At 42.4% G+C, this 54,013-nt stretch carries 55 protein-coding genes; 34 read left to right on the top strand and 21 right to left on the bottom strand.

Features of this window, described 5'->3' with window-relative positions:
- The first annotated feature begins 139 nt into the window (after positions 1-139).
- The 7 genes from V7Q33_RS14445 (at position 140) to V7Q33_RS14415 (ending at position 4,567) form a co-directional block, all read left to right on the top strand.
- A complete protein-coding gene (locus V7Q33_RS14445) occupies positions 140-1,171 on the top strand; it encodes an MBL fold metallo-hydrolase (protein ID WP_333820282.1) in 1,032 nt (343 codons plus the stop codon).
- A 173-nt stretch (positions 1,172-1,344) separates the two neighbouring features.
- Positions 1,345-1,842, top strand: coding sequence for a hypothetical protein (locus V7Q33_RS14440; protein ID WP_333820281.1), 498 nt, complete (start codon positions 1,345-1,347; stop codon positions 1,840-1,842).
- A 113-nt stretch (positions 1,843-1,955) separates the two neighbouring features.
- Positions 1,956-2,369, top strand: a complete 414-nt coding sequence (locus V7Q33_RS14435) for a YybH family protein (protein WP_333820280.1) — start codon at positions 1,956-1,958, stop codon at positions 2,367-2,369.
- 96 nt (positions 2,370-2,465) lie between these two features.
- Complete coding sequence (locus V7Q33_RS14430) at positions 2,466-2,645, top strand: hypothetical protein (protein ID WP_331975521.1); 180 nt, start codon at positions 2,466-2,468, stop codon at positions 2,643-2,645.
- A complete protein-coding gene (locus V7Q33_RS14425) occupies positions 2,633-2,920 on the top strand; it encodes a type II toxin-antitoxin system RelE/ParE family toxin (protein ID WP_333820279.1) in 288 nt (95 codons plus the stop codon). The genes V7Q33_RS14430 and V7Q33_RS14425 overlap by 13 nt, the downstream gene beginning before the upstream one ends.
- 96 nt (positions 2,921-3,016) lie before the next feature.
- Positions 3,017-3,568 (top strand): dihydrofolate reductase family protein, encoded by a 552-nt coding sequence (locus V7Q33_RS14420; RefSeq protein WP_333820278.1) that lies wholly within the window; start codon positions 3,017-3,019, stop codon positions 3,566-3,568.
- 96 nt (positions 3,569-3,664) lie between these two features.
- Positions 3,665-4,567, top strand: a complete 903-nt coding sequence (locus tag V7Q33_RS14415) for an alpha/beta fold hydrolase (RefSeq protein WP_333820277.1) — start codon at positions 3,665-3,667, stop codon at positions 4,565-4,567.
- Positions 4,568-4,767: 200 nt separating this feature from the next.
- On the opposite strand, the gene V7Q33_RS14410 is transcribed toward V7Q33_RS14415, so the two are convergent.
- Positions 4,768-5,496: an ankyrin repeat domain-containing protein gene (locus tag V7Q33_RS14410; RefSeq protein ID WP_333820275.1), complete on the bottom strand. Its 729-nt coding sequence runs from the start codon at positions 5,494-5,496 to the stop codon at positions 4,768-4,770.
- 155 nt (positions 5,497-5,651) lie between these two features.
- Positions 5,652-6,008 carry a DoxX family protein gene (locus tag V7Q33_RS14405; protein WP_333820274.1) on the bottom strand — a complete coding sequence of 119 codons (357 nt, stop codon included), beginning with the start codon at positions 6,006-6,008 and terminating at the stop codon, positions 5,652-5,654.
- 174 nt (positions 6,009-6,182) lie between these two features.
- Between V7Q33_RS14405 and V7Q33_RS14400 the strand changes: the two genes are divergently transcribed.
- From V7Q33_RS14400 to V7Q33_RS14335, 14 genes are all read left to right on the top strand, one after another.
- Positions 6,183-6,521: a winged helix-turn-helix transcriptional regulator gene (locus V7Q33_RS14400; protein ID WP_333820273.1), complete on the top strand. Its 339-nt coding sequence runs from the start codon at positions 6,183-6,185 to the stop codon at positions 6,519-6,521.
- A gap of 60 nt (positions 6,522-6,581) precedes the next feature.
- Positions 6,582-7,049, top strand: a complete 468-nt coding sequence (locus V7Q33_RS14395) for a hypothetical protein (RefSeq protein WP_333820272.1) — start codon at positions 6,582-6,584, stop codon at positions 7,047-7,049.
- A gap of 76 nt (positions 7,050-7,125) precedes the next feature.
- Positions 7,126-8,067 carry a hypothetical protein gene (locus tag V7Q33_RS14390; RefSeq protein WP_333820271.1) on the top strand — a complete coding sequence of 314 codons (942 nt, stop codon included), beginning with the start codon at positions 7,126-7,128 and terminating at the stop codon, positions 8,065-8,067.
- Positions 8,068-8,103: 36 nt separating this feature from the next.
- Entirely contained in the window at positions 8,104-8,490 is a 387-nt protein-coding gene (locus V7Q33_RS14385; RefSeq protein ID WP_333820270.1) for a DUF7793 family protein, read from the top strand.
- Between the two features lie 79 nt (positions 8,491-8,569).
- Positions 8,570-8,800 carry a hypothetical protein gene (locus V7Q33_RS14380; RefSeq protein WP_333820269.1) on the top strand — a complete coding sequence of 77 codons (231 nt, stop codon included), beginning with the start codon at positions 8,570-8,572 and terminating at the stop codon, positions 8,798-8,800.
- Positions 8,800-9,081, top strand: coding sequence for a type II toxin-antitoxin system RelE/ParE family toxin (locus V7Q33_RS14375; RefSeq protein ID WP_333820268.1), 282 nt, complete (start codon positions 8,800-8,802; stop codon positions 9,079-9,081). The genes V7Q33_RS14380 and V7Q33_RS14375 overlap by 1 nt, the downstream gene beginning before the upstream one ends.
- 109 nt (positions 9,082-9,190) lie before the next feature.
- The gene (locus V7Q33_RS14370) at positions 9,191-9,670 is read left to right on the top strand and encodes a group II truncated hemoglobin (protein WP_331975543.1); all 480 of its coding nucleotides are present in this window, start codon (positions 9,191-9,193) and stop codon (positions 9,668-9,670) included.
- Positions 9,671-9,730: 60 nt separating this feature from the next.
- Positions 9,731-10,828 carry a DUF695 domain-containing protein gene (locus tag V7Q33_RS14365; RefSeq protein ID WP_331975545.1) on the top strand — a complete coding sequence of 366 codons (1,098 nt, stop codon included), beginning with the start codon at positions 9,731-9,733 and terminating at the stop codon, positions 10,826-10,828.
- 400 nt (positions 10,829-11,228) lie between these two features.
- Positions 11,229-11,954, top strand: a complete 726-nt coding sequence (locus tag V7Q33_RS14360) for a hypothetical protein (RefSeq protein ID WP_331975547.1) — start codon at positions 11,229-11,231, stop codon at positions 11,952-11,954.
- Positions 11,955-11,986: 32 nt separating this feature from the next.
- On the top strand, positions 11,987-14,710 hold the full coding sequence (locus V7Q33_RS14355; RefSeq protein ID WP_333820267.1) for a TonB-dependent receptor: 2,724 nt from the start codon (positions 11,987-11,989) through the stop codon (positions 14,708-14,710).
- A 6-nt stretch (positions 14,711-14,716) separates the two neighbouring features.
- Entirely contained in the window at positions 14,717-15,862 is a 1,146-nt protein-coding gene (locus tag V7Q33_RS14350) for a DUF4249 domain-containing protein (RefSeq protein WP_333820266.1), read from the top strand.
- Positions 15,859-18,279 (top strand): hypothetical protein, encoded by a 2,421-nt coding sequence (locus V7Q33_RS14345; RefSeq protein WP_333820265.1) that lies wholly within the window; start codon positions 15,859-15,861, stop codon positions 18,277-18,279. Before V7Q33_RS14350 ends, V7Q33_RS14345 begins: the two co-directional genes overlap by 4 nt.
- Positions 18,280-18,383: 104 nt before the next feature.
- Positions 18,384-19,541 (top strand): MFS transporter, encoded by a 1,158-nt coding sequence (locus V7Q33_RS14340; protein WP_333820264.1) that lies wholly within the window; start codon positions 18,384-18,386, stop codon positions 19,539-19,541.
- A gap of 9 nt (positions 19,542-19,550) precedes the next feature.
- Positions 19,551-19,835: a GNAT family N-acetyltransferase gene (locus tag V7Q33_RS14335; protein ID WP_331975557.1), complete on the top strand. Its 285-nt coding sequence runs from the start codon at positions 19,551-19,553 to the stop codon at positions 19,833-19,835.
- A gap of 261 nt (positions 19,836-20,096) precedes the next feature.
- On the opposite strand, the gene V7Q33_RS14330 is transcribed toward V7Q33_RS14335, so the two are convergent.
- From V7Q33_RS14330 to V7Q33_RS14295, 8 genes are all read right to left on the bottom strand, one after another.
- The gene (locus V7Q33_RS14330) at positions 20,097-20,873 is read right to left on the bottom strand and encodes a hypothetical protein (protein WP_331975559.1); all 777 of its coding nucleotides are present in this window, start codon (positions 20,871-20,873) and stop codon (positions 20,097-20,099) included.
- 150 nt (positions 20,874-21,023) lie between these two features.
- Entirely contained in the window at positions 21,024-22,280 is a 1,257-nt protein-coding gene (locus tag V7Q33_RS14325) for an OmpA family protein (protein ID WP_331975561.1), read from the bottom strand.
- An 81-nt stretch (positions 22,281-22,361) separates the two neighbouring features.
- The gene (locus V7Q33_RS14320) at positions 22,362-23,339 is read right to left on the bottom strand and encodes a glycosyltransferase (RefSeq protein ID WP_333820263.1); all 978 of its coding nucleotides are present in this window, start codon (positions 23,337-23,339) and stop codon (positions 22,362-22,364) included.
- Between the two features lie 29 nt (positions 23,340-23,368).
- Positions 23,369-24,364: a glycosyltransferase family 2 protein gene (locus V7Q33_RS14315; protein ID WP_331975565.1), complete on the bottom strand. Its 996-nt coding sequence runs from the start codon at positions 24,362-24,364 to the stop codon at positions 23,369-23,371.
- Positions 24,365-24,366: 2 nt separating this feature from the next.
- Entirely contained in the window at positions 24,367-24,894 is a 528-nt protein-coding gene (locus tag V7Q33_RS14310) for a DUF4199 domain-containing protein (RefSeq protein ID WP_331975567.1), read from the bottom strand.
- A gap of 7 nt (positions 24,895-24,901) precedes the next feature.
- Complete coding sequence (locus V7Q33_RS14305) at positions 24,902-25,429, bottom strand: DUF4199 domain-containing protein (protein WP_331975569.1); 528 nt, start codon at positions 25,427-25,429, stop codon at positions 24,902-24,904.
- A gap of 28 nt (positions 25,430-25,457) precedes the next feature.
- Entirely contained in the window at positions 25,458-26,717 is a 1,260-nt protein-coding gene (locus V7Q33_RS14300) for a dihydroorotase (protein WP_333820262.1), read from the bottom strand.
- A gap of 70 nt (positions 26,718-26,787) precedes the next feature.
- Complete coding sequence (locus V7Q33_RS14295; protein WP_333820261.1) at positions 26,788-28,788, bottom strand: BatA domain-containing protein; 2,001 nt, start codon at positions 28,786-28,788, stop codon at positions 26,788-26,790.
- 187 nt (positions 28,789-28,975) lie between these two features.
- Here V7Q33_RS14295 and V7Q33_RS14290 point away from each other — a divergent pair, with 187 nt between their 5' ends.
- From V7Q33_RS14290 to V7Q33_RS14280, 3 genes are read left to right on the top strand one after another with little or no spacing between them, the layout of a single operon-like run.
- On the top strand, positions 28,976-29,518 hold the full coding sequence (locus V7Q33_RS14290; RefSeq protein ID WP_333820260.1) for an RNA polymerase sigma factor: 543 nt from the start codon (positions 28,976-28,978) through the stop codon (positions 29,516-29,518).
- Positions 29,508-30,149 carry a hypothetical protein gene (locus tag V7Q33_RS14285; RefSeq protein ID WP_333820259.1) on the top strand — a complete coding sequence of 214 codons (642 nt, stop codon included), beginning with the start codon at positions 29,508-29,510 and terminating at the stop codon, positions 30,147-30,149. Before V7Q33_RS14290 ends, V7Q33_RS14285 begins: the two co-directional genes overlap by 11 nt.
- Before the next feature lie 8 nt (positions 30,150-30,157).
- Positions 30,158-31,222: a hypothetical protein gene (locus V7Q33_RS14280; RefSeq protein ID WP_333820258.1), complete on the top strand. Its 1,065-nt coding sequence runs from the start codon at positions 30,158-30,160 to the stop codon at positions 31,220-31,222.
- A gap of 119 nt (positions 31,223-31,341) precedes the next feature.
- On the opposite strand, the gene V7Q33_RS14275 is transcribed toward V7Q33_RS14280, so the two are convergent.
- Positions 31,342-31,677: a single-stranded DNA-binding protein gene (locus V7Q33_RS14275; protein ID WP_331975584.1), complete on the bottom strand. Its 336-nt coding sequence runs from the start codon at positions 31,675-31,677 to the stop codon at positions 31,342-31,344.
- Between the two features lie 156 nt (positions 31,678-31,833).
- Here V7Q33_RS14275 and V7Q33_RS14270 point away from each other — a divergent pair, with 156 nt between their 5' ends.
- The 3 genes from V7Q33_RS14270 to V7Q33_RS14260 all read left to right on the top strand — a co-directional run bounded on the left by V7Q33_RS14270 (position 31,834) and on the right by V7Q33_RS14260 (position 34,868).
- Positions 31,834-32,199 carry a hypothetical protein gene (locus tag V7Q33_RS14270; RefSeq protein ID WP_333820257.1) on the top strand — a complete coding sequence of 122 codons (366 nt, stop codon included), beginning with the start codon at positions 31,834-31,836 and terminating at the stop codon, positions 32,197-32,199.
- Positions 32,200-32,946: 747 nt separating this feature from the next.
- The gene (locus V7Q33_RS14265) at positions 32,947-33,519 is read left to right on the top strand and encodes an NUMOD4 domain-containing protein (protein WP_331975590.1); all 573 of its coding nucleotides are present in this window, start codon (positions 32,947-32,949) and stop codon (positions 33,517-33,519) included.
- A gap of 83 nt (positions 33,520-33,602) precedes the next feature.
- Complete coding sequence (locus V7Q33_RS14260) at positions 33,603-34,868, top strand: serine hydrolase domain-containing protein (RefSeq protein WP_331975592.1); 1,266 nt, start codon at positions 33,603-33,605, stop codon at positions 34,866-34,868.
- A gap of 87 nt (positions 34,869-34,955) precedes the next feature.
- Here the strand turns inward: V7Q33_RS14260 and trxA are convergent, their stop codons facing one another.
- Positions 34,956-35,663 carry a thioredoxin gene (gene trxA, locus V7Q33_RS14255; RefSeq protein ID WP_333820256.1) on the bottom strand — a complete coding sequence of 236 codons (708 nt, stop codon included), beginning with the start codon at positions 35,661-35,663 and terminating at the stop codon, positions 34,956-34,958.
- Positions 35,664-36,065: 402 nt separating this feature from the next.
- Here trxA and V7Q33_RS14250 point away from each other — a divergent pair, with 402 nt between their 5' ends.
- Positions 36,066-37,472 (top strand): MBOAT family O-acyltransferase, encoded by a 1,407-nt coding sequence (locus V7Q33_RS14250; RefSeq protein WP_333820255.1) that lies wholly within the window; start codon positions 36,066-36,068, stop codon positions 37,470-37,472.
- A 2-nt stretch (positions 37,473-37,474) separates the two neighbouring features.
- Entirely contained in the window at positions 37,475-38,362 is an 888-nt protein-coding gene (locus tag V7Q33_RS14245) for a hypothetical protein (protein ID WP_333820254.1), read from the top strand.
- Between the two features lie 7 nt (positions 38,363-38,369).
- Here the strand turns inward: V7Q33_RS14245 and V7Q33_RS14240 are convergent, their stop codons facing one another.
- Complete coding sequence (locus tag V7Q33_RS14240) at positions 38,370-39,980, bottom strand: mucoidy inhibitor MuiA family protein (RefSeq protein ID WP_333820253.1); 1,611 nt, start codon at positions 39,978-39,980, stop codon at positions 38,370-38,372.
- Positions 39,981-40,075: 95 nt separating this feature from the next.
- Here V7Q33_RS14240 and V7Q33_RS14235 point away from each other — a divergent pair, with 95 nt between their 5' ends.
- The 4 genes from V7Q33_RS14235 (at position 40,076) to V7Q33_RS14220 (ending at position 45,698) form a co-directional block, all read left to right on the top strand.
- Complete coding sequence (locus V7Q33_RS14235) at positions 40,076-40,945, top strand: hypothetical protein (RefSeq protein ID WP_333820252.1); 870 nt, start codon at positions 40,076-40,078, stop codon at positions 40,943-40,945.
- Positions 40,946-41,046: 101 nt separating this feature from the next.
- On the top strand, positions 41,047-41,727 hold the full coding sequence (locus tag V7Q33_RS14230; RefSeq protein WP_333820251.1) for a DUF1361 domain-containing protein: 681 nt from the start codon (positions 41,047-41,049) through the stop codon (positions 41,725-41,727).
- A gap of 415 nt (positions 41,728-42,142) precedes the next feature.
- The gene (locus V7Q33_RS14225) at positions 42,143-43,510 is read left to right on the top strand and encodes a jacalin-like lectin (protein WP_333820250.1); all 1,368 of its coding nucleotides are present in this window, start codon (positions 42,143-42,145) and stop codon (positions 43,508-43,510) included.
- Between the two features lie 418 nt (positions 43,511-43,928).
- Positions 43,929-45,698: a GAF domain-containing protein gene (locus tag V7Q33_RS14220; protein ID WP_333820249.1), complete on the top strand. Its 1,770-nt coding sequence runs from the start codon at positions 43,929-43,931 to the stop codon at positions 45,696-45,698.
- A 116-nt stretch (positions 45,699-45,814) separates the two neighbouring features.
- On the opposite strand, the gene V7Q33_RS14215 is transcribed toward V7Q33_RS14220, so the two are convergent.
- The 4 genes from V7Q33_RS14215 to V7Q33_RS14200 all read right to left on the bottom strand — a co-directional run bounded on the left by V7Q33_RS14215 (position 45,815) and on the right by V7Q33_RS14200 (position 50,594).
- A complete protein-coding gene (locus V7Q33_RS14215; protein ID WP_333820248.1) occupies positions 45,815-47,938 on the bottom strand; it encodes a peptidase domain-containing ABC transporter in 2,124 nt (707 codons plus the stop codon).
- Entirely contained in the window at positions 47,913-48,422 is a 510-nt protein-coding gene (locus tag V7Q33_RS14210) for a TlpA family protein disulfide reductase (RefSeq protein WP_333820247.1), read from the bottom strand. Before V7Q33_RS14210 ends, V7Q33_RS14215 begins: the two co-directional genes overlap by 26 nt.
- A 623-nt stretch (positions 48,423-49,045) precedes the next feature.
- Positions 49,046-50,368 carry a carboxypeptidase-like regulatory domain-containing protein gene (locus tag V7Q33_RS14205; RefSeq protein ID WP_331975614.1) on the bottom strand — a complete coding sequence of 441 codons (1,323 nt, stop codon included), beginning with the start codon at positions 50,366-50,368 and terminating at the stop codon, positions 49,046-49,048.
- 58 nt (positions 50,369-50,426) lie between these two features.
- Positions 50,427-50,594 (bottom strand): hypothetical protein, encoded by a 168-nt coding sequence (locus tag V7Q33_RS14200; RefSeq protein WP_333820246.1) that lies wholly within the window; start codon positions 50,592-50,594, stop codon positions 50,427-50,429.
- Between the two features lie 370 nt (positions 50,595-50,964).
- On the opposite strand from V7Q33_RS14200, the gene V7Q33_RS14195 reads away from it, so the two are divergent.
- Positions 50,965-51,177 carry a hypothetical protein gene (locus V7Q33_RS14195; RefSeq protein WP_331975616.1) on the top strand — a complete coding sequence of 71 codons (213 nt, stop codon included), beginning with the start codon at positions 50,965-50,967 and terminating at the stop codon, positions 51,175-51,177.
- Between the two features lie 126 nt (positions 51,178-51,303).
- On the opposite strand, the gene V7Q33_RS14190 is transcribed toward V7Q33_RS14195, so the two are convergent.
- From V7Q33_RS14190 to V7Q33_RS14175, 4 genes are all read right to left on the bottom strand, one after another.
- Positions 51,304-51,918 carry a hypothetical protein gene (locus V7Q33_RS14190; RefSeq protein ID WP_331975618.1) on the bottom strand — a complete coding sequence of 205 codons (615 nt, stop codon included), beginning with the start codon at positions 51,916-51,918 and terminating at the stop codon, positions 51,304-51,306.
- Positions 51,919-52,068: 150 nt separating this feature from the next.
- A complete protein-coding gene (locus V7Q33_RS14185; RefSeq protein WP_331975620.1) occupies positions 52,069-52,743 on the bottom strand; it encodes a hypothetical protein in 675 nt (224 codons plus the stop codon).
- A gap of 194 nt (positions 52,744-52,937) precedes the next feature.
- Positions 52,938-53,264: a hypothetical protein gene (locus tag V7Q33_RS14180; protein WP_331975622.1), complete on the bottom strand. Its 327-nt coding sequence runs from the start codon at positions 53,262-53,264 to the stop codon at positions 52,938-52,940.
- Positions 53,257-53,610, bottom strand: a complete 354-nt coding sequence (locus V7Q33_RS14175; RefSeq protein WP_331975624.1) for a DUF6864 domain-containing function — start codon at positions 53,608-53,610, stop codon at positions 53,257-53,259. Before V7Q33_RS14175 ends, V7Q33_RS14180 begins: the two co-directional genes overlap by 8 nt.
- Between the last annotated feature and the right edge of the window lie 403 nt (positions 53,611-54,013).

Here is a 54,013-nt window from a genome sequence, read left to right as displayed (position 1 = left end):
CGAAGTAAAAGAAAACAAACGCCTCAGCGAAGAAAACAAAAAACTATATGAAGCTCTGCTCAAAGAGAAAGATGAGAAGATTGCGTTGTTGAAGAAGATGTTGGATAAATAAATCAGCAGCTACCTTAAATGGCCTTACATGATACAATTAAAAGCACTACTTGTAGGATCAGGGGACAGTTACTTAATAGAAAAAAATAGTCAACGCTATCTAATAGACGCAGGAGGCAGCCAAGAGATTATTAAATCTCTGGTCAAGGGACATATAGACTTGGCCATATGTACTCACAATGATTCAGACCATAGCAACGGTTTTATTGGACTTCTCAAAAGCCCTACGCATGACATCAAGGAAATCTGGCTTCCTGGAGTTTGGGCAAGCGTCATTAAATTTATTAAAGAAGGGTCTTATTTTACGGCGAAGCCCAGAGAGATATCAATTGAAGAAATCACCAAGGAAGCTGAGATCCTGCAATTGTTAGAGGATGATGATGAGGATATTGACAACTTTACAGATGAACTGGTTGAATTAGAAAGTATTTCAAGCGCTAAACATCTTCCCTATAGATTAGATTTATACCATCCAACATATGAACCAGTATTTAGGGTCATCAAATATAACATTGATCGAATTCTGGAAATTTGCAGACTTGCTTATGAGAGAGGAACTGTAATTAGATGGTTTTTCCCCAGTTTGAATGAAGGTTCGATTCGAAGGAATTTTAAGCCAATAAATTCCAATTATGGTCTTAAAATGAAAAAGGTAAAAGGGAATGACCTGTTATCCTTTTACAAACTTGCCTACCTAACAAGTCAAAATAAACATTCTTTGATATTTGAATACCTCAATAATAGCAAACCAATTGCATTATTTACTGCCGATGCAACGATCGACAATCAAAGACTTTATAAAGATCAAATAATAGTAACTGCGGCGCACCATGGAGCTGAATCTAACAAAATTATATATAAAAATATTCAAGGCAATTTAATTTGGGTAAGAAGCGATAGGCCTTCAAGTAAAAGGCCATGTCAGAGCTTCTTAGATCTTAGTGATAAATATTGCCTAAGATGTACAAAGCAAAAAACAGGGAAGAAAGAGGAAGAAATTGTCTTTGAATTTAAAAACCAAAATTGGACAAAAATTTCTGGATTGAAATGCGATTGTTGAGCTGAAATTAATACTCCATTAAGTCTAAACGGGGGCACCGTTCGCTTTATATCACGGACCTCTAGGACTCTGATGCTTAGAAGCAAAAATTGTTCAAGTAAAAGTTACATTCTTCTCCAACCAAAAACTATGTGCCACAATGTTAGGTGGCAACCACCGTGGACAGATTAACAATGAAAGAAATAAGTATCGTCATTGAAAATTTCGAAAAAAATGAAGACGTTACAGGCTTTGACTTGCTTTGTGTCGAGAAGGTTGAACACATAGACAAGGTTACAAGTTGTTCACTGGCAACAATTATATTAGACAATGGAAAAATAGTTTTAAGAATTAAATTCGAATGGAAGGAAGATAGTGGAATTGAGGAATCAGATTTTCTTTATATCCCGGAAACTGCCACTCTTTTCTTCAGATCTAAAAATCAATGGGGAACAATTGACATTAAAAACAAAACATTAAAGCGACATGAAAGCTCTATATGGGAGCCATTGATTCGTAATAAGGGTGAATACATATTAATTGAGGACGATTTAAAGGCGGAATCAACTAAACTTAATGGGGACAAAATTGATTCTGTTCCTATCGACCCACCGACAACATCAAAAGAATTTGAAGGCTGGATTGAATACAATAGTCCGATTTTTGGCAGGCAAATCTTAAAAACAAAATAGTGGCAGGACGAGGCCATTAACACCCGTCAGAGTCACCGGCCTCCGGGACTCTGATGCTTAGTAGCAAAATCGCTATCTTAAAGTATATATAGTCTATAAAAAGGTATTAATAAATGAAAAGCCCCCAAGACTTCTTTACAATTTATAAGCAATCGGCATGGGATAAAGACACCGAAAGTATGATTGCATTGTATCATACCGATGTTGTGATTTTTGATATGTGGACGCAAGGATATCAAACAGGCCTGGCAGAATGGTCTACTGTTATAAAGGATTGGTTAGGTTCTTTAGGAGACGAAAAGGTTAATGTGATATTTGATATGATTGAAATTCACGAAGGTAACGATGTTGGATTCGGGAGCGCGTTGATTACCTATCAGGCCATTTCAATCAACAATGTCATTGTAAGAAGTATGAGAAACAGAATTACGCTCGGGTTTATCAAACAGGAGAATGAATGGAAAGTAGTTCATCAACATACATCCTCTCCTATCAATGCTGACCTTCAGGCTATTTTAGATTTTTAAATAATGAAAGCACTTGGCTTCTGCAATCCTCTTCAACAAGACCTGCATTTCAATAAATTGAGATAAAACCTTAAATTGTAATTCAAATTGACGAAGATGAAAAAAGCGATTGTAATGGACTCAATTTCAAAGCTGCCTGATGAGTTTTCGATAGATGAAATAATTGAAAGACTGATAATAATTGAGAAGATTGAGAAGGGCCGGCAACAAATAAAGGATGGCAAAGTTAACACAGAAGAGCAGGCAAAAGCGAAACTCGGTAAATGGCTAAGCTGATCTGGACAGACCAGGCTATAGACGACCTCGGCTCCATTGGTGATTATATAGCTGAGAGTTCCGAGAAATATGCAAAGCTCACCGTTAAAAAGCTTTACGAAAGAGCAGACATCTTAAAAACATTCCCATTGTCAGGTAGAACTGTACCTGAAAAGAGCGATGAGAATATCCGGGAATTAATTGAAGGCAATTACAGAATCATCTACGAAATCGCTCCCAATAATATAATTTATATTCTAGCGGTTTATCATAGCGCAAGAGATCTACAATTTTAAATAGTGCCAAGTATATTAAACTCTTTGTTTCCGCAGAGTTTTTTGCCTCAAGGCCCTATATTTAGCATAAGAACCGGCCATTAATTAATCAATGCCATGCGAAAACTAATTGCTGCGATCAATATGACACTCGATGGGTTTTGCGACCACACGGCTATGATTGCCGATGACGAACTGCATGAACATTACAATGACCTGTTACGCAACGCAGGCGCGCTTGTATATGGCCGGATAACCTACCAGCTTATGGAGAGCTATTGGCCAACGGTAGTAAAAAATCCTACCGGCAACAAACCCACAGACGACTTTGCCGTGCTGATCGATAACATTCCCAAAGTTGTTTTCTCGCACACACTAAAAAATGTCGGTTGGAGAAATGTAACGCTGGCAAAGCGAAGCGTTGAAGAAGAAATTTTAGCACTCAAGCATCAACCCGGTAAAGACATTTGCGTTGGCAGCCCGAGTTTAATTATAGCCGCAATGAAACTCAATCTGATTGATGAATACCAACTCTGTGTTCACCCGGTTATAGCCGGAAGCGGTTTGCCTTTATTCAAAAGCATAAACGATCGCGTTATTCTTAAACTCCTGAAAACAAAAACTTTTAGCTCGGGCACGGTAGCGCTTTACTATGAGCCAATAAAGTAACGGTATTTATTCCGATCGAAGTCGCAGGCCTTCAGGGGCCGATGTTCAGTAGGGAAAATTTCATACATTAGTATAAGCCTATCCCCATTTAGCTATATGAAAAATTTACTTCGGCAGATCGCTGTAGCAACGTTCCTCATCTTAGCAGCATTGCCTTCACATTCTCAGGAAAAGTTAGTAAAAGTAAATGGCCACAACTTCAACACATACCAAAAGGGATTTGAGAAGAGGAAGAAAAATACCCCGGCAATTATTTTTGAAAATGGTATGGGAGTCGGGCTTGGTAACTGGGATCTGGTTATTGATCAGATAGCGAAGTTTGCCCCCGTTTTTGCTTACGACAGAGCAGGTGTAGAAAAATCTGACAAAGTATATCAAATGCCCACGCCAAAAGTAGTGGCTGATAACCTGAAGTCAATACTCACCACATTAAACATTGCTCCGCCCTATATTTTAGTAGGGCATTCCATGGGAGGTGTATATATAAGAGGCTACGCGGGGTTTTATCCGAACGATATCGCTGCTCTTGTTTTTATAGACCCGGCAGACTTCACCGAAACGAAACAACAATGGAATTCCATCTTCAGGGCTATAGGAGTACCCGAACAAAAAATTGATGAGATGTTATACGACCGCCTCTATACAAAAAGCAAAGTTGATTCTTTAAACTTTGGCCCCTGGAGTGAAGGTGAAGTTCTTGGCGATCTGAGGCGAACTGATTTTGCGGCGATCAATGATTTGCCAATGCCTGGTGTTCCTATCTACTTCCTGGTGGGAGGAAGGTTTGAAGTTCCACCCGACAGAAGAAGCAAAGACTTCGATCACGAACGTTTCTTTATAGTAAAATCAAACCAAAATATGGAACATTGGCGAAAGGTGATAGACGCTTCCGGTAAAGGCGGTGCTCTTATCTACCTTCCTAAAAGCGGGCATTATATACAACGAGATGAGCCAAAGGCAGTAATCAACGCACTAAAATTTATTATAGAGAACATATAGCCTACCAAAGAAGTGACTTGCTATTAGTCAAAATGAATGATATTATAAAATTTTCACGGCATCCAGATAGGTCTCTGGAATGAAAACCAGAAAAGAAAATTACCCTTACTTAACTGGAACTTCAGGCGATAGTTACCTCAGTCTTTACAGTGTCGGCAACTCAACTTCGCATGCTTCACACAACTACAGGTTAAGTCATTCTATTCCGGCAGATACTCACCGAGCAGATTCCAGTCCATAGCATTTCCCCAGCCGTGGCCGTGGTCGCTTACATTTTTTATTTTATGTCCCTCGCCTATCGTATAGTCGCCATACGCCAGCAATGCTAAAATTCGTCCGGGACGTAAATGCTCACTTGCCCAGCTAAGCGGAGAATTACCATAGGCATCTTTTGCTGTTTTGTCAGCTCCATTTTGAAGTAAAAATTCAATGGTTCGTTCGTCTGCGTAGGCTGCGGCTCTGTGCAGTGGTGTTTCGCCTTTTGTTTTTACATCACGCATAAAGGCACCTGTTTCAATACCAGAAATAGTTTTGGCGTTTACATCTGCTCCCTTTTCAACCAGCAATTTCACTACATAGAAATAGTATGGTCTGCCGGCCTTCGCCAAAGCATTATGCAGAGGTGTTTCGTTCGTGCCATATACTTTGGTGTTTACATCGGCTCCATTCTTTATTAAAAAATCACAGACTTTCCAATGACCAAAAAAAGCAGCGTTACCGAGTTCGGCGTTTACATCTATACTGCTCAAATCGCCACCGTTTTTCATTACAGCTTTCAGCCCAGTAGTGTCGTTATAGTATACCAGCCATTGCAAAGGTTTAATATCACCATCGTGGAGATATTTAGTCCATCCGGGCTTCTCCATTAACTCAACAATAAAATCGGTCCGGCCCTTGCTTATAAATGTCAGAATCTTTTCTGCTTCCATAAATTCATTTGATTTTGTATTACCGATGCCTAAGTTACCGCTACCTACTTATCGCTTGATTTTATGTCAAGTTACTACATTGTTTAACCAAAGTGCAAGGCCTGGCCATCAGCCGTACAGAGACTAAGTTTGTCTTTTAACATACTATTGAATATTTATTTTACCGCTATTGCGGCCTTCGTAAACCGTCCCCACGCTATGAACGCGGCTATAGCGCCAAACACTATATTAAAACCTATCGCTTCTGCTTCACCCCTGGCTATGTGAAAAATGCTGGCACATACCATCAGCACAATCAAGGCTATGGCAGCTATGGGGGTGAGTTTTGGCATTCTGCGGAGTAAAGCCGGCAGTATTAACCCTGCAGCTCCCAGCAGGTCTACTATACCCGTAAATTTTGCAAATGCTATCGGCACCTGCCCTACCCACGGCCACATAGCAGCCGCTTCTGCAGGTTTAAATAATTTCATAAAGGCTGCCCAAACAAGTATTACCGCTAACAGAATTTGCATAACCCAAAGGGTAATGTGGAGTACTTTCGAGGATTTCTGTTGATTCATCATCTTACTATATTTTTTCTTCGTTGATCACACAAACCTATCTATATTTACTTTCCATTTGATAGTACTTTCCTCCGGGATAGTGCTATACAAAAGGATAGTAACGGCAAATCAAACACTCAAGACATGTTAACCAAAGGCGGATGCCCCACAAACATGCTTTCCATTCGCGATGCCCTGGAAGCATTGGAAGGGAAATGGAAGCTGCTTATCTTGTTCTCGCTATCGTCAGGTCCGAAGCGTTTCCGGCAGATAGCGAAAGAGGTGAATGGCATCAGCGATAAAATTCTATCGAAAGAATTAAAGAATTTGGAAGCCAATAAACTGATAAGAAGAGATGTTTACGATATGTTTCCTCCGGCAGTAGAATACTCCATTACACCGCATGGCCTGTCGCTCGAAAAAGTAATGGACGAACTGCATTTCTGGGGGCTGTCGCATCGTAAAAAAATTATGGGGAAGTGAGAAGCTATATCTATACTTCAGCTATTGTACACCAAGCAATAAAACCCTAACAATATCTTTATGAAACCATTTATCTTAACCTCCCTCAGTGCTATCATGTTAATAGCCACTGCTTGTGACGATTCGTCTGCTGATCTCGACAAGCAAGTATCCATTTCCTTTAACAGCGCAAACTGGACAACCACCAGCACCACGTGGGAAATGACTCCGGCCTCAACACACCTCATCAAATTCAACAAAGATTATTATGCAGACCTCAGCTCCATTGTATTTGTAGCCACACTTGCCGTCCAAGACGGAGATGAAAACAACACATGCTCCGTAAAGCTCTATAATGTAACCGATGGTACCGACATTACTACTACCGACCTGACCTCTACCAGCAGAACGCTGGAATGGAAAGAAAGCGAAAACATCATCGACAAGCTGCCGAGTAAAGAAATTGAAATAGCCATTATGTTAAAAAGCAGCGATGGCAGTGGATGGGTTCAGGTAAGTACGCCATCGCTTATGCTTTATAGGAAGTAGTAAACAAAATATTTCCAGTTCAAGGTCATAAAATCTAATTTAACTTTTTAACCCTGTATATACTTTTCAAAAACCAATGACAATCAACAAGCTCTTTCTTTCCATACTATTTCTTGTAGTTACACACCTCACACTCGCCCAAAACAGCAGCACTTGTAACTGCAGCACACACGTATCTTTTAAAGATAAAACCGATTATGAAACACTACTCCCAGCAGTAGCCGTTAAAAAGAAAAATGCTTCGGAAGTTATTATCTATACCCGCACCGATGGAGAATCGGGTAATACTCATAAAGAGCTAAAACTAAAATTCAATCAACGCGGACTGGTTGTAGCCAAAACGGAATATAATGAGAGCGGCCAACCGCACGCACAATATGATTTTGAACGGAATGGGCCCGGAAAAATAGTGAAGCAGAGATTTAACTATCTCGACAGCACAACCGCACTTACCGTAGCAGAATTTACAGATTACTATTACGACCTGAAAGCCCGGCTCATCAAGATAAAGAAGCGCAATGAAAAAGGAATGGTAATGCCCGACATTATGGCTGATTTCACTAAATACGAATACGACAATACCAATCGCATTACAAAAGAAGTTGTGCAGTACTACGGCAACAGTGGCCGCGATACATCATCGCACATTACTACTTATAGCTATAACGATAGTAAGCTTACGGGCCAATCGCAGGTTTTTGAACATAATAAAGTATCACGTATCATAAAATCACAATACGATAAACATTGGAAGCCGCTGAGAGAAACCACGTATAGCAGCGATGGTAAAACTGCCATACGCTATGCGATTTTTGAATATGATTCGCAAGGCCGGTTGAATCGCCTGGAAGTAAAAGGTGATGGCATAACAACTGAGTGCCTTAATAACGGTGCCTTTATTGAAATCTATACTTACACCGCCGAAGGGCTCATCTCCAGTATTGTTCGTCAATATGAGGAAAAAAAATGCGAGGAGGTGTTTGAGTACAATCCCGCGTTACAAACGCGGCTTCCATAGGACTTTAACAGGCGGCTCTTATTCAAATAAATCTGCATGACCACTCCAACTGACCGCCAAATCTTTGAAGGCGAAATTGCCACCTACTGGTTTGATGAAGGTATACTTGTTTCACTATCCAAGAGTCCAAAACGCACCATTGAAAATATTTCCGGAAATGTTGCGCTGGTAAAAAAGATAACCGGTAATAAACCGGTGCCGCTTCTAATCTATCTCTCCAACTCGCCCGTGCCCGATAAACAAACGCGAAAATTTGCAACTGAGCAACTCCCGACTATCTATTCAGCGATGGCCATGGTATCGAAGCCTGGACTCTCTAAATTTATTATGAACATATTGTTTGCGCTCAAGCCACCACCAATTCCCATGAAGAGTTTTACGGATGATGTAGCGGCAAAAGAGTGGCTGAGGCAATATATCTGAGAAACGTCTGAACCTCGTTTACCTATCTCTAGCTTCAAATTTGTTAAAATTCACTAAATTTGATTTCACGCAAATGAGTATGGGAACGATAGAACTAAAGTCAGACCTTCATAAAATTCTGGACAAAATTGACAACGAACAATTGCTTCGAGCCATCTATGATTTTCTGAAGCAAAGAGAAGATGCCAAAGAAGGGCAAATCTGGAGCACTTTAACAGAAGAACAAAAAAAGGAAGTCTATCTATCCTACGAAGAGTCTAATGATGACGATAATCTTATTGATTGGGACGAAGTTAAAGGAAGGCTTTAATGGAGCTATTTTTAACGCGTAGGGCGGAAAAGAACTATGCCTCAATCAAAAACTATATAAAAGATGAATGGGGTGAAAAAACAGCAAGCGAATTTATACTTAAGACGGAGGAATTCTTTGAGCTTCTTAGAAAGTATCCAGCTATAGGGCAAATAGAAAAGAATGATATAAGAGGATTTCAACTTTCTTCTCAAACAAGAGTATTATATCGTACCAAAGAAGATAAAATTATTGTCCTTGCGTTTTTTGATGTGAGGCAAAATCCCAATAAGAAATTTTAATAAGCCTTCTTGTCTTTCTCCATTTATTCAGAGAAGGATGTGTTAACAATAGAATCATTTCCGGTTAAAGACTTATCGCTATATTAACACTTCCATTAACGAGCCCCTCATGAATAAAACTCCAACCCTATACGCCTGGGCAGGCAACATGCAAACTTTCGAAACGTTGTTCAGAACGTTTTACGAAAAAGTTTTGAAAGACGATCTTCTCGGGCCTGTGTTCAAAGATATGTCGCCAGCGCATGCGCAGCATGTGGCACACTTCGTAGCAGAAGTTTTTGGCGGTGAAAAATTATACTCTACGCAGGATGGCGGCAGCCATGCCCACATGATTGGTAAACACATTGGCAAAATGCTTACCGAAGAGAAACGGCAGCGCTGGATACAGCTATTATTAAAAACTGCTGACGAAGTTGGCCTCAAGAGCGATCCTGAATTTCGCTCTGCGCTTGTGGGTTATTTGGAATGGGGATCGCGCATAGCAGTTATCAATTCGCAGTTAACCGAAAACCCGATGGAGAGCAACCAGCCGATGCCAACCTGGGGCTGGGGAGAAACCGGTGGGCCCTATATTCCGGAAAACAGTTAGGTGATAATATAATCGAGCGAACTATAAAACCGTTTTACATCAATATATACTATTCACACCATGAACCTTCTTAAAAAACTTTTCAAAAAAGAAGACGAACCTATAAGAACATATGCCGACTTCTGGAACTGGTTTCAGAAAAATGAAAGGGCTCTATTCAAAGCAATAAAAACGAAGGACAATATTGAAAAAGATTTCTTCGATAAGCTTTCTCCCAGGCTTAATGAATTACGGGAAGGGCTACACTTTGTTACCGGCATGCAGGATGACAATACCGCCAGCCTCGTTTTAACTGCCGATGGTGTTATTAAAAATATAGCGTTTATAGAAGAGCTGGTAAGTGCTGCTCCTCAAATAAAAGGATGGGAGTTTATAGCCCACAAGCCTGCGCAGGATATGGCGAATGCAAACATCACCATGGCGGGACATGAATTTCACACCGGCAATCTTTATTTCTTCTCCAACGATCACAAACACCTTCCGGATGAGATCGATATTACCGTTGTGCACAATGATCTTACTGAAGAGAACAAAGACTCTATAACAAACGGCACCTATATATTTCTTGATCACTGCCTGGGCGAGTTAAACTTTGCTACAATTATTGACAACGTTACGGTTATTGGCAAAGATGAAGCTCCGAAAGAACTTATTCCGATTGAAAAACTAAAGAGCTATCTCACCTGGCGCGAAAAAGAGTTTGTTGAAAAGTACGACCACACACTATACAATTCTGAAGATGATACTTTTTCGGGCCTCGAAGCAACTACAAAAAACGGTAAGCCGCTGGTGGCTGTTATCAACACTACTTTACTGGAATGGGATGGCAAAGCATCTCATCCCTGGATCGTGGTGGTAGAGATAAAGTTTGAAGGAACAGGAGATAGCGGAATGCCCGACAACGATACGTATGTTTTATTAGATAAGATTGAAGAAGAAATTTTAAAAGAGCTGCCCGAAGCAGAAGGACATTTGAACATAGGCCGCGAAACTGCCGAGAACATTCGCGAAATATACTTTGCCTGCAAAGATTTCCGAAAGCCATCTCTTGTGCTGCCTGAACTGTTGCAACAATATGCCGATAAGCTTGAATTGAACTTCGCCATCTATAAAGACAAATACTGGCAGTCTTTTAATCGCTTTATGAATGTTGAATAGATAGTATGGAAAGATAAGGCCGACCTATTTACCAGCGCTTCTTTTCGCTGACAGTGGCCACCGCTCATTCAGAAAAGCAGATAAAATCCCCTAGCATCACCGTTGTGAAGCGACTGATAACAATTTTTTTTCCTGTGGAATCATTTCCTCTAAAGGACACATGAAAGCCTTCAATTGGTTGTATCGACACGGAAAAAATTTACTGTATAGACTTTCTGATACCTAAAATTAGACGGTAGCTACCTATCATTGGACATACTGTTTAAAATCATCGACATATCCGCGTATTCAATAGCCCCAGTCATAGAACAACTGACGTATCACTTCTCCATTTTTTATTTCAATGGTTAGCTGAATCCAAATGGAATGCTATATTTTGTAGTACAAACCAAACCCCTAAATGAAACCAACAGTTCTACGACTCGCGTGGGCCTTATCTTTTCTTGCTTCCTGGGCTGTAGCCCAGCCTTATAAAAATGATACGGCCTTTGTCGCTACAGCATCTGCCAATGCAGTAAAACATTACCACGAAACCATTAAAGGGCAGTCCCAACTCTATAACGGGAGTGACTATGCGGAATATCAAACCCTGCGGGAGGAACATCCCTATTTTGGTTCTAACGACTGGGTGTTCGGCTCAGTACACTACGATGGCTATCTGTATGAAGATGTACCGCTGCTATACGATTTGATGACCGATGAGATTCTCACGGAATCATTCTCCCGCAGCAGCACCATGCGGCTGATCAAAAGCCGGGTAAAATATTTCACCATCTCGGATAAAAAGTTTGTTAACCTTTCCGACAGTTCTCTGCACAAAGGCTTTTATGAATTGCTCTACAACGGGAAGACAAAAGTCTATGCCCGCCATTTCAAGCTGCTGCAGGAAACCATTTCACAGCAAGAAATCACGCACGACTTCGAGGAGAAAATCCGGTATTATATCTACAAAGACGGAAAGTATTTTCCGGTGCGCAGTAAAGGTTCGATACAAGATGTTTTCAGAGATCAGAAACACGAGCTTAATCAGCTGATGAGCAAGAACAAGATACGATTCCGCAAGAATCGCGAACAGTATATCATACGCATGGCAGAATTTTACGACCGCATCCAACCCCAACCATGATTAAAAGTTTACGCCTACCATTATTCATCATAATGCTGCTGCTATCCGGCCATACATTTGGCCAGCGGGCATCCACACGCTTAACTGCTACCTTCGATCACGCCACCTTCGAGCAAGTAGCCGCAGCCATTGAAGAACAGACTATATATCGCATCTCGTTCAACCCGGTTTGGACAGACAGTGTATTTGTAACGATGAGTGCATCGAACGAAGAAGTACTCGCGGTGCTTGACAAGATCTTTGCCAACACCGATCTGCACTACAATCTATACCAGCAGAATATATACATCACAAAAGAGCGGCAGATCATGACCGATCTTCCCGTTGGTTACTTTGGCCCTGAAAACAAAACAACAAAACCTGCTGCAACTTTCGATTATACGGATTTTGAGCAGCGCGAAAAGAAAATAAAACTGGCCGAAGAAAAACTATATATCATCGGTACCAAAACCGATAATCTGCAAGGTAAAGCCACGGTAGCCGGTACGGTGCGCGATTCAAAATCAGGTGAACCGGTTATTGGTGCTTCTGTATTTGTAGAGAACCCGATGATTGGAGCCTCTACCGATCAGTTTGGCCATTACTCACTTACACTGCCAAAAGGCCAGCACATTCTGAAGTTAAAAAGTATAGGCATGAAGAATACGCACAGGCAAGTGATGCTCTATAACAACGGAAGACTCGACATTGAAATTGAAGAAGATGTAACACCGCTAAAAGAAGTAGTAGTGGAATCTGATCGCGATGCACGCGTAACAGGTATGCAGATGGGCATGGAGAAGCTAGACATCAAAACGATGAAGCAGATGCCGCTGGCACTTGGCGAAACCGACATAATGAAAGTTGTGCTTACCTTACCGGGTGTGCAAACCGTTGGTGAAGGTACTACAGGTCTGAATGTGCGCGGTGGTGCTACCAATCAAAACCTGATTTTATATAACGATGCTACGGTATATAATCCTTCGCACTTGTTTGGCTTCTTCTCCACGTTTAATCCCGATGTACTGAAGAATGTGGAATTGTATAAGAGCGGCATTAACGCTGAATATGGTGGCCGGTTATCGTCTGTGCTGGATGTACATACACGTGAAGGCAACCTCAAGAAGATTTCCGGTTCAGGAGGCATCAGCCCGATCACCGGCAGATTTACCCTGGAAGGACCGATTATCAAAGACAGAACTTCTTTTCTGATAGGAGCGCGCTCAACTTACTCTGACTGGATACTCAATCGTGTAAAAACCAAAGAACTGAAAAACAGCAGTGCTTCCTTTTACGATCTTAATGCCAACATCACGCATAAAATAAATGACGACAACAGCCTTTATCTATCAGGCTATATGAGTAAAGATCATTTCAAGCTCAACTCCGACACCGCCTATCGGTATAGCGACCGAAATGCTTCACTCAAATGGAAACATGTATTCAACACCAAACTATATGGCGTATTGACGGGCACTTACAGTAAATATGAATACACGGTTAACAGTGCGTCTAACCCGGTAAATGCTTTTCAGATGAGCTTCGCTATACGGCAGCTCGCAGCAAAAGCAGATTTTAATTATTTCCCCAATGCCAAACATACCCTTACGGCTGGTGCCAGCATGATACATTACGGCTTGTCGCCCGGAAATTATCAACCTTACGGAACAGAGTCGCTGGTAGTTCCAAATACATTACAAAAAGAACAAGGAAGAGAAAGCGCCATTTATATAGGCGAGAATTTCGAGGTAACACCAACACTATCGGTATATGCCGGTTTGCGTTACTCGTATTATCAAAGCCTGGGGCCGCGCGATGTATACCAATACGCCTCCGGTGTTCCCCGCAAGGAATCCACTATACAAGATACCGTGCACTATAACTCCGGTCCTATCGCTACCTATCACGGTGCTGAGCCACGGTTCTCGGTTCGCTACATCGTAGCAGAAAACAGTTCGGTAAAGTTCAGCTATAACCGCATGCGTCAATATATACAGATGCTATCGAACACCACCGTTATTGCACCAACCGATACCTGGAAGCTGAGCGATTCTTATATACCCCCACAAATTGGTGACCAATGGTCACTGGGATTTTACAAGAATCTGCGCGGCAACATGATTGAAACATCCGTAGAAGCCTACTACAAAAAAATGCATCATGCCATCGACTATAAAGATGGCGCCTCACTGCTGATGAATCACCACATTGAGACAGACGTATTGAGTGCACAAGGAAAAGCGTATGGCCTTGAATTTATGGTAAAGAAAGCTACCGGTAAACTAAACGGATGGGTTAGCTATACGTATTCACGTACATTACTCAAAACAGCAGGACCAACATCTACAGAAACTATCAACCGCGGGGTATACTATCCAAGCAGTTACGACAAGCCACATGCGGTAAATTTCATTGGTAACTATAAATTCAGCCGCAGGTTTAACTTCTCGCTAAATGTAGTGTATAGTACCGGCCGGCCGATTACCTTGCCTATTGCAAAATATGACCTGGGAGGCACCATGCGCATCTACTATTCCGATCGCAACGCCTATCGCATACCCGACTACTTCCGCACCGATATTTCGATCAATGTGGAAGGCAATCATAAAGTGAGAAAGCTGGCGCACAGCTCATGGACGTTTGCTGTGTATAACCTGACGGGAAGGCAGAATGCTTACTCAGTATACTTCGTATCAGAAGGCGGCAAGATCAATGGCTACAAGATGTCGGTATTTGCCAGGCCGATACCTACCATCACTTATAACTTTAAATTTTAGAGAGTCATGCCTATTTACAGATATATATTTCCTTTGATTATATGCATTGGTTTGCTTGCGGCAGCGTGCGTAGAACCATACGCTCCACCGGCTACCGAATCAACCAAAAGCTACCTGGTAGTAGATGGCTATGTGAACAGCAGCGATGGAAGCGCTACCGTAAAACTTACGAGGTCGGTTTCGCTGGCCACTACCACTGCGCCTCCTGCTGAACTCAACGCCATCGTGACCATTGAAGATGATCAGGGCAAATCAACAGCATTGACAGGCGACACGAAAGGAAATTACACAGGCACCGGCATTATTATCGGGAGCAATCGCCTTTACCGGGTGCGAATTGTAACCTCCGACAAGCAGGAATATCTTTCTGACTTCGTCACGTTAAAAGACTCGCCACCCATCGATGACCTCGCCTGGGTTCCCCTTAACGATGGTGTTGATGTTGTGGTCAGTACTCACGATGACACCGACAACTCGCGTTACTACCAATGGAGTTTTGACGAGACATGGGAATATACGGCAGTATATCTGTCGGGGTTCATTTTTGAAAATGATACGCTGCTACCGCGCCCATTCGATCAGTATATATACCGGTGCTGGCGCACCACGTCATCGCAGAACATTATCATAGCCTCTACCGATCAACTTCAAAAAGATGTTGTCGACAAAAAAACACTTACGCATATCCCGGCAGGCTCACAAAAGCTTTTCATCAAATACAGTATGCTGGCACATCAGCGTGTACTTACCCGCGATGCGTATGATTATTGGGAGCAGCTAGAAAAAACAACAGAAAGCCTGGGCGGTCTCTTCGATCCGCAGCCGGGCAAAGTATCCGGCAACATTCACAACACTTCCAATCCTGATGAACCGGTGCTCGGATATTTTTCCGGAGGCTCGGTTACTTCTAAACGTATCTTCATCAAGTTAGGCGATTTGCCCAACGAGTTGAGGCGCTATCAGGGCCAGGAAGGTTGTATGATAGACACCGTGCTTTTAGAAGACGTTAAAAATTTTATTCCTATATATAGCGAAGCATTGGGCACTGCTACAAATGGGCCGATTACTATCGGCTATATATTTACTTCCAAAACCTGTGCGGATTGTCGCACGCAAGGAGGCGTTACCACCAAACCTGATTTCTGGCAATGAAAAATAGATACATGCTACCGGCTAAATATTGTATATATAGTTTACTGTGGATGGCCTGCTTTATGGCCACCATGGCTCAGGCACAACGACAGCCTGTATTGGATAGTGTTGCCCGAAAATTTGATCGGTTCCGCACACAGGCTTTCCAGGAGAAAGTATATCTGCACAGCGATCGTTCCGGCTATCTTACGGGTGAAACCATGTGGTTCAAACTATATCTTACCGATGCCAGCTTTCACAAGCCATCGTCTATGAGTGATGTTGTCTATGTAGAGATTCTGGACAAGGCCCGGCAACCAGTATTGCAAACAAAAGTGGGTATGGCAGATGGCAAAGGAAATGGTACACTCTTTTTACCGGCAACGCTGCCATCCGGTAACTATATACTTCGCGCCTATACTAACTGGATGAAGAATTTCAATGCTGATTTTTACTTTCATAAAAGCATTTCCATTATCAATCCGTTCAAAGCACCAGATCCACAAGTTAAACCAGCAACACCTCCACCGGATGCACAGTTCTTTCCCGAAGGTGGCAACCTCGTGGCTGGTGTTACCAGTAAAGTAGGCTTCCGCGTAATTAGTGCTGAAGGGAAAGGTATCGCTTTTACAGGTGCTGTCATTAACCAACACAACGATACGCTGGCACGTTTCAAGCCGCTGAAGTTTGGTATCGGGCATTTTCATTTCACCCCGCAAAGCCAACAAACGTATCGTGCGGTAATTCGAGACCCGGCAGGGAAAATTACTATTGCTACCTTCCCGGCTGTAGCAGAGAACGGCTATACTATGCACGTTGCTGATTCGCTGGAGAACTTGCTGCGCGTGCAGGTAAATGCACACATAGCAGGAAGTGAATTGCCGCAGGTGTATATTTTTGTTCATGCGCGACAGATCATGGCTGTTGCATCGGCTGCCCAAATACAGAGTGGAAAGGCTGTCTTCCCTATTAACAAAAACGATCTGCCGGAAGGCATTAATCACATTACTGTTTTTGATGCCAATATGCGTGCAGTAGCCGAGCGACTCTATTTTAAAAAGCCGGTGCATACATTAAATATTGATGTGCATACAGATCAGTCGCAGTACACGAATCGCAGGCGCGTGAAACTTGACATTCAAACACTCGCAGCAGCATCGGGTAAATCTTCCGATGTATCGGTGTCGGTATACAGGCTCGATTCTCTTTCGGAAAATACAACGACTGGTATAGGTGATTTTCTCTGGTTAACATCGGATCTGAAAGGCACAGTTGAATCTCCGGAGTATTATAACACAAACGATATACATGTAACGGAGGCTATCGACAACCTGATGCTAACACATGGCTGGAGAAGATTCAGCTGGGAGAAAGTGCTCACGGATCAAACACCCGTTATTGAGTTTCTACCGGAATATCGTGGGCACATGGTGAAAGGTATAGTACGAGGTCCTGATGGTAAACCTGCCAATTGGGTAATGACTTACCTGGCATCGCCGGGAAAAATTACCCGTTTATACGGTTCCTTTAGTAACCCCAAGGGTGAGGTGTTTTATGAGATGCAGAAATTTACCGGTACTGCCAGTGTTATACTGCAAACCAATCATACCACTGGCGACAGCATTTATCGTGTGGAGATCGTAAATCCTTTTTCGACAACTGCTGCTTCTCTTCCTATACCTTCGTTTCAGCTTTCTGCTTCGCATAGTCAGGAGCTGCTGGATCGGAGTGTAGCGATGCAGGTGCAGGATATATACTATCGCGATCAACTCGAAAAGATAAGCCGGCCGGAAACCGACAGCGCTGCTTTCTACGGGCCTCCGGATGAAAAATATTTACTCGATGCATTTACCCGCTTTCCGGTAATGGAAGAAGTAATGCGTGAATACGTGCCTGGTGTAATGGTGCGGAAGCGCAAGGATGGATTTCACTTCCTGGTGATTGACATGGTACACCGCGGTATATTTGACGAAACACCACTCATCATGCTCGATGGCGTACCAATTTTTGACGAAGACGAGATCATGGCATTCAGTCCGCTGAAAGTCAGAAAGCTGGAAGTGGTCAAGAAACGTTACTACCTCGGCTCGTTGAGCTTCCCGGGCATTGTGAGCTATACAACATACCATGGCGACCTGGGGGGATTTCCACTCAACCCGAAAAGTGTGCGCATGAATTATGATGGGCTGCAGACACAACGGGAGTTCTACACGCCACGCTATGAAACACAGCAGCAACGCCAAAGCCGCATGCCCGATCAGCGAACGCTGCTTTACTGGAATCCATCGGTAACTACCGGAACAGATGGCAAACAGCAACTGGAATTTTATACTTCCGATCAATCCGGCAATTTTCAGATTGTAGTAGAAGGCTTGACGAACGATGGCATAGCCGGCAGTGGCCGCCAAACGTTCTCGGTGTTGCAGCACAACAATTAATGCCGTTCTAAAAAACATACCACACAAGCCCTCACAAAAATGAGGGCTTTGTTTTTTTGTTTACTCACAGTTTACCATGATCTTCGCGAAGACCCCGGACGATCTTGAAGGCGACTATTTCACCAACCTTGTTTCGCAATCGCGTAGCGGTAAAGATATCGTTCTTTATCAATGGCTTCGTGTTGGCCAACTGGTTATCGCGGTTGCCACGCATACAGGAATTATATCATGCAGATAATGGAACCATCAGCATAGTGCTGCTGGCAATGTCGGTGGGTGCTGTGAGCGCGATGCCATTTTCGGGATGGGTTATCATCAAGAATGGAAGCCGTAAGATTACGCTGCTCTCGTTGCTGATGTATTGTATCATAGTGCCGCTCCTTCCCTATATGCCGAATGTGCCTGCGCTTATGGCGCTATACCTGGTGATGGGAATATTTACCGGCATGCTGGACGTTGCCATGAATGCACAGGCAGTGATGGTGGAGAAGCAGTACAAGCGGCCTATCATGACTTCTTTCCATGCACTTTTCAGTATTGGTATGGCGCTGGGTGCCTGGTGCGGCGCATTGTTTACCGACCTGCACGCAGCGTTGATTGAGCATTTTGGCATTGTCGTTTTTGCCTCGCTCATGGCAGCAGCCTGGGCCAGCCGTAACCTCATTTATGATAAGCCTGATCCATCGCTTAAACACGATGGGCCGTTGTTTCGATTGCCGAACAAGGCATTGCTGAGCATTGGTATCATTACATTCTGCTGTATGCTGGGAGAAGGTGCTATGTCTGAATGGAGTGTGAACTTCATGGAAAATATAGCACGATCCGAAAAAGCGGTGGCTCCTATAGCACTGTCTGCATTCGCTACCGCGATGACTGTTGGAAGAATATTGGGCGATAAACTTCGTTTTATTTTTGGCGATCAGAAAATGATTATGGCCGGTGGCCTTATTGCCACGATCGGCCTGTCGATAGCTGTAACAATAGCTACTCCGTGGACGGGCATAGCCGGATTCTTCCTCGTAGGGCTAGGGCTTTCTACCATTGTGCCAATTGCCTATAGTATATCTGGCCATACCAAAGATCTTCCGCCTGGCGTAGGACTGGCGATGGTTACAACCATAGGATATAGCGGTTTTCTGATAGGCCCTCCGGTAATCGGTTTCATTGCCGACTGGCAAACACTTCGCATAGCGCTGACCTTCGTTATATTCCTCTTTGCTGCCATGACGGTGCTGGCCTTTCGGTATAAACAAAATTCATAATATATACTTATGCAAATTCAACACGAAGCATCCGGACATAAAGGAGCTTTCTATATCGAAGAAAATGGAGAGCGCCTCGCAGAGATGATCTATACCCAAGCAGGAGACTCACGCATCATCATCAATCACACCGAAGTATCGGAAGCACTACGCGGCAAAAATGCAGGCAAGCAACTGGTAGCCGCTTCGGTAGAATATGCACGCCAGCACAAGCTAAAGATCCTTCCACTATGTCCGTTTGCCAAAAGTGTGTTTGATAAAGTGAAGGAGTATGAGGATGTGTTGGATAAATAGTTGTGAGCTTTGAGCTGGGAGCTTTGAGAAGAAAGGCGGCTGGCTACTGGAGGGAATTCGGTAGTATGAAGGTTTATATTTTTTCTGTGTTATGTTCATCGGAATAAAAAATCCAGTTACACGAAGGAACACAAAGAAGGCGCAAAGTTTCACAAAGAGAAATGCAAAGCGGTAAATCTCTTTCGGACTTTCCGTCTTCCGGACGCTTTTATTTTTTCACGATTAACATGTAACGATTAACGGATAACCAACAACGGCTCTCTATTCCATGTGCATTGTAAGCTCTTTCTCATCGATGTGAATATCATCTTCTCCTATTTCATCGAAAGGATGTTCGAGGTGATCCTGGATGTTATCGAGGCTTACCAGGATAAAACTATATAATACCGGCATTACATATTCCAGGTCTGCCGAGAAATCATTGAACGTGCTGGCAAAATATGGGCCGTATATAATCGGAAATATATAGATGAACACTTTGCTATAGGCGCGCAACGTTACGGGTGTACGATAGGCATAAATAATCCGCAGGTTATCATACGCTATAATCATCTTGCTCAGGTACTGATTGATGCGCGATATCTCTCCGCTTTGTACACCATAATTTCGCAGTTCGATGATCATGGCAGACAGCTGTGAAAAGTATTGAAATATCTTTTTCTCATTGCCGGCAATCGCACGTGCCTGCTTCGTGGTAAACATGGTTCTCATCAATATCACCATTGTTTCCACTACCACCTTTACACGCTGCGGCAAATCGTGTTGTTTATCTACCGGCCAATCGCGCATGGCATAATATATAGCCAATGCGTGCCCTTTAAAATCAGAGAATCGCTGCAGGGCTGTCTCGCGCCTGTTGTAGGCCGAGCCAATGGAAAACACAACCGGAAAAACGATAGCAACGCCTACAAGCATATCCGGAAACTTGGCGGTAAGCCCGGCATGGTAACATCCATACGTGGAGATCACGGACAGCGTAGTAACAATGATGGTTTTATAATTAATGATCAGAAAGAAGCTTCGTAATACTTTCTTCATGCGAACAGGGAATGGGTTATAACATGAGCATCCGGTATGGAGCACATGAACACAAAATTAATATACCGGATTAATATATCCCCCAATATGTCTATAAATGCTAAAAGCCCTTTGCAGGGCTTTAGCGGGGCTCCAATCGAATCTAAACGATTATTCTTCCAGCATCTCTACCTCCACGCGCACGTTCTTCTGCGCATTCGGGCCACGTTTGTCATATATAGGGCGCTTGCCTCCCCAGGCCTTCAATTCAATGCGGCTGGGCGCTATACCTTTTGAGGTGAGATATTCTTTGATCACTTCAGCACGGTTGTACGAAAGATCTTTGGCAGAACCAAGTCCTTGCTTCGAGCCGTCAAGCGAGAAGAAGTTTTTGTCTGGGCCCATCGTAATAACCTTGCCATGATAGTTGCCATTGGTGTGCCCGTGCAGGCGTATCCTGTACTTCGGATTCTCCTCCATCAACTGCAACAGACCGCTAAGCTCCACGGCTGACTCAGGCCGCATGATGGCTGCATCGTTGTAGAAATATACATTGTATAGTGTAACAATATCACCCTTATGATAACGCACCAGGTCGAAGTTCACAACGATGGTTGTTCCCATCAGGTCAATATAGGGTTTCACTGTATCGGCCAGCGGCAGCGGATAGTTTATCTCCTGCTGTACTTTTCTATAGCCGAATGCTTCGCAGATCAGCGTAAGCTGCCCGGACTTACTTTTTGGATCGGGTAATATCAGGTATTCGTTCCCTTTCACGCGTGTGATGACGCGCGAACGTTCTGTATCAATCACCTGTACTTCGCCTTCTACAATACGGTTATTACGGGCATTATAAAGACTCAGGAATACTTCCGTATTTCCAAGTGTCATTGGGTCGTGCTGAACGATGGGAGGATTTTCGGTCACTTCTATACTGTCAGCGGGTTGTGCTGTACTCGTATCGGTATTGGTTGCTGTCGTTGCTGTGGTATTGTTTGTCGTTGCAGCAGCAGTTGTGCCGGAGGTTGTCTGCGTGGAGTTTGCCGTATGGGTTGTTGTGGTTTTCGTTTCAACAGTGGTCTTCGCTGCAGTTGTTGCACCTATATCTCCCGGCACTACACGTACCCAGGCATCTTTAAATTCACTTTGTTTGCGTGATGCAGACATGCTTTTCAATGCTTCGCGCAGCGTAGTAAAATATTGCAGGTATACAAAATATAGATTCTTGCCAGTGTTGTAACCATAGTCGGCAGAGATGCCTTTCAGTTTCAGATTATTTACATAGTTCTGCGCTACTGCTTCGCGTGATGGCGCATAAGCTCCTACTACCACATAATAGCCTGGCGCTAACTCTTTAGATTGGCAAAATGATGAGAAACCAAGAACGGAGAAAATAAGGGTGAGTGAGACGCCGGTAAAATTCTTCATGTAGGGATGAATAGGTTTTGCAGACAATATTATCTAAAAATTCCCAATTTTCCGCTGATCGCAACATTCGTAACCACTTATTCAGGTTTTATTTTTTGAGGTCGATTTTACACGCTCGGCAAAGAAGCCAACACCATACCCCCACAGTTGTAAAACAGCGGCTGGCACTGATAATATGCCTACCGCAAGATTCTTATTTTGAATAACGCTATGCAAAAAAATAGCTGCCAAATACACTATCCAACCACCCCATGCTACCGCAGCTAACGAGATGTTTATGAAAGGGAGTATAAACAATAAACATGTACCGGCAACAAACACTGTAGGAAACCAGTGTGTGAGCTTGATCTCTTCCGGATATACTTTACCTACCAGTGCTCTGCCTCTTCCGAAATTATATACCTGTTTATAGAACTGACTGAAGTTGGTTCTGCGCTTGTGATAAACAAATGCATCCTGGATGAGGCCCACGTTAAAGCCGGCTTTCTTCATACGAATGCTAAACTCTATATCTTCGGCAAAGCGATCGAAGCGAAAGCCTTGTGTTGCTTCGTATACTTTGCGCGAAATGCCCATGTTAAAGCTTCGCGGCTGAAACCAGCCCACATGTTTTTTACCTCCGCGTATACCACCTGTGGTGAGCACGGAAGCCATAGTATATCCCATAGCACGCTGCACCAGTGTGAAGTTCTGATGCGCACGGTCCGGGCCACCCCAAGCATCCCACTGCTGCTCCGTCAACGCCCGGGTTACAGCTTCAAAGTATGCTGGCGGAATAATACAATCGGAATCAAATACCACCAGGTATTTTCCGGAAGCATGTGCATAACCAAAATTGCGGGTAGGGCCGGGGCCCGTGTTGGGCTTGTAAAAATATTGAATGGAAAGATTGGGCCGATACCGGTCTACAATTTCATCACAGCGAATGGAGGAGCCATCTTCCACAATAATCACCTCAAAATCGCGCTGGGTTTGATGTGTGAGACTCTCCAGCAGTTCATCTACTTCCTGTGGACGATTGTATACGGGTATAATAACGGAGTATGTAGGCTGATGCATCAATCAACAAATCTGCTTCACAAATACCATCAGCTGCCGGATACTTTTTCTTTCATATCCAGCCCTACCTTTTCAATTACCAGGTAATCGCGCTTGGAAAGAGATTGCATGGAAATCATCTCTGCCATGAAACCAGTAACAAAAAGCTGCACACCAATAACGATGGCTACCAGCGCAAGAAAGAACAAAGGCTGATCGGTTATATCACGTTTGATGGGAATACGCGAGAAATATAGCGCATCCATTTTATCCCAGATCACCTTTACGGTAAACACAAAGCCTACAAGAAACGATATAGTTCCGAGAGATCCGAAGAAGTGCATCGGCTTTTGGCGGAAGCGACTTACGAAGGTGATGGAGAGCAGATCGAGAAAACCGTTGATGAATCGCTCCAGGCCAAACTTGGTAGTACCGAATTTACGCTCGCGGTGTTCTACTACTTTCTCGGTTATTTTCGTGAAGCCCGCCCACTTGGCGATTACTGGTATATAGCGATGCATTTCTCCATATACGGTTATATTTTTTATTACCGTATCCTGGTACGCCTTCAAACCACAGTTGAAATCATGCAGCTTGATGCCCGAGAGCTTGCGGGTAACGTAGTTGAAAAATTTGGAAGGAACAGTTTTCGAGATCGGGTCGTGACGCTTTTTCTTCCAGCCCGATACCAGATGATAACCATCCTGTGTTATCATGCGATAGAGCTCGGGTATTTCATCAGGACTATCCTGCAAATCGGCATCCATGGTGATCACCACCTTGCCGGTAGCGGCACGGAAGCCGGTTTGCAACGCAGCCGACTTACCAAAATTACGGTTGAAGCGAATGCCTTTAATGCGCTCGTCTGCTTCATTGATTTTGGTCACCTGCTGCCACGTGTTGTCGGAGCTGCCATCATCAATAATAATTACTTCATACGAAAAGCCGTGTGCTTGCATCACACGGCTTATCCACTGGCATAGCTCGGGGATTGACTCCTCTTCGTCTTTTGCCGGAATGATTACGGAAATCTCCGGATGTATCATGCTTAAAATGTCGGTTCTGGATTTTTCTTTTGCGTAAAGATAGAAACTATTAAAGCAATAATCAGTGCGCCTATTATTCCGAAAATAAGTCCCATAATAAACATGGCTTCGGGAGACATGAACATCGAAGCAAATTTCATCGCCTGTTCAATCTGCTCCTCAGACATATTTTTAGCTTCCATATCTGAAATCGCCTTTTCCTTAATGGCATCTGCAAATCCGGAGTCAATAAACTTCATATATATATAACTGAAAACGCTGGATATGGCAGACGATATGATACCAAACCACACGCCTATACCAATGCCCTGTCCGTAAGCCATATAACCATTGCCATTGTCCTTGTAATACTTATGCGCCAGGAAAATAAGAACACCTGTAATGAGATAGCCGATCCACTTCCAGTACCATGCCGTTACGTCTCCGGTTACGTTCATGATAATAAAAAACGCGATTGATACGACACCGCCGATCAATCCATAGCGAATTCCGGCCTGGCGAACTGTAGGGAGGTTTGTTGTTTCTTCCATAGAGGTTTTAATTTTTAGGTTGTTTTCTGGTAATTACTGATAGAATTATACTAACAAAAAATCCAATGGCGAGTCCCTGAGCAAAGTAGGTTTCCGCCAGTTTATAGATGTTAGTCGCAGGCAACGCTTTTAAATTACGATCGAAAACTTCATTCCCTATCCGCGCTATATCTTCCTTGGAAAATGTTTGAAGATATGCAGTCATCTTTTTCACATACGAAGCCACAAAATCCGGTTCAAGCGCTCCAAACACGATTAATCCACCGGCCGAAAGCATCCCCGCCAGCACCACTACAATCGCTCCCCCGATCATACCCTGCCAGAAGTATAATTCACCATTCTGATAATAGTCGCGCACTTCCTTCAGGCTGAAGAATATAAATATACCAAACAGTAAAATGCGGAAGTCGAGGTAAGGCGCGATCATGAACGGATGGCGGCCCATGTAGTATAAAGCTACGAGCAAAACGAACGACAATACTCCGGCCACTAATCCGTAGCGGAACGATATCTTATACAATGGAGAACGCATCATGTATATACTTGCTCAATTGAAAAACCGATCAATCTTCGATCCGGTGTTTGTTATTGTTAAAAACAGCTACCACTTTACCGGTAACTTCCTTGCCATACCACGGTGAGTTTTTGGCCTTGGAGAAATTGCTCTTCTCATCGAACGTCCAGGTGCGCTTTGGATCAAACAGCGTCAGGTTAGCTTTAGCTTCTGTTTCTATAGTAGGTATCTCCAGGCTTAACAGTTTGCGTGGCGCTACGGTTACTTTCTCAATCAACGTGCTCCATTCCACTGCTTTCGACAGCGACACTAAATTAGCTCCGAATGTCTGCAAGCTGGTGATACCGAAATCGGCCAGATCAAATTCCAGTTCTTTACTTTCGTCTTCATGGGGCACGTGGCCGGAGCAGATCACATCGATCGTTCCGTCTTTCAATCCTTTGATGAGCGCATCGTTGTCGCTCTTCTCACGCAACGGGGGATTTACTTTATAGTTTGTATCGAAGTCAGCCAGCATCGTGTCATCCAGCAACGGTTGGTATACTGCTATATCGCAGGTAACGTTCCATTTCTTTTTGGCGGAGCGAATGACATCAATCGCCTTTCCTGACGACAGGCGTGCCATGTGGAGTCGCCCTCCGGCATAACCTAACAATTCGAGGTTGCGACCTATCATAATGTCTTCTGCTATGCGGGGCATTCCCTTCAATCCCAGCATGGTGCTGTTAACACCTTCGTGCATCTGCCCGAACATGTTAAGCCATATATCTTCCGGATGGTCAATTAGCAGACCATTAAACTTCTGCAGGTATTGCAGGGCTTTCAGAAATATATCCGTATGCCAGATCGGCTTTAGTCCATCGGTAAAAGCTACCGCTCCTGCTTCCTGCAGATCGATCATCTCGGTAAGTTCTTCGCCTTTATTATTGCGCGTAACAGCCGCCAGTGCGTGTATCTCCACCAGCCGGGTATCGTTGCCGCGGGTAATGTAGCTCACTTCATTTTTAGTCTGAACAGATGGTGTTGTGTTGGGCAGCACGGCAATTTCGGTAAACCCGCCAGCTGCAGCTGCTTTGGATACGGAATCAAGATCTTCCTTGTGCTCCAGGCCAGGGTCGCCCACAAATGTGCCCAGATCAAACCACCCGGGCGACAACAGCATGCCTTCCGCCCTTATAACTTTATCGGCCGAATAATTCTTATCGCCTATTTCGGCAATGCGGCCGTTGTTAATCAATACATTTTTTTGTTTCTGATGATAAGGAGACTGGGGATCGAGTATTTCAGCGTTTTGTATAAGAATCTTCATTCCGGTAATGATATTAAAGCTTCTGGCTGCTAGCCACCAGCTGCTAGTCTGGAAGGCTGATAACTTGCGGCTACTTCAAAAACCGGATCAGCAATACTTCTGTTACCAGAAAGAGCAGCGCCAGCAGCAGGGCATACTTCCATAATGGCGTGCCCAAATATCGCTCCTTTATTTCGTTGCTGAAAGCATTCGAAGAGGCAGCCGTAAAAATGCTGATGTTATCGCCACCACCGGCTTGGGCTTTTACTTCTTCGCCGGTATACTGATCCATCAGCGACTCGTCTTTATCCAGGTTAAAAGCAATCAAGCCAACGGTATCGCTCTGTGATACAATGTCATAAAATCCCTGTTCTACCGAGAATTTTGGAATTTCTATAAAAACCCGGTCGCCCACAGCGCGCTGGCCCGGTATAATTTCCTCCCTTCCTCCTACCAGTTTAAGGGGCACATCGGGCTGAAGGCTATCAAGGCGCAACGTGATCAGATTTTCGCGCAGGGTATAATACGGCCGGGTTTCATTCCTTCGGGCACTCGCGGCAATCCGGTACATGACCGGAACAAACAAGGCATGCTGATAGAAATCTGTAGACGCACTTTCAAACGCACTGGCCAGTATATATAGTTTGCCTCCGCGATTAAACATGGAAAGGAACGGCAAATCATTTTTAAGACGAAGAATGGCCGAGCGATCGGCACCCCAATCGAGTGCCCGCGCAGCACGCGGCATGGCCAGCGAAACTGATTTTTCTTCAAATACATTTTCAAAAAATGGATTCGAAAAATCAGGTCGGTCGAGCTCCATAGGCTCTGCTTTTGCAGCTGCCTGCAGTCCGGGGAGTTGTGTAAGGTTTTTCAAACTTGCTATATCCGGATCTGTGCCCGGCACTAACAACAACGCTCCGCCTTTATTGATATAGTCAACGAGCGCTCCGGTGAGTGATGGATCAACGGTGTTCAATCCATTCACTACCACCAGGTCAGCCTGTGCTAAAAGATTATAGTTAAAGTTGTTCACAGCAAAACCGGCATAGCTGAACACCTGCTTGTTGCCGTATACTTTTTCTACGGGCGAAGGCTGATTATCTTTTTTGATCTCCACCACGCGAATCTTATCGGTAAAATTCAGCGCGAAGTAAAATTCATTATCGAAGCTCACCGGAAAATCATTGAAGCTGATGGTAGCCTTGTTCATACCCGAAAGCCCGGTGGCCAGGTCAAACGTAGTCTCGGCAATGCCTTGCTGCGGAACATCAATCGTACCGGCTCCGGATTGTATACCATTAATGGAGAGCTTGAGGCTCAACTGGTCTATATCACGCTGACCATCGTTACGAACTTTTACGCGCAGCACATTCTTTTCGCCACGGGCCGCAAATGGATTTTCAAGATAGGCGGAGTCAACAAAGATGTTTGACATCGGGGCAAACCGGATCGGCACCAAATGCCATTGAGAAGCAGAGTCGAGCGAAGCGGGAATAGTACCCAAGGTAGATTTCTGAAAATCGGAGATCCAGAATACCTCACGCTCCTGGGCGGAACCTTGTTGCCGGATGCGATCAACTATTTCCTGCATGGTGCGACTTACCGGTGAGAGCCTTATCTGCGTAAGCAGGTCTATTATTTCGGCCTTTGTTTTAAATGAATTGGAGAAAGGAGCAAAATCGTTCGTGATCAGTTTATACCTGGTATCAGGAGGAAACAGCGATACTATATTGCCGATGAATGTAACACCGGCATCAAGGCCGCGCACTTTATCTTCCATCTGTGCCGACATGCTCTGCGAATTGTCGAGGTATAGAATGATGGTGTGATGTTCCGTTAACTGGTTCTTGGCCGGAATAATCGGCTGGCAAAAGGTGATTACCAGGAAGAACAGGAACAACAGCCGTGATGCCAGTATCAGATAATGCTTCAGCTTTCGCTTGGCAGTAGTAGCCTCCTTTACCTGCCTGAGAAAGCGGTTGTTTGAAAAATAAATACGGGTAGTTCTGCGAAAATTAAAAAGGTGGATGATGATCGGGATTGCCAGCACACCCAGCGCCCATAAAAAAGAAGGATATAAAAAATTCATCAGCGATAAAGTTAATAGTAAAACGGTTATCCCTTCACCCAAGTGTCTATAATTTGACTAACGGCCCGTTGTGCATGCCCGGTAAAACTTTCTGAACCGCTCGCAGCATCCTGAAAAAGTTATAGGCCCGGGCAACGACCGGGCCGAAGATGGCATTTCTATTCGTAAAACCACAAACCTCGCCAGCGTGACGGAAGAAGAGCTCATAAAAAAATGCCAGCGCGGCAGCCGCAGTGCCCAGGAACAACTATACGCCCGGTATGCCGACCGGCTCTATCGCCTGGCCTACCGGTATATAAAAAGCGATACCGATGCGGAAGATGTTATCATGCTCTCATTTGCCAAAGTATTCAGCAGCATTGGCAGTTTTGTCTATCGTGGTGAAGGTTGCACAGAAGGATGGATGCGCAGGATTGTGGTGAACGAAGCACTGATGTGGCTGCGAAAGAAACACAACTTTAACCTTACCGAAAGCCTGGACGCTACACTGCAGGAACCTGACCTGCAGCCGTATGGCCAAATGGATGCCGAAGATGTTTACCAGTTCGTGTTGCTACTGCCTACCGGTTATCGCACCGTCTTTAACCTGTCGGTGATTGAAGGATACAATCACGCCGAGATCGCAGCGCTCCTGCAGATAAACGAAAACACTTCACGGTCGCAGTTATTCAAAGCCAAAACATTACTAAAGAAAATGCTTACCCGGGAGGGATATCATTATGGGACATGACATTGATAAAATATTTCAACAGAAGATTCGTGAGGCGGAGCAACGGCCTGTGTATTGGCAGAAAGAAGCAACGTGGCAACGCCTCAGTATTACACCTTCGCGATCGAGACGCTATATCTATTATGCTGCAGCTGCATCGTGCTTACTGATCATGGTAACGGGTATATACTCGTATCGGCACCTAACATCGAAACGTGATGTTTCGCATGGCCAATCAACAACTGCGTCTATTACACCAACAACACCGATACCGCAGGAAATGCCAAAGGAATTCTCAGAGAAACCAGCGGCCCAACGGTATGCCACTGCCTCCCTAAAAAATGCTATACAGGGAAATATAGCGCCAGTACCTGACACCACTGCAACCAACATCACGGATGCTGTACCAACCATTACACCGGTTGTTGTGTCGGTTGACTCTGCGGTAAGCACAGCGAGTGAGCCCAATACATTGGCTGCAGACAATAAAAAGATCAAACCCATTATTGGTATTATACCGGAGCAAACTGATCAACCGGTCGCTGTCCGCCAGGAAAAGAAACGCAAGGTAAAGCTCTTCCATTCAGAAAAGAACGAGCGCTCTGCCGAGCCATCAGAAGAAAATAAATTAGTTATCGCCCGCATTAACTAACCTACGCTATGAAACATACTGTCGTTACCATTCTCTTTATCATTTTCCTGAATCAGCTGCATGCACAAGGAGTAAACTATGCTCCCGGCACGCGGCATTCCAATATTTACCGCCTTCATAATCGAAAGCCTAATTTCTTTCCCGACTCTGTTCGTGTGGAGTTTCCTGAACAGGAAGCCGTGGTTGTGTTTGAATTGAAGCGCTACCAACAGCATGCATCTTTCATCGAAAACTTTCCAACTACGCTGCAAGAGCTTTACATCTATTTATCCAAAAGTCTACCGGAAAACCGGGGAGGGTCGCTGGTAGTAAATGTTTTTTATAAAGCGGACGATCAAAAAGAAATAACCATTCAAGAGCGTGCCGCTGAAACAAAGCTGCTGGTACACGACAAGCAAATAACACAACTTCTGCCTCCCGGCATCGAACTATACCTGCAAACCGATATAGCCAAAGTCTATATATATGTACCGGATTTATCAGGTATGCAGCAACTATCGCAGCAAAGTTTCCAGCCAGTCGTTTCGGCGTTGAACGAGGAATCGAAGGCGTATTACATCGGAAGAAAAAGTTTTAAAGCCCGGTTCATTCTACAAAGGAATGTTATCAGCTATAGCAAGGTACAGCATACGGAGCCCAACGATCTGATCTACGGCACAGGCAGTGCAGCCGTGGGTGTCTTCCGCGACAAGGTATATCCGGAACTTACCGGTGCCATCGGGTTAAGCTTCAGCGACCGTTTTAACCGAAGAAGTCAAAAACTGGAATTTACCTATTCTGCTATGTTCTTGCCGGAACGCAATGCAGAAGGCGGAGGCTACACCAACAACATCAGTTCCTTCCTTGGCGTATCGTATCGAAAAAACGTTAGTCGTAATGACCGGCCTGTATGGAGCGGTTTGGGTGCTGCCATACTGGTATACGACAAAGGGAATTTTTTTCAGGGTAGAACAGCCCGGTTCTCTATACACTCGGATTTAGGTATTAAACGTCTAAGTATTATACCTGAGTTTTACCTTACCAACGACTTCAAGAAATTTCAATTCGGGCTTAAACTCAACTACGCGTTTTAACATTGGTGAACCCTGGCACACGTGCCAGGGTTTTTTAAACCGCATCGGTTATGAGCTAACTTCTGTCCAGCCAACATTTGAAGCTAACGGGAAATCACTGCTAACGATAATATATATAATTACTTGCCGCTTAACATGACCATGTCGTTCACACTGATCTCGGTAGTCGTGCGTTTCTCGCCAGTAGCCGTTTCGTATGAACGGTGAACCAGCTTTCCTTCTACCGCTACCTCACTTCCTTTTTTCAAATACTGGCTCGCTATATCTGCGAGCTTATCCCACAAAACGAGGTTGTGCCACTGCGTTTCTTCTACCTTTTCTCCCCGCTGATTACGGTATGTACTGTTCGTAGCGATCGAAAACGTAGCAAGCTTTTTTCCGCTATCAAACGTTTTAACTTCAGGGTCGCGACCAAGACGACCAATTAGCTGAACACTGTTTCTCAGGTTTGCCATATATAGTATATATTTATTTGTTACGGTGTATATATAGTGTTTTACACAACAATCAATAGCCGTGGCAAATATGTATACAGAAAAATTCATGAGTCGTATGAAAAACGTTTACTTTCGATTACTTTCGTTTGTAGCCGTTTGTAAACGGATAGTTATATGCCAGAAAGAGTTGAGAAAAGATGCATCGAGTGCGGTAAATCGGTGAAAGGGAGAGTAGACAAGAAATTTTGTTCCGATCAATGCAGGAGCTCTCATAACAATAAGCGCCATGGAGAACATACTCACTATATACGGAACGTCAACAATATACTCCGCAAAAACAGGCGTATACTTTCCGATCTGAACCCGGAAGGCAAAAACAAAGTAAGCCGGGAAAAGCTGGCTACCCGGGGGTTCAATTTTAATTTCTTTACCAGCACTTATAGAACCAAAGAGGGGTCGCAATACTTTTATTGTTACGACCAGGGCTATTTGTCTATTGACAACGAAAGCTTTCTGCTGGTGATCAAGCGCGACTATTGACACCGGCTAACAGTATACCGGCTTTGTGTGGTTAGCCACTAGCCGGGTAATTCTTTATAAAAAGACAGCCTGCCTATTGCACTTTGCCTTAAAAAAGTATGGAGGATTTGTATTTTACAGATATACTATTGCAACAGCTATAAATTTTATTGCGATGCCCGCCCGCAAAATCAGCACCCTGGATAGTTTAATAATCGCAATCGCCGCAACACATGTCTCTGTCTGGAAAAAATCAGATACGTTTTTAGGGTAAAGCCTTGACCCTTACGAAAAATAATATTTACTTTAATAACGTTCATTGTGAGAGTCACCCCTCTTTAGTATCAGGCAATGAAACGTTAGAAACTTATCGACCATGTTCGAAATGCGTCATTCCGCGGATATGCACTGGTCTATCCCTCTAACGACAGGGCAGATTCCTCTTTGTAAATCCAACGTATTTGCGGAAAGATCATTCAGTGCTCAATTCGCTGTAACATCGGCGTTATGGGATATAGTCTATCCTGACCGTTGTATTACCGATGCGGAACCAAATGTTCCTGCACTCCTCTATGGCCATACCGTTGTGCTAAATATATATGGCCAGGAGCAGCCATACTATAGTACGGAGGTGGTATATGCAGATGCTCTGCTGAGCAGGCATTATAAAGTCAGTACACGTTGCGCGGACAACCACGCGGCGGTGTAAAGGGTATTTCGCGAACCTTAAAAAACCTAACCTAATAACGAACCTTTACCATTAAATGTATGGCTACAACATCAAAACAACCCAAATTAAAATTCCTGCCAGGAGAAAACTGGAAGGAATTGAAGCTGAAAAAGGGCACTTCTACCAAGCGCTACGCAGTATCCGACAAGGGCCGTATTGTGAGCTTTAAGGAAAACATTGATGACGGGTATATTCTGAAGCCGCGTCTCACGCAAGGATATCCCAGTATTACGATTGGTCGCGAAGATACCAGGCAGAATTACTATATCCACCGACTGGTAGCGGAGTATTTCAACAAGCAGGTCAATGCGAAACACTCTTTTGTAATTCATGTTGATCATAACAAGGAAAATAATAAAGCTGCGAACCTGAAATGGGTAAGCCACGACATCCAGATTGAACACGCCAAAAAAGACCCGAACGTATTGCTGCGCATGAGCCCTGATGAGGGCCCCAAACTTACTGCTGACAAGGTAAAGCAGATTAAAGTGGCACTCTTCCGCTCCAAGAAACAACCTACGCTCAAAGCACTCGCCAGAAGGTTCCGCGTTTCAGACATGCAGATTCACCGCATCAAGATCGGAGAAAATTGGGCGCACGTAAAAGTATAATTCTGAGTAACAGAAGTAGATAATGCCAAACCAGCCTTGCAAAGGGCTGGTTTCTTTTTTTTATTTGTATAAACACAACAACCATGCGCATTATTTTTTTATCAATCGTGCTATGCACGCAAATCTTTATTGTTTACGCACAAAACAAAACCTTAACACCTGTAACGAAGCCTGAAGAAGTCGGCCTGTCGGCAACACGCCTCGCGCGGATCGATAAGATGGTAGAAGAACATGTATCGAATCTGTGGATACCCGGTGCAGTAGTATGTATCGTTAAAAACGGAAAAGTTGCTTACCACAAAGCATACGGTTACAGGGATATAGAGAGCAAAACCCTGTTAAAGAAAGATGATATTTTCAGAATAGCTTCCCAAAGTAAAGCCATCACCAGCCTCGCGGTAATGATGCTGTGGGAAGAAGGTAAGTTTCTGCTGGATGATCCGATCTCTAAATATATACCGGAATTCAAGAACCCCACAGTACTAAAGACTTTCAATCCGCAAGACAGCAGCTATACTACCGAGCCTGCCAAGAGTGAGATTACTATACGCCAGCTTCTTACGCATTCGTCTGGTATAGACTATGCCGCCATTGGCAGTGACGAGTTTAAAGCCATCTATGCCAAAGCGGGCGTGCCCAGTGGCATTGGTAACAACGACATGATATTAGGCGAACGGATGCGTATACTCGGTAAACTTCCGCTGAAACACAATCCGGGCGAACGCTGGACATACGGTCTCAACGATGATGTATTGGGCTACTTTGTAGAAGTATTATCAGGTATGCCGTTCGATCAGTTTCTGCGCAAACGCATCTTCGATCCGCTGGGCATGAACGATACATATTTTTACCTGCCGAAAGAAAAGCAAAGTCGCCTTGTGACTCTCTATACAGGAGGTAAGGATGGCAAGGTTGTGAAGCCCGATACAAAAGCATACGACAATGTAATAGCGACTTATCCCAACACTGCCGGTACATACTTTTCCGGAGGCGCAGGACTTTCTTCTACCGTGGAAGACTATGCTAAATTTTTGCAGATGTTTTTAAACAAAGGAAAATATAACGGCGTACAATTATTAAGTCGGAAGACAGTTGAGCTTATGCTGACTGATCAACACATTCCCAACATACATTTCGGACTTGGTTTTGGATTAGAAACTATTGAGAACGATTACCAATCTGTACTATCGCTTGGTTCCTTCTCGTGGGGAGGCGCGTTCAATACACATTACTGGGCTGATCCAAAAGAAAATCTGATCGGACTGATCTATACCAATATATACCAGTCGCCATACTGGAGCGTTGGCGACAAGTTTAAGACATTAACCTACCAGAGCTTCGCTGAATAACGCGAACGTTGTTCCAGCAGTCATAAAAAAAGGAATTGAAGTATACTTCGATTCCTTTTTTATTACTAGTATGTATAGATGAAACAGCTATAAGTTCGACTGTATCGTTTTTTCCAATTCGCTCTTCTCTGTCAAGCCGGTTTTAGACCAAACCTGCTTTCCATTTTTATAGAGCAGCAGTGTAGGCAACACCTGCACTTTCATATTTCCGGTAAGAATCGAATTTTCATCGGCGTTGATTTTTACGAGTGTAACCTTATCTGCATAACGCGTGGAAAGCTCTTCCAGCCAGGGAGCCATCTTTTTGCAGGGAGCGCACCACTTGGCATAGAAGTCTACGAGCACCACCTTGTCCGTGTTCACCTTACTGTTAAATTCATCCAGCGACATCCCCGGTGTAGAAGCGGCACCTTCCTCGTAAGGTTTGTGTTCTGCGGTCCATTGCATCATACCACCCGTCATTTCATATACTTCCCTGAAACCATGGCTCCGCATATATTGTGCAGCTTTAGCACTTCTTCCGCCAGATAAACAATATACCAACACAGGTTTATTCTTATCAAGCGCCGATACCATCGATTCAAATTCCTTGCTGTTTATGTTCATGTTGAATGCACCATTCAGGTGATTCTTGCGAAACTCTTCAGGGGTACGAACATCTACCACCTGACCGTCTTTCGCTTGTTGTAATTTGGCCAGAAACTCATCTGTGCTCAATTGCGTTTTCTGCTGCCCCATCGCTGCCGATGCCACCATCAGCATAGCCATGAAGCCTATCATTCTTACCCGATACATAGTCATCTTATTTTTATTTACTGCAAGGAACAGAGCGATTCTAAATAATACAAACCGCTCATAGCATTAGTCGTAACACCATTGCACAAAACAACCACCGAATTGAAGGGATGAATCAATTTACAGCCTACACCAAAACCGTCTCACAAACCATGCGCTATGACATTAATCTACATCGGCCTGTCAAATGCAGGCATAAGTTACAACCTGATTTCCAGCGTTTGACCACAAATGTTAATGATTGTATCGCGCCGTTCGCAGTGCTCTGGATGCAGACTCATGTACCATTGGAATACAAAAAAAGAGAAATGCAACTATTGTCAACTTCAGATTCCTATACTTTCGGTGTAGGTATAGATACAGCATTTCCTTATCTTTGTTCCACTCTACCTTACCACCTGCATGTTATTCAATAGTTATACCTTTCTCGGACTGGTCTTACTGACTTTTATTTTCTACTATGCTCCGCTCTTTTCAAAGCATCAGGTCAAAATATTAATTATAGCAAGCTTAGTATTTTATGCATATGACCAGCTTAATTTATTGCTGTTATTAATTTCATCTGCAGTAATAAATATTTTAATAAGCTATTATGTAATTTTTAGCAGAGAAAGTCGCAAAAAAATACTTGCTGCAACAGGAGTTGTTTTAAATCTGTCAATACTAGCGTTTTTTAAATATAGTCCACTGATCGGTAGTAGTTTCTTCGCAAAGTCTGATTCTATTGGTCATTTCTTACTCACCATTCCATTACCAATCGGCATATCCTTCTTCACATTTGAGGGGATAAGTCTTCTCATTGATAGTTTTAAGGAAAAGAAATTACGGTCGAATGAACTTGTACCGCAATCATTGGCTAAACATGCGCAACGAACGCTGCTTTTTATTTCATTTTTCCCGCACCTGGTAGCGGGGCCTATCTTAAAAGCCCACGATTTTTTGCCACAAATTGAGGAAAAGAAAATTGCGGAGATAGATTGGGTATTCTGTTTCAAGAAAATAGTTCTTGGTTATTTTCTAAAAATGGTTGTAGCCGATAACCTAAAGGATTTTACATTCTGGATTGCCTATCCCTACTTTCAATCCCGTTCTTCAATAGATCTTATTGTTATGTTATTTGGCTATTCCTGCCAGATCTTCGCTGATTTTGCCGGTTACTCTTTAATTGCAATCGGCTTTGCAAAATTATTTGGATATAGCTTTAATGAAAATTTCAATTTCCCCTATATCTCCACATCATTCAAAGAATTTTGGAAACGCTGGCACATATCCTTGTCGTCTTTTTTAATGGAGTATCTATATATACCGTTGGGTGGAAACAGAAAAGGTGCTACACGAACCTATATAAATTTAATGATTACGATGATACTGGGCGGGTTATGGCACGGAGGGGCATGGAGTTATGCTATATGGGGGGGCTTTCATGGTTCTGCCTTATCCATAGAGCGCTTCATTTCCGATAAATTTAAAATAAAGTATAATAGTTTTATCAATTTCATGAAAGGTGCAGGGGTCTTCTGTCTTGTTACATTGGCATGGCTGCTTTTCAAGCTTCCGGAATTTTCTCATGTAATCAAGTACTTCCAAAGTATCAGCAACAATTTTATGCAAAAAGATGATGCCCATTTAATCGCTTATATTTTGCTTTATTCCTCTCCCGTTGTGCTATACCATGCGGTTTATGCTATGCGTGATACAGTTTTAGCTATACGAATACAAAAAGCGGACTTCGCATTGTATGGTATAATGCTGTTCCTCATCACGGTAAACAGCGGTTCATCAGGTTCATTTATTTATTTTCAATTTTGATTATGATACTAAAAACGATCATAACCAGCGGAGCTTTACTGATTATATACCTGGCTTCCTTATCTGTATTAGTTCCCAACCTGAAAACACAACAACATCAATGGGAAAGCAATACAATTAAGGCTGAGAATTTTATTTACGCATCAAAACAATACCGGAGTATAATTGTTGGCTCATCGCTGGCCAATAGAATTGTTACTGATAGTATCGATGAATTTTACAATCTTGCCTTTTCAGCAAAGGGCATTTTTGATGGGTTAAAGATTTTAACGGAATCGAATCAGCTACCGGAAAATGTCTTTATTGAAACCAATGTTATTCTTCAACCGGAGGATAAAGAGTTTACTAATTCAATCACTAATCCGATCCGATACCGGTTTTTAAAATATGCTCCCGGATTGAGGAGCGGAAAACAACCTATTCCATCTTTTTTAGCACCTCCCATGGCATTTCTTATTTCAGGCACACTTTACAGAATTAAATTAAATTTGATGCCTTCCTATCAAACACAAAAAAAGAAAACTGAGGCCGGAATCTTCGATGTAAAATTGAACAAAAATATAGAGAACGCTTCTGTAAAACCCGATACAGCCAGACTATCACAAGCACTGGATTTGCTCTCTTCTTATGTAAACAAATTAGAAAAGAAGGGAATCAACGTTATCTTTTTTGAAATGCCTGTACATGAAAAAATATATAACCTCGCTTCTCCAACGCAGATAAGGCTGGCTATCTTAAACAGATTCCCGTCCAGTGAGTATAAGTACATTACATTACCTCCTGATTTAAATTTTAAAACTACCGATGGAGTTCACCTGGATTTAGGTGGAGCATATCAATATAGATCGCACTTCATGCACAAAGTCAACTGCAATTATTGCAACAATTAGTTACACGTTAATGCCTGTATCGCGGCGTTCGCACGCTCCGGTTCTTGCGGATATCGACACGTTTATTCTTGGGATACTTCACCGAAAAAGATATCTGGTGCTTTACGTTATCGCCCGAAGGTATACTTTCCTTCCACTGCAACCGCCCAGAGAGTTTATCAAGCGTTGCACCCGATGCCTCCTGCACATCTACTGCTATATCGCTCTCTTGCGACACCGGAACCTGGTCTTGTATCTTGATCGACACCGGTATCTTCCGATTATTCTTCACCACAATCTCATACCGGAATGATTCTTCTCTGCGTGCTCCTATAAATTTAGTAGCTGCTTTATCTTCCATCTTTGTACGACTCACGATAATCTGATTATCACGCCCCAGTGAAAGTTCCAGTGTATCGCTGATCATTCGTGTGTTGATCTCCGACTCACCGATGTAGGTATTGCCAAAGTATATATTTGCTGTGCCGTTAATGAGATTCAACTTTTCCCAACCTGTTACTTTAGCAACCAGAAAAGCACTGAGGTCAACTTTCGGAATCGTTAAATATTCGTATGAAGCCTGCAACGATTCATTGAAAAGATCGAGTGAATGCGGCTGGCCATTGGCTAAAATGGTTTGAGCCTGATCAATTGCAAACGAAGCACTCAACTCCGCTACATCTATACTGCCGGCATCCGACTGTACTGAATCTACCAGCGCGTTATTGAAATAGTTTAAAGCTTTATTATCGACCCAGCCTTCATTGCCTGAAGAAGTATAGTTGAGCGTCCAGGTGGTAAGATATGGGCGTGATGCTCCCAATGAAGGATCGCCTGTTGATAATGTAATCCTGGAATGGCGCCAGTCAATGGCCGTATTGTTATATACCTGTGCTTTATACTTTAGCAACACCGGTTTATTCACATCTGACGCTATCAAATCGTATGAAGCCTCCCAACCAGCTTCTTCAACCAGGTATCGCAATGCAAAATTTACTTTCTGGTCAGCGGCTGCAAGAATTACCACCACTATCTGCTTGCGTGTAGTATTAATCCTGTCGCGCAACAGCGAAGCTTTTTTCTCCAAATTTTTTTGACGCTGCTGCAGCACACGCTTTTGCCTGTTCAATTCTGTTAACGCATTGTTGATTTTGAGAACACGTTCGCGCATAAAATCTACAGCACTGCCCAGTGACTGTACAGAAGCTGCAGCACCCAAAGTTAACTTCTGGTTCTGTGTAAGCGTTTCTTTCTCAAATACGAAAGCATCAATATGATTGTCAACAAACTCGATCTTTTCTTGTATATATAGCAGTGAATCCTCCAAGGATTTTATTCTACCATCCAGCGTAGCGGCATCTATTGTAACCTGATCGGTGCTTACAGAAAGTAACGATACGGTATTATCCGCTGCTACTTGTACACTTTCATCAGCAAGATCAGGTGAAAGACCTTTGAAGATGATCGTGTTCCTGCCTTTCTTTACTGCTACATTTTCAGTGCTCGATATCTCTGCACCATTGAGAAAGACGGTAACCGCTTGAGGCTTTACATCAACCGGTATTTCATTTTCATATTGAGCAAGGAGATGGAATGGCAGAGATACCGCCAGTACAAAGGGGTAGATCAGGTTTTTCATAGCTATAGATATCAATATATCATCAAACGAAAAGATAAGATAAAAACTTATTTATAGAGTCATCAAAAAGTTTCCCAGAAACACATAAAGTTCAGATGAAATCGAAGATATTGCAACCCGTTAATCAGACCTGCTCATTGAAAACAAGACTCCTGTTACTCATTCTCCTGTTTATTGGTATAGCCTGTTCGTCTAAAAAGACGCAACGCGAACTTTATAACGAAACAACTTCCGGTTTCACGTACGAGACTTATAAAACAACATCTTCCGCTACTGTAGGGCCAGCCATAAAAATATATAATGCAGAACTTCCGGATACCATTACGCCACTAAAGCCGGAGTATGCGCATTTGCTGTTAGGCTACCTCTGGACGGTATCTAAAAAACCCGCGATGGCCTTTGCAGAAGCAGATCTTGCCCAGGAAAGTGCTGATCAGGATGTGCAGTACATGTCGCAATCGCTACGTGCCATTACCATGTATGAGCAGGGATGGGATACGTTGGCCCGACAGGAATCTCAACGCGCCAAACAATTGCATAAGCCGAACTCCGATGTTCAATACGAAGCTACCACATTCTATATGCTGCTGGCCTTGGCCAAGATATACGATAAAGATTTTGAAGCATCGAAGTTTTATTGGGCTGGTTTCGCCAACGAAACAGGTATACATTGGCCTTACCAGTTAACCGATGCTATTGCCGATGTGCAAGCCAAACGCATGCAACTGGCATTACAGAAGTTTAAAGTATTGTCGCAAGACCCTGCAGTGCCGGAAGCGTTGCGCACAGTGCTCGCCGGGAAAATTGCATTGATTGAAGAAAAGGGCGGCAATGTGGAATCACCGTTATTCTGGCCGCGACTCATTTCTACGATCGTGCTGGAAGAGCTGAAGAAAACATCCGGCAATCAGCTTTCACGTTTTGTAAACATGCTGGAGGGGCTGAAGGAAAAGTTGCCGGCCTGATATATTGCTGGTATTTTACAGGACGGTTGCACGAAAATAAGCGTTCAATCACAAAACCTGTTGCGCACATTCTGCGTGAACAGCCTTGTAACCACTTCCTTATGATCTCCCTCTTCCATCGCCTTAGAGAAACCAACAGGCTATACATCCTGCTCATCTTTTCGCTTACTACTATACTGTGTGTAACGCTGGTGGCCTTTCGTGTGCAGTATACTGCTAATGTAACGTTTGTATTCCTGGTGTGGAATATATTTCTGGCACTGGTACCCTATATGATCAGCACATTACTCGTATTATACCATCACACGGTAAAGAATGCCTTCTGGCTATGGTTGCCGTTCATGGCGTGGTTATGTTTCTTTCCGAATGCTCCCTATATATTAACAGACCTTTTTCACTTGAAGCAGCGACCCGGTGTACCGTATTGGTATGACCTTGCGTTAATACTATTCTTCGCATGGAATGGGTTAATGCTGGGTTTTGCCTCCATGATGGATATTCAGTCGGTTTTCACCACCCGCTTTAAACCGTGGATCGGCTGGACAATCTCTATCGGCAGTTTATTGCTGGCCGGATTCGGCATATACCTCGGTCGTTATCTTCGCTGGAATAGCTGGGATGTAATCTCCTCCCCCATGCACCTCCTGCACGACATCGCTACGCGTGTACTCAACCCCTTCCATCATCCACAGACGTATGGTGTAACTCTACTTTTCGCCACGTTTCTGCTACTCGGATATATACTGTTAATACAATTCGCGAAGGTATATACGAGAAAGTAACATTTTTCAATTGAGGCATCTCACTCCCCATTTTAAGGTATAAATTATACCAAAAAAAGTGTGCACGCAAACTTGCATGGCGGGCACGTTCCCGTAACTATATATTTTTACCGGCAGTAAAGATCGCTTAATCCGGAAGCTTAAAAATTGTCTTTTTCATAACACACCTGTTATTTCTACAATTAATGCAGTTGTGATATTTACACGCTTATTGTTAGAGGCTGAGGGCAACAACGTGAGGATATAGGTTGGTGAATTATACGTTTTACACGTCTGATGTTACAACGTCTGCAATAATATTTAGGTTCGAATCCATTTTTTTGCTGAGATATAGTGTTAACCGCTGCCGCCGTTGCGTGCGCAGTAAAGATCGCTATTCACATAGCTGTGCATACTTAAACTAAATATATTGATTATGAAAAAAACAAAAATGTTTTTGCTCGTGCTGCTTGCATCGCTGGCCGGTTGCGATCACGAAGCTGTTAACCCACAGGCTTCAACTTCACCATCTACAAGCAGTGAATTAAGTGTTACCAGTTCCGCGCGGGCAGCATCAACAGGAACATTTTCCGTACTAACGTATAATGTAGCCGGTTTACCTGAAGGATTGTCAAGCTCCCATCCGGAAGCTAACACTTCGGAAATAGGTCAGCGCATTCGTAATTACGATATTGTACATGTACAGGAAGATTTCAATTATCACGCAACTTTATACGCTAACGACAATCATGCATACCGCACACCTACCAGCGGAGGTGTTCCGTTTGGTGACGGACTGAATACACTTTCAAAATTTCCATATACTGATTTTCAACGCATCAAGTGGAATAACTGTAACGGCACCGATTGTCTTACACCCAAAGGATTCACCTACAGTCGCATACGCATCGATGAAGGTATATATATAGACTTTTACAACGCTCACCCGAATGCAGGCACCGAAGCAGCAGACCTTTCCGCCAGACGCGCCAACATTACACAGCTGTCGCAATTCATAGCGCAGAACTCTGTGGGTAACGCAGTTATTGTGATGGGTGATCTGAATTGCCGTTATACACGTGCAGAAGACAACGTCCGCGAGTTGATAACAAACAATGGCCTTACAGATGCCTGGATTCAATTGATACGCCAGGGAAATATACCAGCTGCAGGTAGCAATCCTATTTTGTGCGAGTTCCCCAACATGACCAACCCTTGTGAAGTAGTTGACAAGATATTTTATCGCGACAGTAAATTCATAGATTTCACACCTACTTACTATCAGCTTGACAATCCTGATTTTGTTACGGATGATAACCAACCGCTCTCTGATCACTATCCGTTGCTGACAAATTTCTCGTGGTCTATAAACAATGGTTTTGCTTTGAGCGATCTCTTCGGCGGACCGCACGGAACTCCTTTCAATGACCTGGTAACATTAAATACTTCTTCTATCGCAAGTAAATTTATACTACGAGGCGGCTCGCGCGTTGATAATGTGGGTGTATTGCTGAACAACGGTACTACATTGACGCATGGCGGAAGTGGAGGCACTGAAAAAACATTAACACTCAATACTGGCGAATATGTGCAATCTGTAAAACTCTGCTCCGGACAAAAAGACGGGCACACCAGAGTGTTCTATATCGAATTGCGCACTAACCAGGGCAGAACACTTTCAACGGGCTCACAAACCAGCAGCACTGTAACGTACACAGCTCCCACGGGTATGAAAGTAACAGGCTTCTATGGCAACTCCGGCGATGAAGTTGATCAGCTGGGGATTATATATACCAATTTATAGCAATCAGACAATTCATCAGAGTCTCAGGTATTCCATGAGACTCTGATACTTTAAATAAAAAATTACAATTATCAATTGGTTAATATTACAGTAACGTGAGGTCTGTTTGCCACAATCCTGATTAGATGCCCATAGTCAGTATGTTGGCGGAAAAAATTCCCCGACCATAAGTGTTAATACGGACAGAACTTTCCGTATAAATCCTACCAGATATACACGTAAATCCAACATTGCCAGAAACCTTGCTACACCCTTAGTTTGTGGTATGCTTAGGGTTATAAAACAGCTGTCTATCAGCAAAAGGCTGCAAATTATTTCATTCGTTTCCATCAGCTTTATTTGCATTTTAATTGTTCTGATCTTTTACACTAAGCAAAAAGAAGAACAGGTTACCGATACCGTGCGGGTATACCACTGGATGGAGCTTAACGTATGGATGAAGATCAAAGCTTATAACTGCGTTCGTGGTGATTTTCTGACCATCGTTTTTGCAGATCCTGCAACACAATCTGAAAACATAAAGGAAGCCCTTGAGTATTTTAACGAGCGGCAGGAGGATCTTGTCTCCTACAAAGAAGACATGACGTATTGGGGCGAAATATCCCCGGAGATACAGGCTCACTACGACTCGCTGGATGACGCTATCAATGCCTATGTATCGTATTGCAAGGACAAGATTCAAATAATAACACAACCCTCCACAAACGACACGGTTAATCTTGCCGAAGTGAAGCGAACAGCATTGCAAGAATCGAATGAGCTTTATAGGAACATCCGCTCACATGCAATCGACATTCTGGAGGCTATAGGTATAAATGTCGATCAGACCGAAACAAAAATTGAGACTGATATAAAACAAATGATGCTGTTGTTTTACATTTTATCAGGCTTATTGGTCGTTATCATTTTCTTCGTGATCCGGGTTATCGGCAGATCAATGCTCCGGCCTATTCATGAAACAAGGGCTTCACTGGAACTGCTTTCCAAAGGCGGACTGCCCGTTATTAAAGAATATCAGGGTAAAGATGAGTTATCAACTATGCTTCAATCCTTACGCGGATTCAGCGCACACATGACCAGCCTGTTAAGCTTTGTAAGCAATGTAGCCAGGAAGAATTTTAACGAAGAAGCCAAAATGTTCGAAGGCAAAGGCTTGATTGCAGAAGCGCTCATCAGCATGCGTGATAACCTTGCGCAACATGCTATGGATGAATCGCAACGTAGCTGGACTGTGCAGGGGCAAGCTGATCTTGCAAACCTCATACGACAACAAGCTAACTTTGACACCATTTGCGATCAGGCACTGGCTTACATCGTGAAATATATGCGGGCAAGTCATGGGGCACTATATATCATGGAAATGAATAACGATCGCGAGCACCTGAGGCTGGCATCGGTATATGCTTATGCACGCAAAAAGTATATTTCAGGAACAGTACAACCCGGCGAAGGACTGATAGGGACAGTATACCTGGAACGCCAGATGACCATACTGCGTGATGTTCCTGAAGACTATATCAAGATCACCTCCGGCTTAGGAGAAGCGTTGCCACAATGCCTGGTAATATGCCCGCTGATGTTAAATGAACGTGTTTATGGTGTGCTGGAAATCGCCTCCTTCAAAGCATTTGAGCAACACGACACAGATCTTATTCAAAAGTTTGGCGAGCAGCTCGCCTCTGCTATCGCTACCGGGCAAATCAACCAGCGCACAGAAGAACTTCTGCGTGAATCACAGCTCAATACTGAAACATTGCGCGTGCGCGAAGAAGAAATGAAACGCTATGTGGAGCAGCTGCGCACGGCTCACAATCAAACAGAATTTGAACTTGCCGAAAGCAAAACGCGGGAACATCAACTTCAATCGATACTGCAGACACTCGGTCAGAACCTCATCGTTGTAGACAGCAATTTCAAAGTAATAAGCCTCAACACGCATAACAACAACGCCATGAGAAGACTATTTTCAAAACCGCTTTCTGTTGGTGGAAATATACTTTCTCTTTCTGACAACAGTATACGAGAATCTATCCAGAATATATTGAGCACAACAATCCACTTCGGAGAAATGCGAAAGCTAACAGTAGATGGTATTTCCATTACATCAAAACCGTTTCATAACAAACAGGGTGGTGCTACTTTGTGCTTGATTGTTGTGGATGAAGAATCAAAGTTAATCGAGATATAAACAGTCGTTGGAAATTTGCAGGCTCTCTGCAAACACTGGTCCCTGAAATCGGGCGTTTGTTGTTGAAGAAATCAACAAGGGCATAAGGAAGTAAAGATATATAGAATTCCGCTATATCACAACTCGGTTACACCGCCATTTCGAATGGTCAATATTCTATCACAATAGTATAAATCACTGGCGTTATGAGAGGTTAGTATTGTTATACATTGTGTGCTATTCAATTTGATAATCCCATGTACAATTTCTCTTAGTTCTACATCCATTCCTGTAAACGGTTCGTCTAACAGAAGCACCTTGGGTTGATGATATAAAACTCGAATTAAACCGATAAGTTGTTTCTGGCCTCCCGATAAATTAATCCCCTCCTCACCCAAGAGAGTAATCACTGAAAGATTGAATTTTTGAAATACTTCTTCCAAACCTAAATTCCTTATAAACTGTAATACAGAAGTATATATTAATTGCCGTTCTTCAAGTGCTATATTATAAGCCAAACTTCCGTTAAAGATTTTATTCTCTTGAGAGAGATACGCTATTTGCGAGCGCCAATAGCGTTTGTTATAACTCTCCATAGGCACATCGTTTAAAAAGATTACGCCTTCATACTTTGCGTAGTATCCATGAAATAATTTAAGAAGCGTACTCTTACCACATCCGCTTGGTCCTGTTAATCCCGTAATACTTCCTATATTTACTTTAAATTCTACGTTACTTAAAATGATCTCACTACCGGGATACTGAAAACTAATATCTCTTCCTCCAAAATTTATAAGGTCGTTTCCTAAAAGATCAAATTTGGAATCGTAGTGTACCTCCGGTTTCAATTGTGAATACTCATACATTCTTTCAAATGAAATTCTTGCTTCCTGAATATTTACATTTGCAACAGCTAACCTAATGATAGCCGGAATAGAAGTGCTTACCAATCCCGTAACAGCAACAAACTCACCAATGGTTAGTGTCTTAGAAAAGACAGAAAATACCAGAAACCAGAGAATAGTTAATAGTAATACGCTGAATATTATTTCTGTCATCAGGGTATAGGAAGATGTTAGCTTACCGAGATTAAAAATACTCTCTTGAAAAAGCTTATAGGTCGATAAATTTGATTGAGCAAACTCTTTCTCTTTGCCGTGGTTTTTAATAGTAAATATTCCGGTAAGCGTATCAATGAAATGGCTCTCGGAGCTTGCGTATGAATTCATCACATTTTTCTGTAATCTGGAAATTCTGGAACTATACATGTATATAACAACATATGCGATTATTATCCCCAAAATATTCATCATAAAAACGGTCAAACTATATATGAGAATTACCATCAATGAAATCGCAATTAATAAGAAATCAATAAACATTTGCGAAAACAAAACACTGATTACAGCTTGAATCCGGGCCGCATCATTGAGTCTGGCAACGAAATCGCCGGTTCGCCTGCTTTCAAAAAACCGATAGGGAAGTTCCAAAAGCTTCGAGAAGAACGTACTAACAATTCTGAGGTTAAATTGAATATTATGAGCTATCAGAATATGTGATTTAAAATAATTTGCTAGCGAGCGAATAATGAAAACACAACCCAATAAACATAATGCCGCGATAAGTTTACTTTCACTTTTCTGTGGAATAATATGATCTATAATTCTTTGAGAGAATATACTAACAGCAACAGCTGACAAAGTTGAAACGATTCCAAAAAAAATAACAAGAGAAAGTAAGGATACATCTTTTTGCAAATGTCCGGTGAGCCAAGTAAAGAATGACTGTTTTGTTGATTCGCTATCGGTTATAAAATCGTAATGTTTTCTTTTCGATACAGTTAATAGAATTTTGGATGTCCATCGATTTTCAATTTGATCCCGGCTATATACAACAATTCCTTGCGCTGGATCAGCAATAATAAATTTGTTACCGATCACTTCAATCAAAACAACAAAATGGTTCAACCAGTTATCGCATTCAATATGTAGTATAATCGGTAAGTGAAGGTTTGTTAATTGACTTAGTTCATCTGCCTCATAGCCTTCCGAATCGAAGCCAAACTCTTCAAATGCATCCTGAAGGCCTTGTATGGTTGTTCCATCTCTATTCGTGCCAGAAGCAAGTCTCACAGTTTCCGCATCGGAACTTACATTATACCATTTCAAAATGGTTCTAATGCATGCTACACCGCAATCGAATCTATCATCCTGCGGTATTAAAAATTTGCGATATTTAAAATGATAGAATTCCCGATACATTTTTAATACTATCAATACTTGTAAATCCCATTCTTCTTATTGGCTCCTGGTTGGGAATGAATATAAAAGAGGTTGGGACTGAAGTCACATTAAATAAAGTGAAGTAATCATTTGCCGGACAGACTCTGAAGAATTCGATACTATGGCTATCAGAATAATCTGATGAAAGTGAATCAGGCTCATTTGCTATAGCTATAATACGGAAATCCTTCAGGTCATTTGCATTTTCATCCAACTCCGATAATTGCGCATGGCATCTTTCGCAACCGGAATCATAAAATACAGCAATCACGAGAGAATCCCTGATGTTTATATCAGTTTGTATGTTCCTCGTGTTACTTAGAGTCAACAATGATATTGCCGTCAAGTTATTCTTTGAATCGGTTGCCCGATCAATTGAATTGCTAATTATTATAACGCAAACCACCATTACACTGACTATAACAAGGCCGCTGGTGATCAAAATGACTCGTTGCTTTTGCATGTTTGTATCATTATAGCATACTCTGATTAAAAGCCTCTACGACAAAAATGTAAAGCAAGAAGGGAGGTACGTAAAACAAAAGAACCAGTTTAAGATAATCGTCCATGCTCCTCGCTCTATCTCTCCTGGAAAGAACAAGTGCCAAGGTGCATATATATAGTAATTGAAAAATACTGAAGCTCTTCAACAAATAAGAAAATCTATTGTTTTCTGTTTGGATCAAATCATACACTGAAAACGTGGTAAAATTTGAATACTCCGCTAGTGTGTAATCTTTATTAAAGAAGGTGAAATTCAAAATTTCAATTGCATCGGGTATTAAGAAAACGAACTCTCCTACTACCACGGAAAATACAATTGATCGTGTGCTTATTTCATATTTCAAGAAAAATGCACCCATTTTTATAATCAAAATAAGAGCGACTAATTTTACTAAAAGGAGTAAAGCTTTTAGCATGAAATTAAAAAAGAAGAAATTTTCAAAAACAAACTTAGAGGAATCGCCATCACGCGCGGGCAGATAAATGATCTTGAAAGAATACCATGAAAAAAAGAAAATTAATAAAAATAGGACAGGCAGTAAATACCGGGTTCTGACTAGAGCTGGAGACATATTATTACATCTAATTGCGTTTCTTATTATATTGATCTTCCAGTGAAGTATTTTTTTCTAAATCACTTTTAGCCTTTTTATCCAATGGATTTAAAAGAATCATATTATAATTTTTCCAGAACTCAGGGTTATACTCATGATGCTCTTCATATAGATCTATATCTTTTTTAACGGACTCTCTTTTACGTATCCGCTCCAATTCGTCTTGCTTATTGTAAACAGCATTTACCATAAAGGTGAGATGATCAAATTGAAGGCTAGGCGTATCAGATCCTTCCCTGCTCAAAACTGCGGTGGCACCGGCACTATAATACCATGCATCAATGTATTCCAGATAGTACCTACCTTTATATTTAGTATAAGACACTTCAGATTTAGCAAAGAAGTCTCCCCCATAGGCATAGCTTTTACCTTTAGCATCATTTGGATTAGGGCGCATAATATTCTCAATCTTTACGATCGCCTTATCGCTGGCGTTGATGTATAATGACACTTCGCGATAAAAAAATGAATTCAAATGTTTATCTGAAAGTAGAATTACAAATTGCTTACCCAAATCTGTATCAAAAATATCTTGCAAACTATATTCATATTCATTGAGCATAGCATTGCTGAGAAAATGATCAGATTTTCGCCCTATATATCTAACAAAGTCATTTCCCAGGGTTATGTACAGATTGTTCTTTTTGCCAAACAAAAATTCAAAAGCTTTACCCAAAAAGGTATACGTTCGCATGTCATCACTCTTTCTTACTTCATGTACTTTTATTTTCGTGCTTGTTATTGTAAGGTCTTCCTTATCAAAATCGTGTGGTCCATATCCATTATCCTCCATAGAAACCGCGGCTTCCAAAACCCGGGTGTAAACCGAATCCTTTACACTCAGTTCGCGATAAAAGCCATCCAATATATATTTATGGCGGGGGTAATTTTGCCGTAACATTTTTACTGCATCCAAAACATACTCCTTCAACGTATCTTTTGCATTAACTTGAACTGTAACCTCTGGCAATAGATTTAAGTGGGGCATTAAATAGAGAATATTTCTATTACTTCCTGCTATGTCCTGAATTTTTACCGTAATTGTCTTATAGCCAACACATGATATAGTTAACGTTTCATGTGCCAAGCCGGTGTCAATATTCAGTTGAAACTTACCCGCCTCATTCGAAAAAGTACCGTAATTCTCATCACGGATAAATATATGAGCAAACTGCACGGGCGACATTTCAAGGCTATCTCTTAATTCACCTGTAACTGTAATATATTGTTGTCCCTTTAGTTTCGGTATTATTAAAAGGAATACATAGAGTAGTATAATTCTTATATTCATAAATAGAATATCATGTTAACAATAGGGCCGCGACTAACATAGCCACGGCTCTTATCACCTATTGAATATTTTGATGACCATATGGAGCACAATTTGTACCCCAGGCAGCGTACATTGCACTTGTTCGCGTATTGTTGTCCATAATCATCTTAAGAGTACTGCAGTACTCGCCTCTTGAAACACCACCACGAATAGTCGCTTTTTCTTTAGTTGTTAACTTTTTCATAAAGTATATTTTTGTTTATAAGGCAATGACAACTATTCATGAATAATATACAATACCGGAAAAATCCGGTTTTAGTCGATCAAGTTGATGAGTAACTGCTTTTGAGGTAGTCTCTATTATTATTAATACCGCTTTAATCTGTAAGTCTCGAATAAATAAATCAAAGTTTTTCCGCTTTCATGGTTTTGTACTTCATACATTAGGTGCAAGAACCCGGTAAAAGCAGGTTTGTGTAGATATGCCACGGACTACCACGACTCCAGTGCTGCCTTTTTATTATGCTGGCGACAGACGCTGGGACTTTTTAGCCTATGTCGATGGCTAGCGTAAAGTATGTGTGTGGGAGTTGTTGGTAAGCACCAGCAAGGGCATGAGGCTATTTCCCAAACCGATTTCTATTGGTGAAGATATACTTTCTCTTTCTGATAGCAGTATACAAGAGTTTCTTCAAAATATACTGAACGCAACAATTCATTTGGGAGAAGCCGGAAGGCTGGTGTTTGATGGCATTACAATTACATCAAAAAAAATTCGTAGCAAGCAGGTTGATAATTTGTGTTGTGTTGCTGTTGAGGAAGGCTAAAAGTTAATCGCGAGATAACAGTGCATATTATGTGTTATGGTAAGTTTTCAATCTGCGAGTAATACAAGCTGAAAGCTTTGGTTAATTGTTACCACAAGTTGGAAACTTGCGGTAGTTGGTGTACATCTACAATACGCTGGATTTAAAGTGATTCTTGTATTTTAGTTTCTCCTCTGGGGTACAACGTTTCAGTTCCTCCTCATATAAGTATTCAAAACCGCAATGAACATTGTCGTTGAAATAGACCTTAGCTCGTAAAAGCTTGATATACTTTACGATTAGTTCATTATTGCCGAGCATCAAAATCATATTTCCAAATCCAGAGTCTATAGATTCAATGCTGATTATACCATCGTCCATAAATTTTGCCAAGTCCTCAATTGGTCCTAGCACATATCTTCTCAGGTCACGCCCGGAAATTTTCTCCCTCTCAGGATTCGAGTAAGTGCCCGGTTTCGTCTCATCAATCTCGTCTATATCAAACCAATTTCTTTCAATTATCTTAAATAGCTCCGAAGCCTTTGGAGACAATAAGTCGTCCGAGAGTTTTGTGTAGATCTGGAACTCAGCTAACTTATTAGCCTTGTCTTTATTCTCGTTTGCAATATCAATACTTTTCTTTGTCGCTAATAACAAGTGATATGTGAAGTAGGTGTATAAAACTGTTGCAATCGCAGCGACCACCGTACTGATGGCTGCAACCATTGTCCAACCACTCCAAGAGATAAAACAGATCAACATTTTGTCAAATTTAATCTGAAGCTAAACTCAAATGATGTCTGGCGGCCAACGTTCGCATATAAAGCGTGCCGGCAGACCAAATTAAAATTAATCATCAAATTCTGTCGGCATGATTTATATGCTTTGTTGGCTGCTGCCGTGCTTCATCATTCATTCTTCTATTCCTTCAATTTGTCCGTTGTCTTGATGTTTATCAAGTCGTCCAAGTGGTGTAGTAACCATACTTGTAACAAATTGCCTTATCTCGGTGTCACTATAGCCGAGAGATTTTAATGTCTCGATTCTCTGCTGAACAATGGTGTTTTGCTTTTCCATTATTGCTAGTTCTCCGAGTTTTTCTTCTTGTCGGTTTCTATATTTTCCATCCTTCTGTCTCTCGTGTCTATCCTTTATATATTCTCTAACCTGTTGCAATGGATTCCAACTGCCGATGACCTCCCAAAATCCAGGTGACTGAATGTTTACCTTTGAAAGTACGAGCTTGTCTTCAGGAATTATCAATCTATCAAAATCAACTTTACTTTGAAATTCTGTCAAGTTAGGCAACGCTGAATGGAATCCATATCGATACTCTCTCGAGAAAATATCAAAATAAATAGGATCAAAAGGAAAATCCGTCCTTGTCCAGTATTTACTGACTATTGAAAGTCGTTCCTCAAACATATCACGTTGACGATTCCGGTCATTGTTTAACGAGTCAACAAAAAAGTCAAATACATAAATGTTATTATATGCTGATTCTAAGTCGGTCAAGAAGTTTTTTACTTCTGATACTGCCCCGAGTCTTTCAGCTTTGATTTTTAATGTCCCGTATTCGTCTGCCATAGGTATGAGGGTTTGTCTAAAGCACGGTTGCAGCTAACGTTTGGCTATTTGCAGTTGCGGGTATAGGAAGCCTTAAAAATGTAGCGAAGCGAAATGTTAAGGCTGACCTGGTCGTCACTGTCCACCGACACTAAACGTATTTTGAAAACTAAACTACAATTTTACACTAAACCCGCCATGACTTATGCACTGTGTTATGGCGCGTTTTTACGCTTGTCTCCAAATAAATATCCAATTGCTAGAGTTAGTAGTGGTGTAATAATAGCCCAGAAGTCTTTAATTGATAAATTCAATTCGTCCGCTTTCTTGTCCCAAGTCAGAAATGTATAGATCAACCCGGTGCTAACAAGGACTACAATTGCTAAAGCTGCTAAATTATTAGGGATGCTTGTGTGTCCCCCCCAAATAACACCAAGGAAACCTTGCTCAAGTTTTATCTTTTCAATTTCGTTCTGATTTTCAATGACCTTATTAGCTAGATCTTTGTCTTTGGGAAGGTTGGGGCTTATTTGATTAGCCATTGTTTACTCCCTCCCTGAGATACCAAGAGTAGTGAATCGTTTTACCTTGAGCGCCAACCAAGGCCAATATCCGATAGCTTAAGTATAAAGCCTTGTTGTTGAGGGTACCCAGTTGAATTGGCTCGGTATTGCCCGCACCCAATGGGTTATTGAAGTTTGAAAATATTATTTCAAGTTCATTCGGATTTATAGCATTAAACGATGTCTCCGGACTATCTTGATCGCCTCGAAAGACAAAACGTATTTTTAGGTCTGCCGCGAGTTCAAATGTAACTGGCTCATCTCGAAAGGATATCACTGTCCCGCTTTCAAAAACTTCATAGTTGTTGGCTGTGAGTATTTTCATTCTTTTTTTGTTATCAGACGATATAATGCGCCATAACATTTCAATATAAGAACATTCCATTCATATAACCGATTACAAACGTTTATATCCGGCTAATTTAGTTATATAGATATACTTATACAGCTAGTCTAAAATACAAACACCCATCCTCCAGCTACTTTATCAGCAGCCAAAAGATGGGCTCGATGTGAATATATAAAACTATATATTACGTTGCAACTAAGCACGTAAAATGTTAGTAAAATATAGCTTAAAACTATAACCTTTCGCGTGAGGGATAGTAGCGGAAAGCCCGGAGCGGTGTTGGGTTTGTGTGGGTGGCGCGAGGACTTGTAGCGGATAGCCCGACCCGATAGGGGCACGCCCAATATATTAACTGAAGATATATCGTTGTAATTAATCG

Origin of the sequence: Ohtaekwangia sp. (genome assembly GCF_036786105.1) — a bacterium.
GTDB lineage: Bacteria > Bacteroidota > Bacteroidia > Cytophagales > Cyclobacteriaceae > Ohtaekwangia.
The sequence above is the reverse complement of the archived record's forward strand: the minus strand, read 5'-3'. Positions and strand labels throughout refer to the sequence as shown.

Coding starts and splice junctions, on each gene's coding strand:
- V7Q33_RS14210 (WP_333820247.1), bottom strand. CDS start 48,422: ATGCAAAAGCAACGAGTCATTTTGATCACCAGCGGCCTTGTTATAGTC.
- V7Q33_RS14190 (WP_331975618.1), bottom strand. CDS start 51,918: ATGTTGATCTGTTTTATCTCTTGGAGTGGTTGGACAATGGTTGCAGCC.
- V7Q33_RS14185 (WP_331975620.1), bottom strand. CDS start 52,743: ATGGCAGACGAATACGGGACATTAAAAATCAAAGCTGAAAGACTCGGG.
- V7Q33_RS14225 (WP_333820250.1), top strand. CDS start 42,143: ATGAAAAAAACAAAAATGTTTTTGCTCGTGCTGCTTGCATCGCTGGCC.
- V7Q33_RS14325 (WP_331975561.1), bottom strand. CDS start 22,280: ATGAAGAATTTTACCGGCGTCTCACTCACCCTTATTTTCTCCGTTCTT.
- V7Q33_RS14195 (WP_331975616.1), top strand. CDS start 50,965: ATGAGGCTATTTCCCAAACCGATTTCTATTGGTGAAGATATACTTTCT.
- V7Q33_RS14220 (WP_333820249.1), top strand. CDS start 43,929: ATGGAGCTTAACGTATGGATGAAGATCAAAGCTTATAACTGCGTTCGT.
- V7Q33_RS14335 (WP_331975557.1), top strand. CDS start 19,551: ATGCAAATTCAACACGAAGCATCCGGACATAAAGGAGCTTTCTATATC.
- V7Q33_RS14250 (WP_333820255.1), top strand. CDS start 36,066: ATGTTATTCAATAGTTATACCTTTCTCGGACTGGTCTTACTGACTTTT.
- V7Q33_RS14410 (WP_333820275.1), bottom strand. CDS start 5,496: ATGGAAGCAGAAAAGATTCTGACATTTATAAGCAAGGGCCGGACCGAT.
- trxA (WP_333820256.1), bottom strand. CDS start 35,663: ATGTATCGGGTAAGAATGATAGGCTTCATGGCTATGCTGATGGTGGCA.
- V7Q33_RS14315 (WP_331975565.1), bottom strand. CDS start 24,364: ATGATACATCCGGAGATTTCCGTAATCATTCCGGCAAAAGACGAAGAG.
- V7Q33_RS14215 (WP_333820248.1), bottom strand. CDS start 47,938: ATGTATCGGGAATTCTATCATTTTAAATATCGCAAATTTTTAATACCG.
- V7Q33_RS14330 (WP_331975559.1), bottom strand. CDS start 20,873: ATGAAGAAAGTATTACGAAGCTTCTTTCTGATCATTAATTATAAAACC.
- V7Q33_RS14260 (WP_331975592.1), top strand. CDS start 33,603: ATGCGCATTATTTTTTTATCAATCGTGCTATGCACGCAAATCTTTATT.
- V7Q33_RS14275 (WP_331975584.1), bottom strand. CDS start 31,677: ATGGCAAACCTGAGAAACAGTGTTCAGCTAATTGGTCGTCTTGGTCGC.
- V7Q33_RS14405 (WP_333820274.1), bottom strand. CDS start 6,008: ATGCAAATTCTGTTAGCGGTAATACTTGTTTGGGCAGCCTTTATGAAA.
- V7Q33_RS14420 (WP_333820278.1), top strand. CDS start 3,017: ATGCGAAAACTAATTGCTGCGATCAATATGACACTCGATGGGTTTTGC.
- V7Q33_RS14305 (WP_331975569.1), bottom strand. CDS start 25,429: ATGATGCGTTCTCCATTGTATAAGATATCGTTCCGCTACGGATTAGTG.
- V7Q33_RS14245 (WP_333820254.1), top strand. CDS start 37,475: ATGATACTAAAAACGATCATAACCAGCGGAGCTTTACTGATTATATAC.
- V7Q33_RS14270 (WP_333820257.1), top strand. CDS start 31,834: ATGCCAGAAAGAGTTGAGAAAAGATGCATCGAGTGCGGTAAATCGGTG.
- V7Q33_RS14440 (WP_333820281.1), top strand. CDS start 1,345: ATGAAAGAAATAAGTATCGTCATTGAAAATTTCGAAAAAAATGAAGAC.
- V7Q33_RS14240 (WP_333820253.1), bottom strand. CDS start 39,980: ATGAAAAACCTGATCTACCCCTTTGTACTGGCGGTATCTCTGCCATTC.
- V7Q33_RS14360 (WP_331975547.1), top strand. CDS start 11,229: ATGAAACCAACAGTTCTACGACTCGCGTGGGCCTTATCTTTTCTTGCT.
- V7Q33_RS14375 (WP_333820268.1), top strand. CDS start 8,800: ATGGAGCTATTTTTAACGCGTAGGGCGGAAAAGAACTATGCCTCAATC.
- V7Q33_RS14295 (WP_333820261.1), bottom strand. CDS start 28,788: ATGAATTTTTTATATCCTTCTTTTTTATGGGCGCTGGGTGTGCTGGCA.
- V7Q33_RS14230 (WP_333820251.1), top strand. CDS start 41,047: ATGATCTCCCTCTTCCATCGCCTTAGAGAAACCAACAGGCTATACATC.
- V7Q33_RS14395 (WP_333820272.1), top strand. CDS start 6,582: ATGAAACCATTTATCTTAACCTCCCTCAGTGCTATCATGTTAATAGCC.
- V7Q33_RS14345 (WP_333820265.1), top strand. CDS start 15,859: ATGAAAAATAGATACATGCTACCGGCTAAATATTGTATATATAGTTTA.
- V7Q33_RS14430 (WP_331975521.1), top strand. CDS start 2,466: ATGAAAAAAGCGATTGTAATGGACTCAATTTCAAAGCTGCCTGATGAG.
- V7Q33_RS14435 (WP_333820280.1), top strand. CDS start 1,956: ATGAAAAGCCCCCAAGACTTCTTTACAATTTATAAGCAATCGGCATGG.
- V7Q33_RS14265 (WP_331975590.1), top strand. CDS start 32,947: ATGGCTACAACATCAAAACAACCCAAATTAAAATTCCTGCCAGGAGAA.
- V7Q33_RS14370 (WP_331975543.1), top strand. CDS start 9,191: ATGAATAAAACTCCAACCCTATACGCCTGGGCAGGCAACATGCAAACT.
- V7Q33_RS14300 (WP_333820262.1), bottom strand. CDS start 26,717: ATGAAGATTCTTATACAAAACGCTGAAATACTCGATCCCCAGTCTCCT.
- V7Q33_RS14205 (WP_331975614.1), bottom strand. CDS start 50,368: ATGAATATAAGAATTATACTACTCTATGTATTCCTTTTAATAATACCG.
- V7Q33_RS14175 (WP_331975624.1), bottom strand. CDS start 53,610: ATGAAAATACTCACAGCCAACAACTATGAAGTTTTTGAAAGCGGGACA.
- V7Q33_RS14285 (WP_333820259.1), top strand. CDS start 29,508: ATGGGACATGACATTGATAAAATATTTCAACAGAAGATTCGTGAGGCG.
- V7Q33_RS14390 (WP_333820271.1), top strand. CDS start 7,126: ATGACAATCAACAAGCTCTTTCTTTCCATACTATTTCTTGTAGTTACA.
- V7Q33_RS14380 (WP_333820269.1), top strand. CDS start 8,570: ATGGGAACGATAGAACTAAAGTCAGACCTTCATAAAATTCTGGACAAA.
- V7Q33_RS14180 (WP_331975622.1), bottom strand. CDS start 53,264: ATGGCTAATCAAATAAGCCCCAACCTTCCCAAAGACAAAGATCTAGCT.
- V7Q33_RS14385 (WP_333820270.1), top strand. CDS start 8,104: ATGACCACTCCAACTGACCGCCAAATCTTTGAAGGCGAAATTGCCACC.
- V7Q33_RS14365 (WP_331975545.1), top strand. CDS start 9,731: ATGAACCTTCTTAAAAAACTTTTCAAAAAAGAAGACGAACCTATAAGA.
- V7Q33_RS14355 (WP_333820267.1), top strand. CDS start 11,987: ATGCTGCTGCTATCCGGCCATACATTTGGCCAGCGGGCATCCACACGC.
- V7Q33_RS14320 (WP_333820263.1), bottom strand. CDS start 23,339: ATGCATCAGCCTACATACTCCGTTATTATACCCGTATACAATCGTCCA.
- V7Q33_RS14425 (WP_333820279.1), top strand. CDS start 2,633: ATGGCTAAGCTGATCTGGACAGACCAGGCTATAGACGACCTCGGCTCC.
- V7Q33_RS14235 (WP_333820252.1), top strand. CDS start 40,076: ATGAAATCGAAGATATTGCAACCCGTTAATCAGACCTGCTCATTGAAA.
- V7Q33_RS14200 (WP_333820246.1), bottom strand. CDS start 50,594: ATGAAAAAGTTAACAACTAAAGAAAAAGCGACTATTCGTGGTGGTGTT.
- V7Q33_RS14350 (WP_333820266.1), top strand. CDS start 14,717: ATGCCTATTTACAGATATATATTTCCTTTGATTATATGCATTGGTTTG.
- V7Q33_RS14280 (WP_333820258.1), top strand. CDS start 30,158: ATGAAACATACTGTCGTTACCATTCTCTTTATCATTTTCCTGAATCAG.
- V7Q33_RS14310 (WP_331975567.1), bottom strand. CDS start 24,894: ATGGAAGAAACAACAAACCTCCCTACAGTTCGCCAGGCCGGAATTCGC.
- V7Q33_RS14415 (WP_333820277.1), top strand. CDS start 3,665: ATGAAAAATTTACTTCGGCAGATCGCTGTAGCAACGTTCCTCATCTTA.
- V7Q33_RS14445 (WP_333820282.1), top strand. CDS start 140: ATGATACAATTAAAAGCACTACTTGTAGGATCAGGGGACAGTTACTTA.
- V7Q33_RS14400 (WP_333820273.1), top strand. CDS start 6,183: ATGTTAACCAAAGGCGGATGCCCCACAAACATGCTTTCCATTCGCGAT.